We start from the raw sequence: 57,671 nt of genomic DNA, 5'->3' as shown, positions 1-57,671 counted from the left end.
TAATTTATCTTGAATGACACCGCTTGTTGCAGTTGACTGTTCTAAAAAACTTTGCAATTGTTCCGGCTGTATACAACAGCGCTTAAATTCAACGAGCATCTGCTCCATTTGCGTAACAAACCCTTGCTTGTCTGCAGAGCGTCGAAATACCTTCAGCTCTTCTTTCTTTTCCTCCATAATTTTACGAATAAGCATATTCACCCCTACGCTATCTAAGTGAATACGGCTCATTCCTCCTGTTTCCTGAAGGACGCGCCAAGCAAGTCGACTAAAGCTGAACACCTGAGCTCGAATCATTCCTTCAAGTCCTGGTGTCTTAATTAATTTATATTCAGACAAAAATGTCATCTGATCAGGAACAAGATAAATAATAGGATTCCCTTCTGGATGATGAGCTAATGTACTTCGAATTTCGTCTAACATAAAAGACGTTTTCCCGGTCCCGGATCTCCCCAATAAAAAACGAAGCGTCACCTGCTGTCCCTCCTTTTTCTACAAAAAATTTTAATGTACTATCTATGATAACAGAAAAACCGACTTGTCTATGTCGATTTCATTTTCCATTTTTTCTACTTGTATTATAGTGCATCCACATCCCACAATACAATCATACGTTCGCATTTTAAAACTAGGTTGGTTATATAACGCTGCTGATATTATCAACAACGTTGTTTGACAACGCAAAAAATAAGTCGTTCGGTTTTCTGTATATAACCGAACGACTCTTTTCTAATATCCTCTTTCTCGTTTCATATTTTTATCTAAATGACGCTCAATCCTTTTCCCGACATACCAAAGAATAAAAATAACAATCAATACAATCACGGTTCGAACCGGTTGATGAATCAAGGAGGGAATGTCGTACCCAATGAAACTAATGGTAAAAATCATGACCATCTTTCCCGCTATAACTGCTAAAGCATATTGCCATAGGCTTACTTTCGAAAGGCCCGCAACAATATTTACAATCGCTGACGGTGTAAAAGGAAAACAAAGCATTAAAAACAATGGACTAAATCCATGATTTTCAACCCAGTTCATAAGTTTTTGAACTTGCTTATGTTGTTGCAAAAAATGAAAAAATCTTGCTTGGCCAAATTTCCGAACAACTAAAAAAACAAGAAAAGCACCTATGACCGCCCCAAGCCAAGAAAATAAAAATCCCCACCACAACCCAAAGGCTGTTGCATTGGCCATGACAAAAATAAATAAAGGTAAAAAAGGTAAAAACGCTTCTAACAATGGCAATACAATGCCCGCAATAGGTCCTAACGATTGATATTGCTGCATAATGTCTAATATGTTTTCAAGCGTCAGCCATTCCCGTAATGCTTCAAAATCCATAACAATCTCCCTCATATCAAGTTACGTAGCCATTCTCTATGTACTCTCATTATTTCACATATATAACACTCTTCTTAAAAGGCAAATATCGTCCCTTTTTCTTTATCATAACATTCCTGTTTTTCAGATTCCATAATCTATGTATGTAATCGGGAAAGAGGCCTTGCATAATAAAACTTCATCATTTAAAATAGAACGAACGTTCCAAAAATAACCAAATATTATATAGAGAGAAAGGAGATTGAACAATGGCTCGTGTGACAAAACAGGCTCAAACAATGATTGAACAAGCCATTTATTTGCCAATGGTACTAAAGATTCTAAAGAGGGATTTACAAATCATCGAAACAAGCGAATTGAAGTTAAAAAGACCTTATCAGGATCTCATAAAAGACGTTTTCAAAAAAGTAGAACGAGACCTAGTAGCCGTTCTTACCTATTTACAGCATGAGGAGATTACAGTTAACGAAGTAAAGAGAGATGAAACATTTACGATGTACCGCTTCACCTATAAAGGGCAGGAAGAACGCCATAATTATTTCAATCCCCGCCTCAAAAAACAAACAGAAAACTTACTGACGTATTACTTCTTTCAAAAAAACCCTTATTCTGTTAGCCCATCCGCTGACTCAAGTCCGGCGCAATAAAGTATACTTGGATGGTCCTTCGGCAGTTTGTGCCCAGTCTAACTGATTAGCTAAATCTTGTAGCATTCTTTGTATTTCCTCTAGCCGTGGAAGGAGCTTCGTTTTCAAAAAGGCTGTTCGATGCAGTTGTGTCTTAAATGAGCTGATTGATATATTAACAACTATACTTTGTTTATTACGAAGAACAACTGTAGTTTGTTTGGAGTCTAGGCGAGTAGATGACAGAATATGATCATGTGCCAACCAAATACATTGAGGACGTAAAGGAGAGGCAGTTGGAAAGAAGAAAAGCGAGCCAGAAGGATCAATCGTAATCGGAGCTTTATGTGTAAAACCTGTTACTTTCTTTGTTCCTGACCTCCTGCCTTCATAACTCACCCCCAAATATTCACAACTTTTCTTAATAATATCCGTTGGCTTAAGGGGACAAATAAATTCACCTTCTAATTCAATAATCCGCGAATATACTTTATCTCCATCTTGAACAGGTAACAGAGCAAGCGTATAAGGTGTCACTGTATACTCTTCTCTTAAATTGTTTTGAGTATGTTCCATATCGTTTCCCCCTTCTTAATGAATAAATCCAAAACTTGCCCTAATCATACCATATACATAGGTATAAAGTATTGTTTTCACAAAATATTCAAAAATTAACTATTACTACGGAACACTTCACTTATCGACACAATTCCATAACTATATATATTCAACTTGTTAAACCGACATAAGAATATTTATTTACATGCACCGTTGATTTATATACATACGTCAAAATTAATTTAATTTTTTAAAAAATCATACTACTTTTATAGCATAAGCACTCATATATTAATAAAAAGGGCAGGGGTGATTTCCAATGAAAAATGACAAATCCTATTCAGAATTGGTAAAGGCTCACTCGACGAAAAAAGCCAAGAAAAATGAAACGATGCAGGAAATACTCATTGAGATGATTATTCGTGAAGCCATCCTTAAGAGGAAGAGAAACAAGCTGGCTCAGCAAATTGACAATGCCCTTGACAATAAAGACAAACCGTTATTTTTACAATTAAGCACTGAAATGAAAGAATTAATGAAACTATTTGGCAATTAAAAAAAGCGAACCAATCGTTCAGATTACCAATCTTTCTCACAGTTATCTATCCGGTGGAACTAGACAGCAAAACAGGTTGAACATGTTTTTTTTGACAAAGCCTCCCATTATTTTGGGAGGCTTTACTTATGACAGATTAATCCTATCGAAGAGGAACATTTCCCTTCACCCTCGATGGAAAAATCCGATTACTTCTGTTGTTTGTGTAATATTTACAAACGCATTCTGATCGACTTTATTCAGGATTGCCTTTACCTCTGCTAATTGATAGCGTGTAATAACAGTCATTAACACTTTTTGTTTGTTGCCAGAATAAGCTCCTTCTCCATCTATGATGGTAATCCCCCGATATAGATTGGCTAATAGTTCCGATTTCACTTCCTCGCCTTTTTTCGTCACAATCAGTAACGTTAATTTAATATGACTCGTATGAATCGTATCAATAACCTTACCAGCAGCATAAATCCCTACTAATGTGAGTAAAGCAGAATTCCAGTCAAAAATAAAACCGGAAATCACCACCACAATCGCATTCATCACGGAAAGTAACGTTCCAAGCGGGAAATCCCGTTTTTTTGTAAGTAACATGGCCAAAATATCAAAACCGCCAGAAGAACCCGATGCTCTGAAAATAATGGCAACTCCAAGGCCCGATATCACGCCGCCAAATAAACAAGATAGAAACTGGTCTGTTGAAATCGCTTCAACTGGAATCACATATAAGCTAACGGATAATACAACAACCGATAGAATCGTATAGCAAATAAATTGTTTTCCTAATTTTAAAACACCAATAATTAATAAAGGTAAATTTAATAAAAAGTTTAAAATTCCCGTGTTAATAGGTGTGATGATTCCCAACATCATAGCAATTCCACCCAAGCCGCTGCTCAATATTTGATGAGGAATTAAAAATAAATTAAATGCCAACGCCACAATGACTGAACCTACAATAATCGATACTATATTACGCATACTCCTTCTCCTTTATTTCTTTCTAACAATCAAGTTCTTTCCTTACTGTTAATCTGCGGTAAAAGTTGTATTCATTATAGTCAAGAATCATATGTTACCAAAAATAAAAGTTTTTTCTAAACATTTACACTTTTTAGATATCCAAACAAAAAAGCCAGCTGCATTAGCAGCCGACTCTTATTCATCCTTATCATAATTCTCAATAGTAGAAATTCGCTCAAGCATAGAAGGATGTGTATAACGAAGCCATTTAATCAGTAAAGGCGGATGGACTTGGCTAAGTCCCGTACGTGTCAATTCTTGAAAAGCATGAATAGCCGCGTCTTGGTCTCCAGTCATTTCAATTGCATAGCGGTCCGCTCTTGTTTCCTGATAACGCGATACATAATTCGAAAGAGGATTAGAAGCGAATAGTAAGACACCAGTCAGTAATAGAAATAATGGCAGCGAGCTAATAGTGTCAACAGCAGAAATCTTTAATAGTTTCCCCCAGCGTTCCACAATGTAATTCATTAGTCGTGAAATGAGCCAAAGCCCCACAAACGTTAGAGCTAAATAGCCTGCAATTCCAATATAAATATGCTTCTCAACATAATGAGCCATTTCATGCGCCATAATAAATAAAATTTCATCTTCCTGTAATTTGTTTAACGTCGTATCCCAAAGAACAATCCTTGAATTCGCCCCAACGCCTGTCACATAAGCATTTAAAGCATTCGTTTCCTCTGACTTATTCACTTCATACACATGCTCTGCCGGAATATCCGCTCGATCAGCGAGTGTTAAAATCTTTTCCTCTAATTGTTTATTTTTTAATGGATAAAAGTCATTATAAAGTGGATCAATCCAAACAGGTTGTACAAACATAAGCAAAAAAGAAAACGGAACCGAGAGAAGCCATGCGTATAACCACCATTTTTTTGAGCTTTTTTTCATTAACCAATATAATACGGAGACAATGAGAAACATGAGAGCAAAGTTAATCCAAAATCCAATAATCTCATCCTTCATCCAGGCACCGAACGATTGCGTATTAATGTTATACGCTCGACTAAATGTATAGCTAATATATTGTATAGGGAATACAGCAATATAAGTAAGCAACGATAACCAAAATAAATAGATCCCCGTTTGAGCAACTCTCCATTTAGAAATTGACACCGCCCATCTCTCAAATACCCTTGATACTCCACACAGCAAAATGAAAAAATAAATCAGCCATTCAAATGGAGTATAAGCTAAAAAAATAAAGTTGCGAATGTTGGAGTATTCCTCACTTAACACAAGCTCTCTTGCGTTTAAAAAGGTTTGCGGGTCTGCAGCCGTCCCTTTTAAAGCTTGTGGAATTGATGTATCCGCAAACCAAAAAATGTAGCCATACATACAAGCCACATAGACTAAATAAATGATAACAGCATAGCCTGCCCATTTTCTAGCCATCGCCCTTCCCCCTTAGTTGAAACCTACCTCTAACTGCCTTCTAGCTAGACGCCCAGTTGCCCTTATACTTTCCACGTAAAAAACAATATATTTACTATATTGTAAGCAAAGTTAGACAAGTTAGAACCTTTAACCTCTTAAGCAGATGGATAAACATTTTATTTCAGTTTATCCTCAATGTTTCGTAAATGAATATAACAGGACCATTAACTCTGGACGATTCGCCGTATTCATTTTTAGATAGGATCTCATACAAACAGGGGCCAAGAAACAACAGCGTCATATAATAACGCCTGTACATAAAAAAATAAGCTACCATCCTATTCACCTAGGATGATAACTTATTGTTTGCTTCTTTATCAATCAATTGGTCTAAGCGAATAATCATATCTTTTGCTCGAAGTGAATCGATTGTACGATAATGATGTTTGCCGCCTTCTTCTTCGTCTTTCTCATCAGCCCATTTTACAATCTGTTGTAATGGGGTGCGTACAATATCATTGGAAGGTAAAAATGAATCGGTGTGAAATAAAATAGCAAGGGAAATCGTTTTTGCTTTAATAGGATTTTCACCAAGTCGAATAAGAAGCTTGTGCGCTCTTTCAGCCCCTTTAATCGGGTGAATATCATTTTGACGATATAGGTCATAATCCCAATTTCCATTACGGTACCAAGTAAAGTGACCCATATCATGAAGAAACCCAGCTTTCGCAGCGATGTCCGGATCGACATTATGCTCCTTTGCTAAATGGAAAGCGTGGTAGGCAACAGCAATAGCATGCGCCATTCCAGAACGGTTCAAATACTTTTGTGTAATAGGATGTTCGTAAAGTTGCAATAAAGTAACCTCTCTCATCTAAGCTCCCTCCTACTACTAAATTTTTACTATCTTATCGCGGATTATCCAAGAAATCAAGTCCCTATTTTTTTACATTAGTTTATGATTTCACACATGAAAATGTTTGTACAAAAGAGACTATAGCGAAAGAAAATCGCGATAATCTCTAAAGGACAGGCAGCTATATGATTATTGTGTCATTTTAGTCTTTAATGCACGCCGTAAAATCTTACCTGTTGTATTTTTGGGAAGCTCCTCTATAAATGTAATACGAGCTGGAACTTTGTATTTCGCTAAATGTTTCGTACAGTAAGCTTTTAATTCTTCCTCTGTTAAAGTTGGATCTTTTTTCACTACAAAACAATGAACCACTTCACCTTGATTAGAATCAGGTACGCCAATGGCAGCCGCTTCTATAACATCCGAGTGAGCGAATAGTACTTCCTCTACCTCGCGCGGATAAACATTATATCCCCCAGTAATAATGAGTTCTTTCTTACGATCGACAATATAAAAATAGCCGTCCTCATCCATGCGCGCTAAATCACCGGTATATAACCATCCATCTTTCAATACAGCGCTTGACTCCTCTGGCATTTTATAATAGCCTTTCATCACATTTGGACCGCGGACAACCAATTCCCCGACTTGACCAACTGGTACTTCCTCTCCAAGTGCATCAACGACTTTATTTTCAACATTCAAAATCGACTTGCCAATAGAGCCTGGTTTAGCCGGGCGATCTAATGGGTTAAAGCATGTTACGGGTGAAGCTTCCGATAACCCATACCCTTCTGAAACCTTCACCTGAAACTTCCGTTCAAATGATGTTAAAAGAGCCACTGGCATAGGGGAGCCACCTGAAATCCAACGTTTAACAGACTGTACATGAGCGGCCGTTCCTTCCGGATACTGATATAAGAAATTATACATAGTTGGTACACCGGCAAAAACGGTTGCTTCATATTCCTGACTTAGTCTAAAAATTTCCTTCGGACTAAACTGCGGTACAATCAACAACGTTCCTCCACTTATTAGCGGTGCATTTAAAGTAACGGTTAAACTAAAAACATGAAACATCGGCAGCGTCGTAATGACACGATCGTTGGCACCTATTTTTAAATAGTCTGCAACATCTCGCGCATTGGAATAAAGATTCCGATGTGTCAGCATCGCTCCTTTCGGCTTTCCTGTCGTTCCTGACGTATACAAGATAAGCGCTGTCTCGTCTTCATCTGGCACAGGGCCCTTAAATTGCAAGTTCCCAGCAGCAACAACTTCTGCAAACGATTTCATTTTTGAATAAATAGGAACTAAACGGTTACTTACCTCTTCATTACTGGGCTCTGTTTCACAAATAATATATTGCTCGACGTTTGTTAGGAGAGAATCTATCTGTTCTAAAATTGGAATAAGACGATCGAGGGCAATGATGACCTTCGCGTCTCCATTATTGACAATGTAACTAATTTCATCTGGAGTATAAATTGGATTGATTGGAATAACTGTTGCACCTGCACGTAATGCACCGTACATCCCAATAATAAAGTGTGGAGAATTCCCTAAAAGCATAGCAACATGGTCACCTTTTGAAACACCTAGCTTATGTAAGCCATCTGCGAATTTGGTCACCGCAGCATCTAATTCACCATACGAAGTAGATTGATCTAAAAAATAATAAGCAGGTTTTTGTGCATTTTCTATGGCGGTGTTATAAAGCTGTTCAGATAAATTCATTCTTCTCCCTCCATTTAGACACAATGAATGAACAATCATTCACCGAATCTGTAAATTAATTACAATTTTATTATAATAAATGAAATTCATTCCAGCAATGTTTTTTATCCAAGAAAAATCTAATGAATTTTATCACTAAAATGAAGTTCGCTTTACATACTAGTATGATTGGCCAGATCTCACAGACCTTCTGCTTACCTGCGTTTCTTTTTTCAAAATTCCAGTAAGCAATGAAGCAGATACGAAATTCATTTTATCTCTACCTTAAATTACTGTAATATATTGTATGAAGTTTGTTCATCTAGGAGGAGATTATTTTAATGGAATTACAAAAGGTACAAGAGGAGCACGCTAATACGAGTTCCTTTTATACATTCTTACTCATTACGGGTATTGTACTAGTAGCATTTAATTTGCGGCCGGCTATTACGTCGTTAGGACCATTAGTTGGAATGATTCAAGAAGATATTGGGCTAGCACATTGGAGTGCAGGTTTATTAATGAGCTTGCCATTAGTTGTTTTTGCGGTGATGTCACCCATCGTCCCCAAAATAGCTGCCCGTTTAACCAATGAAAGGACCTTACTATTAGGTTTGCTTTTTCTTTTAATCGGTATATGTATTCGATTCGTCCCGATGGCGTTTTTTCTTTTTATCGGAACTCTATTTGTCGGTATGGGCATTGCCATTGGAAATGTTCTTTTGCCAGTGGTTGTAAAGGATAAATTTCCAACAAAATTCGGTCTAATGACAAGTGTTTATTCCACTTCAATGGGATTGATTGCATCGTTAGCATCAGGGGTGAGTGTTCCTTTAGCCACTGGGTTGAATTTTGGATGGCAAGGAGCCTTAATCGTATGGGGGATACCAGCATTGGTCGCTATCTTGATTTGGTTTTTTCTACTCAAGTTTAGTGATAAAAATCATCAAGTAGTGAGAAATGTCCGTTCTAACTCTAATCGAATTTGGCGTTCGCCGCTTGCCTGGCAAATAGCTATTTTTATGGGATTTCAGTCCTTTTTATTTTATGTAACAGTGGCTTGGTTACCTGAAATATTACATAGCCATGGAATAAGTATAGAGACAGCCGGCTGGTTACTTTCATTTACTCTACTAACGGGATTGCCTGCTAGTTCCTTCGTCCCTGTTCTGGCAGCACGTTTCCGTTCTCAAGTATGGCTTGCCTTCATATTAGGTATGTGCCCAATTGTTGGTTATGGAGGATTACTGCTAGGTTCATCATATCCCGTTTTAATAGTGAGTATTATTTTAATTGGTATTACATTAGGCGGGTGCTTCCCATTAGCCTTAAGCTATATAGGGCTTCGTACTCGGAATACAAGTCAGGCTGCAGAGTTATCTGCGATGGTACAATCAACAGGCTACATACTCGCGGCTGTAGGTCCTATGTTTATTGGATACTTATATGACGTCACGCATGTCTGGACTGTTCCACTTATCACTCTAATCATTGTTTCTGTAGTAGTTCTGACATTCGCTATGACCTCTGGACGAAATCAGTATGTACAATAGTTTTTATTTAGAGCGATTATTTTGCATACGTATTCAAATTGAATGAAAAATAAATAACTGAATCTCACATTTCGCACTCCCTTGGAAATTTCAATTTCAATGTATTCTAATCTCTTGTTATCTATGAATCTCTTCCATTTAGATGGATTATCCAATGTCTATCATTCATTGAAAGTCCTATTATATCAAGGCTTCAAAATGCATTAGAAATTTTTCCTTAGAGTCCGAAATGTGAGGTAATACCAACACCATGAATTGTTTAATACATAACTACTCCAGAACTCACATTTACATCTTCTCCAGTGATTCCAATTGCCGCATCGGTCGATAAAAATACGGCCGTCTTGGCAATTTCCTCTGGTTTGACAAAACGTTTTAATGGAGATGAACTTTTTAATTCACGTTCCACTTCCTCTTTATCAAGTCCTCTTACTTTTCCTTGGTTTGAAATAACACTATCAATTCGTTCACCTTCGACAAATCCAGGACAAATCGCGTTAACCGTAATGTTATGTTCACCTAGTTCAGCTGCTAGTGTTCTTGTTAAACCTATAACTCCCATTTTAGCCGCACAATATCCTACTCGATACGGCAGAGCTCGCTTTCCTGAAACAGAGGATAAGTTAATGATACGACCTGATTGGTTTTCCATCATGTTTGGAACGACAGCTTTAATGCATAGGAATGTACTTGTTAAATTATCATCTAGAACGGCTCGAAAATCTTCAACTGCCAAATCTTTAACAGAAGTAGTTGGACCTGCAGTTCCAGCATTGTTCACCAGTACATCAATTTTCCCGAATACCTCAATTGTTTTTTCTGCCATATGTTTTACTTGTTCTTCGTTGGTCACATCAGCAATGATGCTAATAACATTTGGATTTTCCTCTTTTAATTCTACTTCTACCTTTTCTACAGCCTCTTTCGACCTGCCTACTAAAACAAGATTTGCTCCTTCTTTTGAAAAGGACTGAGCAATAACCTTTCCAATTCCTCTACTTGCACCCGTAACGATAACTACTTTATTTTTTACTGACATATGATCATGATCCTCTCTTTCTCACTAGTTCCCGCTGAATTCTACTTGGAATCTAGAGTTTGTTTGAAATTTACTACTGACATTAGCGTTCAGTCACGCCACATTCTTCGTTGTTCTAACTCATCGTGATTTAATAGTGACCTTCTTTGAGATTCAATCTTTTTCTATATAACAAACATATCTAAGGACTTTGCATACGTATGCAAAATAAGACATAATTTTTACTCTTACTACACCTTTCCTTTTCATATGAGTTAAATTTAGGTTTTTTTGAGTAAAAATGTAAATATTTATTTTTAAATATAGTTATAAAGTTTAAAAGTGTCAATATTTTCTAGTAATCCTACTAACGGTGTATTAGATAAAATCAATGAATAAAATATTGAATTTACTAGAAATAAGCCCTCTACTTAGCTCCCCAGCATCCGCCCTAAAGAAACGAAGGTGCTTAAATGAGCCGAAAATCAACAATGTTATTTAACAGAACCTCTACACACAAAAATCCGCCCCAACTAAGCTAGGACGGATTTTCCAATCAAAAAATTAATTTCAATATATCTTCTTTTGTTACATTACCAAAATAATGTTGTACATCGACCTCTTCTAATACTGCATCAATCGCTTGTTTTTCATAACGAACGCCCGTTAATTTTTGTTCAATGTCCGTTACTTCTCCTACCCCAAAGAAATCACCATAAATTTTACAGTTTTCAATTATCCCTTTATTCACTTCTAGTCTTATATCAATCGAACCAACCGGAAAACGATGAGAATGCTGTAAATTAAACTTCGGAGATCGCCCATAATTCCAATCCCATTTCTGATAGCGTTTTTCCGAGATTTTATAAATTTCCTTCCAATCCTCTTCCGTTAACACGTATTCTGGAATTTCCTCAGTTCCTTCAAAAATATTTTTTAATAAGAAGCTGCGAAATTCTTGAATTGTCATTGGTTCTTTTAAGAAGTCTGCAATATTGCCGACACGGCTTCTAATAGACTTAATGCCTTTGGATTCGATTTTATCTTTCTTTACCTTCAATGCCGATACGATATGCTCCATTTCAGAGTTAAACAATAACGTACCGTGGCTGAACATCCGGCCTCTTGTTGCAAACATCGCATTTCCGGAAATCTTCTTCCCTTCTGCCATAATATCGTTACGCCCGCTTAACTCAGCTTGAATGCCCAGCTTGCCAAGCGCTTTCACAACTGGCTCAGTAAATTTCTTAAAATTATGAAAGCTATCTCCATCATCTTTCGTAATAAAGCTAAAATTCAAGTTCCCTAAATCATGATAAACAGCTCCGCCACCTGAAAGACGGCGAACAACCGTAATGCCCTGTTCATCTACATAGTCCTGATTAATCTCTTCAACTGTATTTTGATTTTTCCCAATAATAATGGCATTTTTATTAATATAAAATAATAAGTACGATTCATTAATATCTAAATGCTTTAAGGCATATTCCTCAATCGCCAAGTTAATTCTTGGGTCGGTAATTCCTTTGTTGTCAATAAAAAGCATCCTTGCTCCTCCTTCTGTTCATCCGTTAAAGCTGAAACTCTAAGCAGCTTTTCGCCAGCGCAATTTCACGCATAAACACTTCACCGGCCTCTTTCTTTAACTGCTGGTGGTCTCCATAATGCGGTAAATGAGTTAAAATTAAGAGCTGTACATCCGCCTTCTCCGCAATCAGTCCTGCTTCTCGTGCTGTCATATGCCCTGCTTTTGAAGCTTGTGTATTCATATCGCTATAAAAGTTACTCTCGCACAGCAATATGTTAGCCTCGCGTGCAAATTCCGCTAATTCATCCATGTATGTACTGTCCCCCGTATAGACAAGCGTATCTCCTCCCGCTTCAACTCTCATGGCAAAGCATGGGGCCGGGTGATTTGTCTTCATAAATTGAAACGTAAATGGTCCGATTTGTAAGGGCTTTTCAGTTGAATAAGCAATTCCCTTTGTAATGTTTTTATATGAAAGTTTGTTAAATTCAATCGGATCCAAAGAATGCCCATATATCGGAAGTGTTTTCTGCTCACCGCCCAGCATTTGTTGAATTAAAAGCGCATGCTGTAATACGCCAATATCCGCAACATGATCTGGATGATAATGACTTAGTACAACAGCATCTAATTCTTCTGGTTTCAAATGGTTTTGCAATTGAGCCAGCACGCCGCTGCCACAATCAAGCAATACGCGATAATCATCATATTCCAGTAAATATCCTGAACTTGCTTCATTTTTCGCTGGGTATCCACCCCAAAAACCAATAACGGTAATCTTCATACTTATTGTCACTCCTTTTATCGCTTCCGCATCTAGTCCATATAAATGGACAATAAAGTGAAACTTCTATCAGTGGAGGTACTTTAACTGTTGATACATTTGAGCTGAAATTGCGGCTTCAGACGCAATGAGTTACCCATTATTTCACCAAAAAATATTGGGTAACAAAGCCTACCACAAATATAAACTATTTCCTTACGTTTTGCATCTTTTCAAGAATGTTATAAAACATGTATTGACACACTATAACTGTTATAATACAATTAAGTCACAGATAACCGATAAGTTGAACAGGAGGATGGATTTCATGATTAAAAGTAGCGTTGAATTCTTCAAAAACCTACCACCAAAGCAATGTGCAGAATGCGGTAAAAAGATCGAAGAACAACATGAATGTTACGGAAACAAATGTGACCATTGCCTATCTACAAAATAACTTTTTTTAAATTGGTTCCATCATCCACTTTTTTAAAAGTAGATGCTTCTATATAAGGACTAGTTCACCGCTGGTCCTATCCCCAAATTGTAAAACGGTTCTTTTTAAGTAAGAATCGTTTTTTTTATTTATTAGCTTTGCTAAAAATCAGTACTGTTCTATAACAAAATCTATTTATTAAAAAAATAAGAGTCACCAAAAGACAACAAACAATCTTTTGGTGACTCTTCCTATTTTCTACATAATTCTAAATGAGCTAGTTCCGCTCTTCTTATTCTTCTGCTAATTCACTAGCACCGGAATATTTCTTTTTATGATTAATTGTCAAATATAACAATGTCAGTATCATAAAGCTCACCATAAAGCCGATGAGTACATACCCATTGTGCCACATTAAACTAAAGTTCCCACTAGAAATGACTTCTTTATAACCTCGAACGGTATATGCCATTGGCAGCCAGCCATTGAAATCTTGCAGTGGCTTCGGAACCAATTCAATCGGAAATGTTCCCGCACTTGTTGTTAATTGTAAAATTAAGATGATAACCGCAAGAAAACGACCTGGGTCTCCTAATGTTGTCACTAGTAATTGAATCAATGTAATAAAGACTAAGCTTGTTAAAATAGAATATAGAATAAACAACGGTACACTTTTAACTTCCATATCTAATAACCATAATGTTACGCCTGAAGCGATTAAAGCTTGGATTATCCCAATAGCAGTGATAACCCCTAATTTACTAGTAAACCAACTAAACCCGCTGCGCGGAATACCAATTGGATCTTTATATGGATATACAATAGAAAGCATTAACGCTCCAACAAACAACCCTAACGATAAGAAATAAGGAGCAATACCTGTTCCGTAGTTTGCCACTTTATTTATGCTTTCTTTTTTAACGGTTACTGGCTCTGCAACCATATTATACGTCTTCTCATCCGCTTGAATATCAGATGCTTCTGTCGCTGCTTTATTGATTTCATCTTTAAATTCTGTAGAGCCTTCTGCTAACTTATTAGTTCCAGTCACGATTTGATTAGAGCCTTCTGCTAATTGACTAGAGCCGTCTGCTAATGCTGTTGAACCAGTTTGTAACTGATTTACTCCATCAACAAGCGTTGTCGAACCAGAAGCTAGCTTTTGACTGCCAGCTGACGCTTCGGATAACTTTTCACCAAACGTCACTAGGCCTGTCTGTAATTTAGTTTGCCCTTCTGTTAATTGAGCCGCACCATTTTTCAACTGCTCTGTCCCATCGCTTAATTCAGAAATCCCTGTTTGAAGCGCTTTTTGTCCGTTATTTAGTGTAGCGATTTTCTCAGATAACGTGGCTGCTCCTGACTCTATTTGGCCTGCGGAGCTAGCTAATGTTTCATTGCCTTCTCCAAGCTTTGTTGCTCCTGCTGACAACTGTGCTAGTGCTTGCGTCAAGGCAGCCTGTTGTTCTTCAGGAAGCGCGCCCATAACAGGCTCTAATTGTGATTGCAGCGCAGCAACTCCCTCTTCCAGTTCCTTTGCCCCTTGAGCCGCACTGTTTGCTCCTGTTTGAAATTTTTGTAACGAATCCTTCAATTGCTCGCTTCCCTGGTGAAGTTGATCCGTTCCTGACACAACTTCGTTCATCTTCTCTTCAACTGTACTTACGCCAGTATGAGCTTGATCGATTCCAGCTTGCAGGCTTCCTGCTCCCTCTTTTGCTTTTTGTGCTCCTTCAATTAACTCATTTTGAGCATTGGCTAACTTACCTAGACCATCCGCAAGTGTTGCTGCTCCTTTTTGCAGTTCAACAGTCCCATCGTGTATTTTCTTCGTACCGCCTGTAAACTCTACCTGCTTTTCAGCTAATAAAGCTAATTTCTCTTCTAATGTTTTTGCTCCTTCACCAAGGTCCATAATGCCATCTTTCAATTTTCCCGCTGCTTCATCTGTAGACCCATATCCATCTGCCATTTTTGTTATGATATCAAACATCGTTTCGGCATAAGTCTCTGTCACTTTTTCCGATAACGACTTTTGAATCTTAGCAACCGCTGTCTCTCCAATTTGAGCAGATAAAAAGTTGGAACTTTCATTTGGTACATACTTTAATTCTAACTTTTGTGGATCTTCGTCCATCAATGTTGTCGCATTTTTAGAAAAGTTCTCGGGAATTTCAACTAATAAATAATATTTTTGATCTTCTAAATTTCGATAACCTGTTTTTCGATCAACAAACTGAAAATCAAAATCTTTGCTTTCTTTTAACTTATCAACAAGTTCATCCCCGAGCTGTAACTTTTCTTCATCCATTTCAGCCCCTTTATCATTATTCACAATCGCTACAGGTAAATCTTCTAGATGACCATACGGATCCCAAAAGGCCCATAAAAACGTCCCACTATATAAAATTGGAATAAACAAAATAGCAATAATCGAGACAAGCAGTTTTTTATTTTTAAACAGTTCGATTACTTCCTGTTTTAATAAGCTCCGTTTCAAAGTATTCCCCCCTAAATACGATTGACCATTTCGTTCAATCGGTCATAATCATGCAAAAAAATATGGATTATCACGGAGTAATCGACAATCCAGTAAATAAATATAACTCAAGTAGTTCAGCTATTTCTTTTTTTTCGAGAGGCCTATGATTTCGCTCCCAATCAGAAATAAGTGCTAAATATAGCTTGAACATGACAAAAGCGGTCATTTCAGAATTACATGGGCGTATATACTTTTTCTCTATAGCTATCGAAATTTTTTCCTTCAAATACGAAACAATAGCAAGTTCTACTTCATTAAGCATCTCTTGAACCGCTGGTGTTCCTATTTCCTTTTCTTCTTGAACTAATTTAAGCGATAGTTGATGCTCTTTCCTAAATTCAAGAATACGGTATACGGCTCGATGTAAATTCTCCTTGAAGCTTAATTCAGGTTGGATGGCTTGTTCAGCCTCCTGCTTCATTTCCTCAATCATCTGCAGTACAATCTCTTTAAATAGCTGCTCTTTATTCGCATAAAAAGTATAAATCGTCCCTTTTCCAACATTCGCAATTTTTGCTACTTGATCCATTGTGGTCGCCTTATATCCAAACAACGAAAAAGACTTCGTAGCCGCTTCTAAAATGAGTTGTTTACGATCAATAGACATATGTCACCTCTCACTGACCATTTTTCGAAATTAGTCATTCGGTTCTTTATGATAGTAACAAATTTTATTTTTCAAAGCAAGCACTTTTCAAAAGACTTGATAAGGCACTATTGATTTTTGGCTCATTTCGTTCGAAACCGTGGTTTCGAACGCCTTTCAGCTCTGCTGAAAGGTTGCTCTGTGACCATGAAACGCTTGGAGAAAGCTCGCTTTCTCCTGCGTTTCATGGTCACAGAGCTAAAATGAGCCAAAAATCGTCTGCAATCTTTTCTAACATTCCCACCTTACAAAAAACACAAACGCTAAAACTAGACAACAAAAACACATCAAAAGCTTTATCCTCAAAAAAAGAATGACCATCCCACCTATATTGGACAGTCATCCCTTTTTTATCCTTGTAATTTATTTAACACAATTGTTGCTAAAGCATCAATGAACGCTGGCTGCACATCCGGCATAGCAGGTCGATAATAGCTCGCTCCAATTTCATCCGTTACGACTTTACATTCATAATCATTATCATAGAGAACTTCTAAATGCGTCGATACAAATCCAACTGGGATATAAATAAACGCTTTATATCCTTTTTCCTCATATAAATCTCTCGTTAAATCCTGAACATCCGGGCCAAGCCAAGGTTCTGGTGTTTGTCCAGCACTTTGCCAGCCGACTGCATAATTTGAAACGCCTGCACCTTCAGCAATCAGTTGAGCGGTTTCTTCTAACTGCTTTGGATACGGGTCGCCTAATTGAAGAATTTTTTCTGGTAAGCTATGAGCCGAAACAATTAATGCATAATTGTCACGTTCTTCTGCCGTCATGCGATTAATGACATCTTTTAGCTCATCGACCCAAAACTGAATAAATTTCGGCTCGTCATACCAGCTTTCAACAGAAGTAATTTTTAGACCGTACTTTGCTGCTTCATCTTGAGCACGTCCATTATAAGATTTAACACTGAAAGTTGAAAAATGCGGTGCTAATACAATACTTACCGCTTCTGTAATTCCATCATCAGCCATTTGTTTCACTGCGTCTTCGACAAACGGCTCGATGTGCTTGAGTCCTAAATACGCTTTAAATTCAATCTCATCTTGAATCTCATTTAAACGTTTTTCAAGCCCTTCTGCTTGCCCTTCCGTAATACGTGCAAGCGGAGATAAGCCGCCAATCGCCTTATATCTTCCTTTTAAATCTTCCAGCAATTCGTCCGACGGTCTTCTGCCATGCCTAATATGCGTATAATATCTTTCAATATCTTCTTCTTTGTTGGGTGTTCCATAGGCCATAACTAAAAGCCCCATTTTCTTCCTTGCCACTAATGTCACCTCTTTAGATTCGTCTACATTCCATTATTTATTTTTGACTAGCAGAATATTCATGAATAAAATTCGTTAATCGTTTTAAAACATCCGGATTCACAGAAGGGAACACACCGTGTCCAAGATTAAAGATGTATCCATCTTGTGCCATACCTTCATCGAGGATTGCTTTTGCTCGTTCTTCAATAACTTCCCAAGGTGCTAGTAGAATAGCTGGATCTAGATTTCCTTGTACAGTCTTGTGTATTCCCATGTTTCTTGCCTGCGAGATTGGTAGACGCCAATCCAAGCCAACTACATCAAGCGGCAGGTCGTTCCACTCCAGTGCTAGATGACTCGCACCAACTCCGAACATAATTAATGGAACATTCTCTTCACGTAGAGATGAGAAAATTCGCTCCATCACAGGTTTTATAAATACGCGGTAATCCGCTACATTTAAGGCACCTACCCAAGAATCAAAAATTTGCACAGCTTTTGCGCCTGCTTGAATTTGAGCCTTCACATATACGATAATCGTATCAGCTAATTTATCCATCAAGGCGAACCAAGCTTTAGGTTCTGCATACATAAACGCTTTTGTTTTATTGTAGTTTTTCGATGGACCGCCTTCAATCATATAAGAAGCAATCGTAAAAGGAGCACCTGAAAAACCAATTAAAGGAACGGATAACTGCTCTGTTGTTAATAGTTTAATCGTATCTAAAACGTAAGGAACATCTTGTTCAGGGTGTAATTCACCTAATTTTTCTACGTCTTGCAGTGAACGAATCGGATTTTCAATGACAGGGCCGATTCCTGCTTTTATATCTACATCTACACCGATTGCTGGAAGCGGTGTCATAATATCTTTATAAAGAATTGCCGCATCTACACCATACTGTTCAACTGGTAATCTAGTTACATAAGCTGCTAGTTCCGGCTGATGCGTAATTTCAAATAGAGAGTATTTCTCTTTTATTTTTCGATATTCAGGCTGCGAACGACCTGCTTGACGCATATACCAAACCGGTACATGATCTGTCTTTTCCCCGCGTGCCGCTCTTAAAAATGTATCATTCGTAATTTCCTTAGACATTCAAATCCACCTTTCAAGCATGTCAAAGTATTTATATTTTTTATATTCACCTACAATAGAATATCAGATGAAAAGAGAATTTCAAATCGTAACACATTAATGCTCGCCATTTCATAAAGATAAATATAGACAACTTGTGAACATTCTAAAACGCTTTCATTATTATGGAATTTCTTGATAATATATAGGAAAGAATACTGACTTGAGGTGAGTTTATGAATGTATATATGACAACAGGAACGTATGACTTTTTAAAGATTAAAAAGAACAAACATCCAAATGAAAAAATCTTTTTAATGCAAAATCCTCAGAACACTTTGCTATTGCATGAAACATCCGGCAAAACGGTCTTTGCCTCACCGCGCCGCTATGAGATCGTGGAAGGAAAAGGAGAATTACAGGACCATGGTTTTGTTGTCATGAATAATATTCCTGTTACCGAAGAAGGGCGGCCGAACTTAGAATATCAGTTTAAAAACCGAGCAGGCTTAATTGAGAAAGAACCAGGCTTTATCGCTATGCGAGTTCTACGTCCAATTAAATCAGATACGTATGTCATTTTAACGGTATGGGAAAAGGAAAGCGATTTCGATAAGTGGACACGTTCTCAATCCTTTAAAGAAGCGCATAATACCGAAAAAACAAAACCAACTTCTACTGGGCACCTCTTTTCTAGCACACCATACATTACAAAGTATTCCATGGTTTCGAAAGACAAAGAATAAAGTAAAACTTCCATTTAAATAAGGTATTTACGTATTAGACATAGCTAATATGTAAATACCCTATTTTTCTTACACTTGAACTTGTTCATCCACTTCAATAAATAGTAATCCCCCTAATAAGACACTGCCTCCATGGCCGCTATCAGATTTTGCTCATGTAAGATGTCGATTCGATAGAACCCTGTACGATAGTTTCGTTTTACCTTTCCTGAGCAATCAATCGAATACGATAGCAATTCATCGCCGTTTCTCCTAATTGGTCAATTAGTTGACGATTCGCATATGCTCCTACTACCGCTCCGATTCCTGGAATGAGCTGAAACATCTTCACTAAATCAATATGATCCCGATATTCCTGCTGCAGCACTTGCCAATCAATATCGGTTGCTTCGCCCCATCGTTCAATAACCTGAAGTGTTTCGGCTCTTTTTTCATCGCTGCAAAAAGCAAGCTGAAATACATATAAAATAAATAATCGTTCTTCATATTTGTTCGCATCAAAACCATATAAACGAGCCATTTCAAATAATAGTTTCATTTTAATACTGAGCAGCAAAGGAAAATCAGCTAACCCTAGGAACAAACCGCCAGCTCCTGTTCCAGCCCCCTCTACTACTGCCGTTTTTCGGTACGTCGAAATCGTCTCCTTAATCCATTCTTCTTTTTGTTGCAGAGATAACATCTCTACCTGTTTCTCTTTTGAAATATAAGAAGAGCCTGACAGCACCCCTTCAACAAGTCCTTTGATACTTTCCGTTATAGCTCGATGTACTTTTTCAGGAATATATTGATTAATTTTCCCCTGTGTTTTTTTCGAAATGCGTTCAAATGTACTCGGCTTATGAAACATTTTCTTTTTCCAAGCGATTACTTCTTGCCATACTTCTTGTTCATAGCGTTCCATTGTTACTCCCTCCATTCATTCTACTTGAACTTGCAGAGTTAAAAAAAGCCCTCGCCCAGCAGCGAAGACATAAAGAACCTTATTTCCTAAATCTATATCTCTTATCGATAAATTATGTTTTTGCCCTTATTACCATCCTAACATATCAGCCTATGCACCTCTTCTCCAAAAGGCTTGATCCTTTACTCCTTGAAGCTAGTTTACGAGCAAATTCAAAACAATTATGCCCCTTCTCTTTGTGAGTCAACTATTCTTTCATCCTTACGTTTGCGACTAGACAGTTGTTTATATACAGGAATGGTTATGACGACTATGATGCCACAGATGATATAAAGCATCGAATAGCCAAGATAGGATGAAATAATTCCTAACACGAATGCACCTGCAGCCATCCCAGAATCGAACAACGTGAAGAAAGTCGATGTAGCATGACTGCTTCGATGTTTCTCAGCAGATTGGATCGCCAGTGTTTGGAAACAAGGTACGATTGATCCATAGCCCATCCCTATCAGTGCTCCGGCTATAAGCAACATTGTTACTGAATGCATACTACTTAATACGAATAAGCCGATTGCAAAGAAAATAAAGGAAGGGTAAATCACATAGTTCGGTCCTCGTCGATCATAGAGTCGACCAGTAAACGGACGAACAAGAATCATCGCTGAAGCAAAGACAACAAAGAATAAGCTTACATATTCAAATACACCCTCACCTTCTGCATAAACAGAAATAAAAGACATAATACTTGAATAAGAAAAGGCAGTTAAACACCCAACAATGGCAATCGGAATCGCCCGGACTTCAAATAAATCATGAATAGATAAAGGTTTGCGCTCTATAATGATTGGTCGATTTTCTGAAACTTTTATACTAAACGAACCTAGAAAGGCAATCACTATAGCAACAGCGAGGCCTAAAAATAACGATTGATATGGAAAAAATTGAACGGCCGTTAAGGCAATAAATGGACCTACTACGACAGCTAGGTTCATGGACATAGCAAAATAACCAAGACCTTCCCCTTTTCTTTTATCTGGCACAATATCATTAGCAATGGCAATTAGTACAGTCGTTACAATACTAAACCATATTCCATGAAAAAAGCGTAAGGCCAACAATAAATACAAGTCATCCACCCATAAATATAAAAAAGTAGAAAGACCAAAAAACAACTCAGCAACAATTAGTGTTTTCCGCTTCCCTAGTACATCAATAATCTTTCCAGAGAATGGACGAACAAGAATCGCTGATAGCATAAATATAGTCATCATAAGACCAGCCTGTACCTCTGACCCTTTTAACTCCCTTATTACATAAACAGGTAAAATAGTTATAAGAGAATAATAAACAATAAAAAGAAAAAAATTGTTAATGAGGGCCACAAAGAAAGGCATCGTCCATATTTTTGATGTGTTTGTATAATTCATAAAAATTCCCCTTTTTGTCTATAAAGGCTATTATAGACCTAGTTCATTCAGTTCCACAGTACATATAGTACTAACCATAATTAAAAGAGTCACCCGAAAGTAAACTTTTGGGTGACCTCTTGTGCTCTTAAAACGTTCTTATTTTTTTCACCGCATAGCTTTTAAAGCCAACAATGAACAGAATACCGGCTATTAGCGCAAGTCCCGCACTCATCCCTTCACCTTTACAAAGCAACACAACAACAAATATCACAGCTTCTAGTGATAAAAAGTAAGAAATCCATCGAATAACCGTTGCCTCGCGCATGTTAGCCGGTAACGGATACAATGAAACCCAAATTTTCCATTCATGTACTTTCCATACTGGTAACAATTGAATCGCTGTTATAAATAAGAATAAAACAACAACAAATAAATACGCCCATTGATTGGATAGTACAACTAAAATAACGGAACCAACCAGGGTTAAACGAACTAACAAACCTGCATAATCATTCGCCCGTAAAAATGTACGCCCATATAAGTACATATATGTTGAAGATTGTTTATATGGAATAAAGGATAAAACAAAGTCTAACCACTTTCTTCTCGCCACTTTGCTTCCTAAGCTTGGTACATCGGTAAACAAATTGGCAAGCTTGTAAAAAGCTTGCAGCCGTTTGCTTTCGAGTGCCACTAACCGCTCCCATTGCAAAGCTTTTTGACGAGTAGCTCCGTGATAATAAGCAAACAAGCCAAGCAAAATACATAAGATAAGGACAGACACCCAAATGGACGCTTTATCCAATACAACATACAGCAATACTACATTAATAACAAAACGAAGCAATACATCGATACGACTTGTGGAAACCTCTTGATACTTCAACACGTGCCAATGAGTATTCAAGTTGATTATTTTTACAAGCAATAACACAATCAGCACGGTCACAAAATCGTTCATGCCTGAGCCTGTCACTTTCGCATACATCGGCATTAAGGCCGCTAATACAAGCAGCAACATATAGCTTTGCAAAAACCAGCTTAATAAGATAGAACGTGTAAAATAAGCCTTTAACTGCGTTTCAACAGGTAAAATAAACACGGTATCCGCTTCTCTTAAAAACGTATGAATCGGACTTCGTGTCACAAGAAGCGCCAAAATAACAGCCATAATCGGCACAGCAGGAAAATCACTATGCAACGTTTTTACCCAGTTGCTATAATAATACGCTGCTCCCCCAAAGGCTATCACCATTACGAATACTAGATGACCATTGAAAATATAACGCAAATACTTTTGCATTTCTTTGCTGTAGCTGACAAATCGCTCTTTCCAAAACTGCCCGCTATTCATGACGATGATCTTCTTTCGTCAATTGAATATAAATATCATCAAGCGTTGCTCCCGGCATCGCAAATTGAGTACGAAGCTGCTCTAAATTCCCTTTCGCTCGAATTTCACCATTATGTAGAATAACAAAGGAATCACAATAGCGCTCCGCTGTTGCTAAAATATGAGTAGACATTAAAATTCCTGCCCCACTCTCTTTCATTTTCGTCATTAAATCAAGCAAAGATTGAATCCCTAATGGATCCAGCCCTAAAAACGGCTCATCGACAATATAAAGCGAGGGCTGAACTAAAAAGGCGCACATAATCATCACCTTTTGTTTCATCCCTTTGGAAAAATGAGCAGGAAACCATTTCATCCGCTTTTCCATTCGAAATTCCTTCAGCAATACACCAATTCGCTTTTCATAGACCGCTTCTTCAATTCCATGAGCCATTGCCGTTAAACGTAAATGCTCCTCAAGTGTTAATTCATCATAAAGAATCGGCGTTTCCGGAATATACGTAAATTTCTTCCGATAACCATCTGGATCCTCCGAAAAAGTTTTCCCAGCAATCGAAATACTGCCGCTCTTAGGCTCCATTAAACCAATAATATGTTTAATTGTCGTACTTTTTCCAGCCCCGTTCAATCCAATTAAACCGACTAATTCGTTCGGTTGAATTGTAAAACTGATGCCTTTTAATACAGGAGTCTTTGTATAACCCCCGACAAGGTCTTTAATATCTAATAAGGACATAAATAACGATCCCTTCCCTATAAGCTTTGTGACACTTTTCATGAACAAAGCCTTAAATAAAATATGTTTATAGTGTAGCAAATTTTCGTTTGATTATATAGTGACGCCCTCTTTCATTCCTTAAATAAACAAGTCCGAAAAACATTTCATCAAAAAAAAAAAAAAAAGATGTATATAACTCAAAATTCCTGACCATAATAAGTAAGGAAGAAGGGGTTCTTCATTACAAGTGATTCACATCATATTGTAAAATGAGGTGTCAGTTAAAGAAACTATAACTGCTTTCTAAAAGAAACTTCGTTACAAATGAATCATATCATGTTGTAAATGAGGTGTCAGTTGCAGACTACTAACTGAAAGACCCAGAGAAATTTGCTTACGAAGTCATTTCGTCAGGAGATGGTTCGCTTGCACGTAGAAGAGATTCAATTCAACAGTTATCGAATATGCTTTATTCGTTCCTAAAACGATAAAGATATAGGAGATGGTTGCCTTGAATGAAAAATCTTTTATCCAATAACCGTAATTTACCAAAATGTAAATGAGGTGTTGATCAAAGGTTATTCTCGTTGATACGCCAAGACAAGCATACCCCCTTTTTCAAACGACAGGGTGCAACGTAAAGTTGCATCCTGTTTTTCATTTCACTTTTCTAAAGAAGTCATCTTGTGGTACGATTAACAATAATTTCATAAATTAGAAAGGAAGTTAAACGATGAGCGATTGTATTTTTTGCAAAATCATTAAGGGAGATATTCCAAGTACAAAAGTATTTGAAAATGATCAGGTCGTAGCATTTCTCGATATTAGCCAAGTAACGAAAGGCCATACACTTGTTATTCCGAAAGTACATAAAGAAAATGTGTTTGAACTAACACCGGAAATTGCAAAAGAAATCTTCGCCGTTGTCCCTGAAATTTCTCGTGCCATTAAACAAGAATTCAACCCAATCGGCTTAAATCTAATCAATAATAACGGAGAAGCAGCTGGACAATCTGTTTTCCACTACCATATGCACATCATCCCTCGCTACGGTGAAGGCGACGGCTTCGGAGCAGTTTGGAAAACACATGACAGCGAATACACGCCAGAAGATTTACAAAACATTGCAAATTCTATTGCACAGCATATTCAATAATGTATATCTGATTCTTCACATATGTGGAGAATCTTTTTCTTGATACGAAAAATATAGGTGAATCGCTGTCAAAAAAGCATTCCCTGCCTCTCGAAGTGATTATCTAAAATAAATCTGATGAAGCTAAATATCGAAACATGTCGAAAAATTCTGTCTTTATTTGTCTAAAAAAAGTGAAATTTTCTCAAAATACAAAATAAAAAATCGAATTTCCTCTCCAATTAAATTTATTTTTCTGTTAGGATATAATAGACTTAGTAACGTAACTACATTTATTTTTTAGGAGGAAGAAAAAGTGAAACGTGCACGGAATTTTAACGCTGGGCCAGCAGCCCTTCCAGAAGAGGTATTAAAACGCGCTCAAAATGAATGGTTAAATATAGAGGACTCAGGCATGTCTGTTATGGAGCTTAGCCACCGCAGTGCTCAATTTGAAAAAATTCATAACCATGCAATCGCAACACTTAAAGAATTAATGTCGATTCCAGAAAATTATGAAGTGCTTCTACTTCAAGGCGGTGCGAGCCTTCAATTCTCAATGGTTCCATTGAACTTATTAAAAGAAGGTAAACGCGCAGATTATGTTTTAACTGGAGCTTGGTCAGATAAAGCATTAAAAGAAGCGAAAAAAGTTGGCGAAACAGCTGTTGTTGCTTCTTCAAAAGAGGAAAAATATTCATTCATCCCTTCATTAGAAGACATTAAAGTAAATGAAGATGCTGCTTATCTACATATTACAAGCAATAACACAATTTACGGAACACAATGGAAACAGTTCCCTGAAACAGGAAATGTTCCATTAATCGCTGATATGTCAAGCGACATCCTAAGTGAAAAAGTGGACGTAAGTAAATTCGGCATTATCTATGCAGGTGCACAGAAAAACCTTGGACCATCTGGTGTAACGGTTGTAATTATCCGCAAAGATTTAATCGAAGATAACGACCAATTACCAACGGTGTTAAATTATGCAACTCATGCAAAAAATAATTCTTTATACAACACACCGCCAACATTAGCGATTTATTTATTATCTCTAGTATTAGACTGGGCAAAAGAACAAGGCGGCGTGGAAAAAATAGCAGAAATCAATCACAACAAATCAAAAATCATTTATGATGCGATTGATGAAAGCAATGGTTTCTATAAAGGACATGCACGTCCAGACAGCCGTTCACACATGAATGTAACATTTAACCTACAAACAGAAGAAGCAGAAAAACAATTTTTAGCTGAAGCAAAAGCTGCCGGCTTTGTTGGTCTTAATGGTCACCGTTCTATCGGTGGTTGCCGTGCATCTATTTACAATGCGGTACCAACAGCTCACTGCCAAGAGCTTGCTGATTTCATGAGAGAGTTCCAAAAAAACTACCAAAAATAAGCTTTTATACTAATTAGAAACCACTTCTAAAAAAACGAAGCGCATGATATACTGATGTATACTTTTCGCGGCAGGCAACGAGTGCACTGGCGGAAAAGTATACATTTTTTAGTTGAGAAGAGAAGAGGAGAGATTTATATGAACACAAAAACACTTGTATCAATTGCCATGTTACTCGGAATTGGGACGGCACTACATTTCATCATTCCAGGATACTTATTAATGAAGCCGGATATGATGCTATTAATGATGTTTCTAGCGATTGCTTTATTTCCTGAGAAGAAAAATGTATTCGTCATTGCTCTAGGATGCGGACTACTTTCAGCTATGTCAACATCCTTCCCTGGAGGTCAAATTCCAAACATCATTGATAAATTTGTTACTGCGTTCTTGTTTTATTTCTTAATCGTTACTTTTAAAAAGGTTTCAACAAATGTTGCTGGTTTAGTTGGCTTAACAGTCATTGGAACGCTTATTTCTGGAATTGTGTTTCTTGGATCTGCCTACCTAATTGCTGGCTTACCAAAAAGCTTCGTTCTTTTAGTCGGAGGCGTGGTTGTACCAGCTATGGCAGCAAATGCAATCGTCATGGCGATTATTTATCCAATTATTGCAAAAATCTTAAAAAAGACGTCCATTTCTTCTGCTTCTGTAGAAGCCTAACATCAGCACACAGTAAAAAAGCGCTGGTTTTTCTCCGGTGCTTTTTTACTAAATTATTATATTCATCAACTATATGACATCCCTAACGAATAAAGAGCATCACAAACCAAATAAAAAAACAACATCCACTAGCCATACCCCATTTTCTTGCACGTGATTGCACGACCCTTTTAGGCGGGTAAATCCCCGATTTGCGTAAAAGAGCTGCATAGTACCCCGTCACACATAAACAGACAACCCATATCATTAATAGCATGTTCATCTATGTCCCACCAGATTAGCTGAATTTTTATCCCACATCGACGCAAGTTTCACTGTACTATGTATATGTGTTCTCTGCTTATAATATGTCCATTCCCATATCTTGTTATCGTCAAATATCTTATCAAAAAATTATTACATTCCCTTAATTATTTTATCAATATAAAGATAAAATGACAGATACTCTTCCCCATTAAAGCAAATTATGATATTTTGTAATCGTTAGTCTTATTACATAACCTATATTCTTTTTCCAATTAAACTTTGATATTTGGAAGGGATTTAGCTATTTCAGAGCGAAATAAATAAAACATGAGGTGATAAATACAATGAAGATCAAATCATTGCTTATTGGATTTGTAACAGGAGCAGTCGTAGCAGGAGCTGCAACACTCCTCTCTGCCCCTAATTCTGGTAAAGACTTACGAATTCGCTTACAAACTAGTAAACAAAATCTAAGTGCATCAATTGAGGAATTATTAACTAAAATTCAAGACATAAAAAGTGAAGCAATAGAAGCCGCTCAAACAAGCAAAGATTCATTAAAATTGTTCGTTTCTGACGTCCAATTGCTCATAGAGGATTGGAAACGAGATATTGAACCAAATAAAACCGAATTATTTAAAAATATCGAAGAAATCGAGCAATCTTTAAAAGAATTGGAAGAGGTCATTCCTGCACGTTCGAACAAAGAGTAAGAGTTAAGAAGCCCAGTTATTCATTACTTTTTACAGAAATTTCATAATCCCTATATAAAATTGGAAATTTTCCATTTTGTCAGGGTTATCGGAATAAAATTTCTAAAAATTTCGCAAACTTTTACTTTATTAATTTTTATTTTATTGTCATAATAAATGTACACACTCTGATAAGTAGGTGATTTTAAATCATGCAAGATAAAAATTATTCTATGAAAGAAGCAATGATTTTTAGTCAAAGAATTGCTCAGCTAAGTAAAGCATTGTGGAAAGCTGTTGAAAAGGATTGGCAGCAATGGATTAAGCCACATGATTTAAACATTAATGAACATCATATTCTTTGGATTTCGTATCACTTAAATGGCTCCTCTATTTCCGATGTTGCGAAATTCGGAGTCATGCATGTATCTACAGCATTTAACTTTTCAAAAAAGTTAGAAGAACGCGGACTGCTAAGATTCTCCAAAAAGGAAAATGACAAACGAAATACGTACATCGAAATTACACCCGAGGGGGAAAAGGTGTTACTAAATTTAATGGAAACCTATGACCCTGGCAAAAATTCAGCTTTTTCAGGTGCACTTCCCCTTCGTGAACTTTACGGAAAATTCCCTGATTTAATTGAAATGATGGCCATTATTCGCAATATTTATGGAGAAGACTTTATGCAAATCTTCGAGCGTTCATTTGCAAATATCGATCAGGAATTTACAGATGCAGATGGAAAAATTACCAAGAAAAAAAATGAACAGGAAATTGAATCTGTTCAATAATAAAACTTAGACATTTCTTGCATGAATGATTTATGTAAACCTTGAGCAAGAAAAGCTTCAATAACTTCTTTTACAGTAAGCTTAGGCGTTAAATGCTTCTGTAAGTCATTAAAAAGCGGTTGAAAGTTCATGTATCCTTCCGCTTTTTCTGTTACAAACTTTTTGCTCAACGATTCACAAAGTTCTAATAATTGTTGAGCCTCCTCTTTTGTCATATTTTTTTCAACAATTAATAAATCAAGCTTCGCCTTCGGATTTTGAATAATCTTTAGCAATAATTGTTGATGATAACGCAGTGTTTCAATTTCTTTCTCTAAATGTCGCATACCTTCTAATCCCCCGTCAGTCTAAATGAATCTACTGTATATTTTACATTATGACCTCAAGTTTGACCTTTTATATAGCTATCTTTTCATTATACATGTCTTTTTCTCTCCAGGTCGAATACTAATTTAATAGCAATGAATTAATCTAAATCGATTTCCCATCTAGTTGATAAAGCTAGTTATGTTGAATGGGAGTCAAATATCAACAGAACATTGAAATAAACATTGTTATGTCTAGTTAACAAGTTGAACACACATAAACGAGCAACATTTTTCAGTATCTTTTTTCGTCATTATTTGGTATCGTTATAATACATGAATGTTTTGCAAGGAGGGATTCAGGCTTGGTCTCATTTTGGTTTATCTTGTTTTCGCTCATCATTTTATACAATATTAATAGAATGACAGATTCTTTATGTGTACAAAAGGAGATTCCTGAAGACCGACAACCTAAGGTATTCAGAACGATTAATATTTTAATTACCATCATGCTCCTATCTTCTTATGTAGAAATACTGTATACATAGCCAAATAAAAAGGGTGAAGCATTATGCTTCACCTTTTATTTTGTTACAGCCACGAAGCCCCGATAATAATTAACAGAATGAATAGAACGACAATTAAAGCAAAACCGCCGCCGAATCCAAAACCACCACCAGACATGGAATCTCCTCCTTTCAAATAACATTCAAACTATAGGCACACTCACATTTAACACGTTCAACTTCATTTAACGATCTCACTTGTACATAGCTTCTAACAATAATTGAGCGGCTACCTTATATCCTATTCATCATTCCAATAAAGGGATTGGGCATTTTATTTATTGCGTGAATCAACAGAAAAATGCTGACCCTACAATAATTAACAAGATGAAAAGGACTACTAACAAAGCGAAACCGCCACCGCATGTATGACCCATTTTCTGTACCTCCCCTTTGCTGTCTTCGTTCTATACTATGTTTAGGTTCTAAAATGGGGTAGACCATTACCCATTTTTTATGAAATAACTTCTAATTTTTGTACGATTTTTTTTTGAAAAAATTCATTATATGTTATAGTAATATCTATGGATTTACTCACACAAACCAGAATTTTAAACTAGGAGTGTTTTCTCATGAAGAAATGGGTATTAACTGCTGCTGTTACAGCTGGATTAATGGGGCTAACAGCGTGTAGCGGTGGAGATTCGGAAAAAATCGTTGAAACAAAAGCAGGCGATATTACAAAAGAAGAATTTTACACGGCTATGAAGGATAAGTACGGCGAACAAGTTATTCAACAACTAGTTTATGAAAAAGTATTGTCTGATAAGTATAAGGTAACGGATAAAGAAATTAATGCAAAATTGGACGAGCTTAAAGAACAAATGGGTGATAATTTCCAAATGGCGTTAGCATCTTCTGGATATAGCTCGGAAGAAGATTTAAAACGCGATTTAAAAATAGGGCTCCTTCAAGAAAAAGCAGCAATTGCGGATATTAAAGTAACCGAAAAAGAACTAAAAGAAGCCTACAAAAATGCTAAACCAGAAGTAAAAGCGAGACATATTCTTGTTGAAGACGAAAAAACAGCTAAAGAAGTCAAAGCTAAGCTTGATAAAGGAGAGGATTTTGCGAAATTAGCAAAAGAATACTCCAAAGATACTGGTTCTGCTGAAAATGGAGGCGACCTGGGCTGGTTTGGAGCAGGGAAAATGGTACCTGAATTCGAAGAAGCAACGTATGCTTTAAAGAAAAATGAAATCAGTGAACCTGTTAAATCTGAACATGGCTATCACATCATTCAGTTGTTAGATAAAAAGAAAAAAGAATCATACGAAAAAATGAAAGACAAACTGGAATACGATTTAAAAGTATCCAAAATCGATCAAACGAAAGTACAAAGCATTTTAAATGAAGCAGTTAAAGAAGCTAAGGTAGAGATTAAAGATAAAGACTTGTCATCTGCCATTCCTACAGCTGAAGAGAAATAATTGATGCTGCCCCTATCTTATATATCTATAGCATATAAAAAAGCGACCATAATGGTCGCTTTTTTATATGCTATGTTCCGCTTCCCTCTTCCGCTTTTCTTGTTCGAGCTTCATCCGTTCTATATACTTTTGTCCTTCCTCCTCAATCCAGGCGTTTTCCGTTATTCGTTCTTGTCTAGCTGCTCGAATCGCCATAATAGCACTAACTACTATTCCAATAAAAACAAACCAAATCCAAATAGGCATGTCCCTTCCTCCTTCCTAAAATTTCAATCGTATTAGACAATATGCAAATAAACAAAAAATATGCTTCCTCTTCATAAGAAGAGAAAGCATATTTTTTAAAAGTTTGGTTTATAAAATGAACGATTATCTAGTGCAAATACTCTTTCCGTAAATTCCCCTGGTCTAACTTTTTCTAACGCACGATCCATCATATTAATCTTGGCATCTAAATTATCGATATAGTGCAGCACTTCTGCTTCACGAACTAATGGCGGCTTCGGACTTCCCCACTCCGCTTTACCATGATGACTTAGTACAAGGTGCTGCAAAATCATAATTTCTTCTGCCTTAATCTCTAATTCCTCAGCTGCTTTACCAATTTCATTTACCATAATGGTAATATGTCCAAGCAAGTTGCCTTCTACCGTATACACCGTTGACACGGGACCTGATAGCTCGAAAACTTTTCCAAGATCATGGAGAATAATTCCTGCATACAATAAATCTTTATCGAGCGATGGATATAGCGCTGCAATTCCTTTAGCTAAATCCAGCATAGACACAACATGATACGCAAGACCTGACATGAATTCATGATGGTTTTTTGTCGCTGCAGGAAAAACTAAGAAATCCTCTTGATACTTCTTAAGAAGGTGACGTGTTACTCTTTGAATATTAGGATTTCTCATTTCAAAAATATATTGTGTAATTTTCTCCAGCATCTCTTCTTGGCTTAATGGAGCTGTTTGAATTAGATCACTTTTCTTCACACCATCATTATCGGTTGTTAAGCGAATCTGACGAATTTTTAACTGACTGCGTCCGCGAAAGTTTTGAACCTCGCCTTGTACCTTAACTGTCGCTTCAGCCGCATACGTTTTCTCATCATTTTCTGAAACATCCCATAACTTTGCTTCAATTTCACCTGTTTTATCTGCTAATATTAATGTTAAAAACGGTTTACCGTTACTTGCGACTGCCTTCGTGCTTGTTTTTATATACATATATGTATCTACAGTCTCACCAAACCCATAATGAACAATTCCTTTTTTCATTCGCGATTGCCTCCGTTCAAGGAAATATCAACATTATACCATAGCCAACACGTCCACGCCGTATTGTTGATAAAGAAAACCCGAATTCCTTAGCATACGCGTGAAATTCGGGTTGAATAATGTAATTAAAAAATATTCATACTTAAATAGCGTTCGCCATTATCAGGGGCAATACAAACGACACGTTTGCCTGCTCCTAAACGACGTGCTTCTTGAAGCGCGGTCCATACGGCTGCTCCAGCAGATGGTCCTACTAGAATCCCTTCCTTAGCGGCTAAAGCTTTCATCGTATTAATAGCATCATCATCGGATACTTGAACGATCTCGTCCAATACTTCCATATTTAAGATGCTTGGAATGAAGCCAGGACTCGTTCCAACAAGCTTGTGAGGCCCTGGTTGTCCACCTGATAGTACAGGTGAACCTTTAGGCTCTGCAACCACGACCTTTACGTTAGGAAGCTCAGCTTTTAACGCTTCACCTGTTCCTGTAATCGTACCCCCTGTACCAGCCGTCGCCACGAACACATCTAAATTGCGGTCCATTTGTTCCAATATTTCTACCGCTGTCGTTACACGGTGAATATCTGGATTGGCATGATTTTCAAACTGCTGCGGCATGAAGCTTCCCGGAATTTCTTCAAGTAAGCTCTGTGCTTTACGAATCGCACCTGGCATTTTCTCATCAGCAGGTGTTAGCACCACTTCTGCGCCATATGCTTTTAAAATATTAATACGCTCTTTTGACATATTATCCGGCATAACCATAATAGCACGATATCCTTTTGCTGCTGCATTCATCGCTAGACCAATGCCTGTATTCCCGCTCGTTGGCTCGATAATCGTCGCCCCCGGCTTTAATACTCCATCTTCTTCCGCCTGCTTAATTAAATTGTATGCAGCACGGTCCTTTACACTGCGGCTCGGATTGAAATATTCCAATTTCACATACACTTCCGCGTCTCCTTCTGCTGTTAAACGATTTAACTTAACAACAGGAGTATTACCTATTAACTCTGTAACATTATTAACAATTCGTACAGTCACGTCTTGATACTCCTTCCATCTTCCCTAGCAACTATATATTACTAAGTTATCCACCCTTTATTATACCACTTAATCTTTTTTTGTTAATTGCAGTGCTTTCCTTATATTCTTTAACGATTTAGCACTACCATACATTAAAACGCCGCCTTTATATACTCGTGCACCGAATACAGCTAAAATGACGATACTCGCAACTAGCAGGCCGATACTTAAACTAATCTCCCAAAATGGGACATCCAGCATCCCTACCCGGAGGAACATAATCATTGGTGCAAAGAAAGGAATAAAAGAGGTCACAGTAATATAGGTAGCCGATGGATTATTTAGCCCAAACATCGCTAGCATGAAGGCAGCAACCACAAGCATGATCATTGGGGTAATCGTTTGCTGAACATCCTCGATTCGGCTGACAACGGAGCCTAAACAAGCAGCTAATGTGGCATACAAGAAGTAACCGAGTAACGTAAAAATAATCGCATACACAATCGTCGACATACTCGTACTCCCAAAGCCCATAAACGAAAAAACACCTTCATTCATATCGGATAAATTTCTCTTAATACTCCAATATCCGCCCCCAAAGAAAAGAAGCATTTGCGTTAAACTTAGTAACGCAATTCCTAAAATTTTAGCGAACATTTGTTGAACTGGTGATACGCTGGAAATTAAAATTTCCATTACGCGCGATGTTTTTTCAGTCGCTACTTCCATCGCAATCATATTCGAATACATAATCACGGCCATGTAAATAATAAATAAAATAATATAGACAAGCCCTCTGGCTTGATTCAATTCTTCTTCCGTCTTAGCATTTTCTTCAAAAGCAACCGTATCTAATACAACCGGAGAATGTAACGCCGCGATTTGCTTATCCGTTAATTGCAGTTCATTGGCAATTATCTTTGTTTTTAGTTGTGACAGCACAACAGCAAGCTCCGAGCTAACCGTTGTATCAGCTAACGTATTGGCCTTATACGTCCCTTTTATTATCTCTTGTTCATCGCTTTTAATCATTAAATAAGCAGTTAATTTTTCTGAATCGATAAGCTTCTCTGCTTCTTCTTCCGTTTTAAGTTCGATTAACTCTACATCCTCATCAATGGCCTTCATTCCAAGTTGTACATCACCAAACATGGTTCCTGTTTGATCGATAACTCCAACCTTCTCTTCGGAATCATCAAATAAGGCAATAATTTTTGTAATATTGCTCAAACCGATTACAAGAAGAAGCATAACCGCTGTTGTAATGAGAAATGACTTCGTTTTTAGCTTCATCAAGTAGGTATGAAACAGGACAATCCAGAACTTATTCATAAGCAGCACCTACCTTTTCAATAAAGATATCGTTTAATGATGGCTCCTGTAATTCAAACTTCCGAACAAACCCTCGCGGTACAAGCGCTTGCAGCATTTTCTCCGCAACCGTCTCATCTACTACTTGTAACACTTTCCCTTCCATCGTCGTTTTGACTTTCGTTACACCAGAAAATGTTTCAAGAAAATCTAAATTAAAGTCGGCATGTACAACAACATTTTTCTTGCCAAAAGAGCGCTTAATGTCCTTTAAATGACCGGCAACTACAGGAGAACCTTTTTGTAAAATGCATAGATTTTCACATAATTCCTCGACATGCTCCATCCGATGACTGGAAAATACAATCGTCGTTCCTTGATTTCGCAAGTCAATGACGGCTTCCTTCAACATTTCCACATTCACCGGATCTAACCCGCTAAACGGTTCATCTAAAATAAGTAACTTCGGCTTATGCAGCACTGAAGAGATTAATTGAATTTTTTGTTGATTCCCCTTTGAGAGCTCCTCAACGCGCTTATTCTTATATTCAGGCACTTTAAAACGTTCCAGCCAAACATCCATTTCTTTATTGGCATCCGCCTTACTCATTCCTCTTAATCTTGCAAAATACAATAGCTGCTCACTTACCTTTAGTTTTGGGTATAACCCCCGCTCTTCCGGTAAATAACCAATTAACGAACTCATCGATTGATCAATCTGTTGACCCTTCCATGTAATTTCCCCTTTTGTAGGCCGAAGCAAGCCAATAATCATTCGAAACGTTGTCGTTTTTCCCGCTCCATTTGCCCCTAACAGACCAAACATTTCTTGCTCGGGTATCGTAAAATCTAATTCATTCACAGCCGTATAATCTCCAAAACTTTTTGTTACATTGTGAACATGTAAGACCATATAAGTTTCCACGCCTCCTATCAACTTAATAGTTTAATAGTATCGAAAGGCATCTCCCTTTACAATATAATTGGCAAAACATGCAAAAAATGATAAAATATTTTACAATAGTTATATTTTATGTAAATTAATGATAAAAGAGGGGCGTTTCATATGAGCAAAACTTATAAATTAACAGTATTTGAACCTTCTGGAGAGAAACTATTAGACGAAGCGTTTACAGCGGAACATGATAAGCAAGCGAAAGAAATTGGCGAAAGACTATTAAAAGAAAAAAACTACTCTGAATTTACTCATCGTTGTACATCATCAGCAGGAAAATTAGTTTTATTTCATATCTAAGGAAAAAGGCCGTTCCATTTACATGTGGAAGGCCTTTTTGCTTCTTTATTTTCCAATAAAATTCGGTTTTCTTTTTTCAACGAACGCCTTAATGCCTTCTTGATGATCTTGTGTTTGCCGCATCTTACTTTGAGCGATTTTCTCACTTTCCAGCACATTCATTAATAAGGTGCGATTTTTCTCAGCTAGAATTTTCTTCGTCTCAATCATCGCTTGAATCGGGCTGTTCAGCCAAGCTTGTACTTTATTCTCTACCGCTTCTTCAAGAGACCCTTCTGCTACTGCATCAATGACCTTTTTCTCTAAAGCTTCCGGCGCTTTCATCACTTTCCCTTCCCAAATCAAATGCTTAGCCCCTACTTCTCCAAGACGACGCTCTAGGAAGTAATGTCCACCCCCATCCGGAACAAGCGCAATCCCAATAAAGTTCATCGCAATTTTACTACTAGCCTCTGCAATGACATAATCGGTCGCTAAAGCCATACTTAACCCTAACCCTGCCGCTGCTCCATGAATGGCACTAATCGTTAGCTTCGGCATGAAATACAGCGTCTGAATCAAGCTGCTTACTTCACTCAATAAATCGCCCAAGTCTGCTTTATTAGTGGAATTTAACATCATCTTAATATCACCGCCAGATGAAAAACCGCGGCCATTTCCTTTTAACACAACAATATCAACCGCTTCATTCTGGCTTACTTCTTTCAAAGCAACTGTTAAATCCTTTACTAATTCTTGATTAAGCGCATTGAACGATTCTGGACGATTTAACGCAACAACCGCTACTCGCTCTTTAATCGTAACAATGACTGTTTTTGTCGTCGAAGTTGCTTCCGTATTCATTGCTTTTGGCCTCCTCTATGAATCTACTATAATACATGACTATCTTATCACAAATTCCATAAAATGTATTTCAAGTGATCACTTCTTTAAGTATTGATCCTTCAGCTGCTCCCGTAACGCCCGTTTTAAAAACTTGCCGACGGATGTTTTCGGAATATCTTTCACAAACATCACTTCATCCGGCAGCCACCATTTAGCAAACTGGGGCGTTAAAAATTCAAGAATGTCTTCCGGTGTTACTTTCCCAACATACCCTTCCTTCAGCACGACACAAGCAAGCGGACGTTCCTGCCATTTTTCATGCGGTACAGCAATAACTGCCGCTTCAAAAATCGCTTCATGCGCCATTAATGCGTTTTCTAGATCAACGGATGAAATCCACTCTCCCCCGCTTTTAATTAAATCTTTCGTACGATCGACAATTTTCACATATCCTTCTTCATCAATTGTCACGACATCCCCTGTATGCAGCCAGCCATCTTTAAAGGCTTCTTCCGTTTTTTCATTTCGGTAATATTCGCTAGCAATCCAAGGACCGCGAATCAACAGTTCCCCCATCTCTTTTCCATCCTGCTTCACTTCACCGTTTTGTCCGACTACCTTTATATCAATCATCGGAACGACAATACCTTGTTTTGCTTTTAAATCCAGCAGTTCTTCATCCGACAAATCATCTTGATAGCTTTTTGGCTTAGCAATGACAACAAGAGGGCTTGTTTCAGTCATTCCGTAAGCATGTAAAAACGGAATCGAATACTTCTGTTCAAACGTCTTAATTAAACTTTTCGGAGCAGCCGCACCTCCGCATAGCAGAGCACGTAAACTGCTTGTATCATAGTTTCCAGTCTCTAACTCTTGTAATAATCCGAGCCAAATCGTTGGAACACCCGCGGAAATCGTCACTTGTTCCGACTGAATAAGCTCAGCCAGAATTTTCGGTGTAAAATAAGGACCTGGCAACACTTGTTTCGTCCCAAACCACAGGCAAACAAAAGGAAGGCCCCACGCATTGGCATGAAACATTGGAACGACCGGCATCGCGACATCCCGCTCGCTTACTGCACCTGTATCCACTAATCCAAGCGCCATACTGTGAAGGACAATACCTCGATGTGAATAGATGACACCTTTCGGATTACCTGTTGTGGCCGATGTATAACACATGCCCGCTGGAGCATTTTCGTCTAAGTCTTGTCTCAACGCTTGCTTTGGATTCCCTTGTGCTACTAATGTTTCATAATGGTACACAGGAGAAAGAGAAGTTTTCGGAAGCTCGGCTTGATCTGTCATGATGATATACCCTTCAACGGACTTTAATTGTGGAGAAATAGCCTCAATAAGCGGAATCAAATCCGCATCGAGAAGCAATAACCGATCTTCGGCATGATTGATGATATAAGCCACATGCTCAGGAGATAATCGAATATTAATCGTATGCAATACAGCACCATAACAAGGAATCGCAAAATAAGCTTCAAGATGCCGGTGATGATTCCAAGCAAGCGTACCAATCCGGTCGCCCTCTTGAATCCCTAGCTTCTCAAAGCTGCTTGCTAATCGTCTTGTTCGCTCCGCAATTTGTGCATACGTAAGTGTATGAATTCCCCCATCTGTTCTCGATACAACTTCTTTCTTCGGAAAATATTTCTCCACTCTTTCAATCATTTGCGTTAAAATCAAAGGGGTATTCATCATCATAATCTCCTCCTTTTATAGAAAACGCTTTCATTTTATAGTATTCGCTCACCTTTTAGTAAATCCTGTTAATATATCTTAGCCTTTTTTATTTTCCAGGAAAAAAATAAAGGTTGATTAAAAACACCTCACAAACTCGTACTTTTTACGATAAATAAAAAGAATCCATTGTGAAAAAGAATAATCAAAATGGATTCTTATCTAGTAGATTCATATCTTGTTTTTATAAAAAAGGTTTGATGATTTCTGTGATCCTTGCGTCCTTTATCTGAATAATAACACGTCGTCATTTATTCAACTTTACTTGCTATTAAAATTCCTTCTATCTCTTCAACACTATTAACAATATGTGTAGGGTGAGAATCACTTAATTCTTCAAATAAACCATATCCATAAGTTACTCCAATAGAGTCAATACCCGTATTTTTTGCACCAATCATATCGTATTTTCTATCACCAATCATAATAAAATCATCCAAATTATACTTATTATACTTATCAAGTATATATTTAATAATTTCTGTTTTTTCTGTTCTTGTTCCATCAAGGTTGCTTCCAACAACAAGATCAAAATATTGGTCAATATTAAAATACTTAAGTATTTGTTCAGAAAATACAGTAGGCTTTGAAGTTGCAACAACTAAAGTATATTGTTGCTCTTTTAATGATTTTAATAGTAAAGGAATATTGGAATATAGCTTATTCTCAAACATCCCCTTATCTTTGAATCGTTCCCTGTAATAATCAATTGCCCTTTGTGCATTTTCCTCATTAAAATCGTAATATTCAGCAAATGAAACTTTAAGGGGCGGACCAATAAAACATTCAAGTTTATCAATATCAGGCTCATCAATACCCATTTTCTGTAGCGCATATTGAACAGATTTAGTGATACCTATTTTTGGGTCTGAAAGAGTTCCATCTAAATCAAATAAAATTACTTGGTATTTTTTCATATTAAGATTCCCTTCTACATCTAATGACTCCTCATTTTACCATATAAAATATAGTCGCCATGCCGGGAACACATAAAAAAGGCTGCATTTTTGCAGCCCGTTCTTAAAGGAACGCGTCCGTTAGTTGAAGAAGCACAATACATTTAAGAAATACAAATTTAATTTATTTCGCTTCAAAGTGGCTCATTTTACTGATGCACCTTCTGTTAATTTGTTTTCGTTTGGCTACTTAATTAGTGACTACCAAATGAATAATCCGACTACCATAGCACTTAACAAGGAGACAGCCATCCCACTCACTAACATCCTCCATACATTTCTTCCAATGATATGCGATTTTTGTTCATCTAGAATAGAATTAAATGTTCCGTAAATCATGCCGACCGTACTGAAATTTGCGAATGAAGTTAAAAAAGTCACCGCTACCGCAATAGTATGCGGAGCCAAGCTTCTAATCTGATCTTTTAAGTCGAGCATTGCAACAAACTCATTTGTAGCCAGTTTTATTCCCATTAATTGAGCTACGTACATAGCATCGTCTCCAGTTAAACCTAGCAAATATGCAAACGGGCTAAAGATAATGGAGAATATTTTTTGTATGGTCAAACCGTGAACAAATACTCCTAATATACCATTTACAGCCGCTGTTAAAGCTACATATCCAATAACCATAGCTGTGATAACAATGACCATTCTTATGCCAACAAGCATACTGTTTGAAATGGTTGAAAAGAAATCCTTTCGTTCCGCTTTATCAGGAACGTAAACAATATCTTCTTCTTTGCTCACCTTTATCGGGTTCAGCATGTTTGCTATCAGTAAGGCATTCAAACAATTTAATGGAATAGCAACAAATACATAAGTAGCAGGCACCATAGATAAATATGCTCCAATGATTGAACCGCTGATGCTGCTCATACTCATAATTCCGAACGTCAGCAGACGCTGCTCTCTTAATACACTTAATTGATGGCGAATAACCGCCAACGCTTCAGTGTTTCCAAGAAACATCATCTGAATAGAAAAAAAGCTCTCTAGCTTTGGCAGACCTGATAGTTTGGAGATGAGCCAGCCTACTTTATCGATGAGCCATGTCAATATCCCGAAATAGGTTAAAATGTCAAAGAAAGTGACAATGAATATAATTGGCATTAAGGCACTAAAAAAGAAATCAATTTGCTCGTTTCCCATTGCTGATGGGAATACAAACGAGATCCCTTGATTTGCACAATCAACTAACCATGTAAAAAAGGATGCAATTTGATTAATGACCCACGTGCCTATGGTAGTTGATAGCATGAACCATGTCATAAGCAATTCAGCGATTAACAAAAGGAAAATAGCTTTCCATTTAACATCCCGTTTTTCAGGAGAACATAAGTAAACCAAACCAATTACCACAAATATCCCGATTACATTTAAAAGAAAGTACAATGATTGACATCTCCTTATCTCTACCATCTCCAAGCAACTTAATTTAATGTTTGTTTTTTTACATCTTTTATGTACCTAGAAACGAAATTATATCAATAAACCAGCAATTAAAAGCCAAAGTACTTTAATAAAGTTGAAAAAAGGTAACATTACACGGGGTAACGTTACCCTTTTTTCAGTAATACATTCTATTATTTTTTAGATGATATGACAGTAATCACGGTTATATCTTTTCTATATAGCCAGTGTACTCGAATTAATAAACTCTCTCCCATTTATCAAAATCCTTCTTCAACGGACCTCCCATTAGCTTAATTACATTTATTCACAATCTTCTCTGTATACTTGAAGTGTTATTCCATTACAGGGCCCTTAAATGAAAAATGAGCGCTTATCCTTGTTCCAAGGATAGCGCCCTTTCCGCTCATTATAAAATTTCTAGTACAACTCTATATTATTACATTGGTCACTTCAGAATGTTACCATCTATACTTCAGATAACATATCCCCAAAATGAATCGACTTTCAATCTTTGAAAACTATGAGAATACTGCAATTTTACGTGCGATAGATTCTGTTAAACGAGAGGCTACTTTCGGAACAGCCCATTTAATGATCGGTGTTAATACGGCTCCAGATAATCCGCCTGCACGGACTTCTACCGTACAAGTCATTATAGTTTCACCATTAACATCTTCTGCAGTAAAGTGACCGCTTCCTGTAAAATTATCTGATAAACCTTTTAGTTCAAACTTAATATTTGACGGTTCATTCCATTCAGTAACATCTACCTGTGCTTGTATTGTTTTTTTAATACCTTTGACACTGCCTTCAAATGTCCAAATAGATTGCTTGTCATTTATGATTTTATGTTCTTTATAGGCTGGTACTGTCGTTGCCCATTTTTCGAGATCACTGACATAATCCCAAACTGCTTGTACATCTACTGGAACTACTACAGTGTGCGTTCCCGTTGCCATTATGATTCCCACCTTCACTATGTATGAATTGTAACTTTACATTTCTACAAAATAATTATTGCATAAAAAGCATAAACTTACATCATTAATTATACATAACTTTCCTTCTTTCAATTTACAATCAGTGTCGCTCCACGTTCCGTTAATAATGTCCGATGTTTCAATTCATCTATTAGCTATAATTCCCGTACCTAATAACACCAATAATTAATAACAACACTAATGCAAAAATGCATATTGTTCCGATTGAAGCTAAAACATTAAAGATTTTATTTGCTTTTGTACTAAACAGCTTACAAAATACAACATAAACTCCAACCCCAATAATTCCACCTAATGTATTTCCCATAAGATCAGTTATATCGCTGCCTCCTATAGCAAAGATAAATTGCAATACTTCAAATAACAAACTAACTCCCGCTATTGGTACAATCTTTTTCAAGAAAGACCAACTTGGTTTTAGCATACTGATATAAATTCCAAATGGGATAAATGCAAGTACGTTATAGATTATTTCACCAATATCTATTTGATTGTTTTTAATAACTGAACCAGCAAAAGGGATTAAGTTGATTCCCCTAAAATCCGTGAAATGACGCAAGTCTTGAAATGAAAATTGCATTTTAAAGAGTATAATCCACGTTAATACAAATGAATATACGCCCAACAAGCCAGCCGTTATTTTATTTTGATTATTTTTTGATTTTTCCATATCAATCCTCAATTCCTATTTACAATCTAAGCTTTTATCCTACTTTACAATTGAATCTCAGGTTTCTTAAATAACAAATTATAGCTTGGGATATTATCTGTGAATACCCCTAATCTGTTTATATACGGACAATTAACCCTAAAACTATCTGGCCCTTTACATAGAGAAAGAGCGCATTTTTCATTCTGGAAATACGCTCTTTTCTGAAATAACTAAATATGATCTTAATCATAAGATCCATTATTTTTTCTTTCGCTAAAGCATCCGATTGTTTAAGAAGAAATCTTTAACGTCGGAGATTTAAGTCATTTAAAGTTCCATTCAATATTTATCTGATTTTCTCCGCCAACTCTAAAATAATTCCCTCTGGACCACGAACGTAGCATAACTTATAACTTTCTCCATATTGCTGTATCTCACTAAAGATTTCCGTGCCTTTCTTTTTCAATTTTGCAACAATAGCTTCAATATCTTCAACAGCAAAGCAAATATGTCGGATACCCAGCGTATTTGCAAAAGGTTGCTGAAGATCTTTTTCATCTAAGGGCGAATAAAATTTGACTAACTCTATCCATGCCTGACCATCTGGCATCCCCAATCCTACACATGCCGTTTTAACATCATTAAGTCCAACTATTCTGTCCAACTGTTCTCCATCCAATTCCCATTCCGCTTGCACTTCAAGTCCTAAATCAAGAAAAAACGCTTTAGCCGCTGAAAGATCATTTACGTTTATACTCACATGATCTATTCTATTGATCTTCATATCTCATCCCCCCTATGTTCCTTTTATTTTTAATACCTGTATTCATGTAAGGCTCGTTTGAAATTCTAATTCGCTTAAATTTGAGAAAATGTCTTTTAATCCCATAGAACAAAATGAAAAAACATTATTTCACCAGTAAACATTAAAGCAAATATTGGACACAAAGAAATTTTATACATTCTCAATTGTGCCAAATATAACAACATCTTTTTAAATTTGATTTGTTGTTATTTTATCAGTTGTTCTTGTTAAACTAAACTCCCGTTACTTGAATAAGAAAAAAGCATTACCTTGTTCCAGTAATGCGCCCCTTAATTGAATAACGCTCTAACCAAAACTTTCTTTATTTTTATTAAACCAAGTAATAGAAATTAAGTAACCGATAACAGGTGATATCCCATATCCCATGATTGGCATTGGGAAATTACCAATTAACGTTACAATCATCGTGATTAGGAAGTAAACTCCTAATGATAAAGAAACAATACTTTTTTTACCGTAAAAAAAGTATGGACTTAATAATAATACAAGAGATAAAATGCCCATAATGAACCAAACATTCCCCAAGTCTGCGACTAAAAAGATTATATCTTCTACATAAGGAACTGGTTCTAAATCATCGAGAAAAACCCATGATACGGTAACAACGGCTACTGTAAGTGTGATATATAGTAACTTTATAATCCTATTACTAATCTTTTTCCAGAAAATGATTGCAGTGGCACATGCAAATGCGGTTAATTGACCTGCATCTGGATGAAACAGCAATATTACTAATGTAATTAATGTTAATCCGAATACATAATGTTCACGATTGTTTAATGCTAATTTCCATAAATGAATAATTAATAAAGGTAAAATAACACTGGCTATGTATATATTAATTGGTCCAAAGATTAACCATCGATGAATACCATCTAAATCATTAAAGAAAAAAGGCAAAACTAATAAAACTACAATAATAATGGTATGACTACTATTACCATTAATTAAATGCTTTTCCCTGTTCCTAATTATAAAAACAGAACCCAAAACGGTTCCTAATATCCAAATTATTATGTTTTGAATCCAAATACTCGAAGGCACACCATATGACACCATTGTAAGAGTCCCTATAAAGATAGCAGGAAACATAAGAAAATAGGATACGATACCTTTCAAATTATTCATGTTATACATCCTTTAATTATTTAGCTTCCATAAAATTGTAAAACAAAACCTTAATGAATTTTGTTTCTTCTTAAACTAACCTCTTAATAATTATACTTTACATTAAATATTAGACTTCTTTGTGAACTTCCTATTAAAGTATTCTGCCCTTCAGTCAAAAAGGACCGCCATATAGACGATTTCCTTGTTGTGTTAAAGCACTCCGTTAGTTAATTATCACAGTTTCATTAAAAGGAATGCCGAGATAATTATATTTTATATGAACCTTATTTACCTCTTCGTTGTGAAAAACACTAATCCCATAAATTTCATCATTTTTTGTAGCCGTCCCATTATCTAATTTTTCAAAGTTAGAAGATGGCGAACTTCCTATTTTTATCGCTACCTTGCCCATATCTGTAAAGCCAAATTTTTTTGCTTTTTCATCGGTATCATCATTCGTTATAATAAAACCTTGTAATGCATTACTAACTTGTAACCTTGTTTTCATAGGTTTTTCACCATTATTCACCGTGACATCTAATATTTTTATTTCACGAAAACCTTTATTACCGACACCAACAACAACGGATTTATTATCTTCACTTGATGCAAGTGTACCAATTTCCAATGGTGAATTGAATTTTATAAATAAATAAACACCTCCAATTATTATTGCTAAAAATAAAACTGACATCCAAATTTTCTTTTTCATTTTCTCCCATCCTTTTACATTATCTTCTTGCACTATCCTGCTCGTTCAGCACACGAAGAAAAGCTGCCTTCGATAGCAGCTAGATCTTAAACATAAGCCCCCGTTAGTGGACTAAAACGTGTGTTTTTTGCGATATTTTACTATTAAAATAGTAGAACATAATAAACTTCCAATTACGCTTACAATTATGTCGAATTTTAAAACGAACATAGCAATAGCATAGGTTTCATAATCAGGGCTTCGAAGACCTCCATTAAGAACCTCTCCTATAACGCTACCAATCAGAACAAGAAAAAAATTAGAGATGAAATAGGATTTATCTTTTCTTAAAGCCATTTGGTAATTAATTATTAGTAATAGAAATGGGATAATTAATTGAAACAACGTTTGATAAAATAAAACAGTAACCATCACCAGAAGTAAATTAATCAATAGTAAGATAGGCATTCTCATTACACTAACTCCAAGTTATTTATTTTAGTATCTTATTTCTACACTTTAGCATAATTCTTTGACTATTCTCCCGTTACTAATAAAAAATGCCTTACTCCGTTGTTTGAAGTAAAGCACTCCTTGAAGAAGAAAGTTGATCTTTTACTTGAATTAATGATCAATTTATTGGAATAGAATTCGCTTAATTGGCTACCTTCAGAATCGTAAGGTACTAAGTAATATTTAATAATAATGCTTAGAAACAAAAGAATGCTATCATATTAAAGGAATTTAGATTCAATTAATACTGAGAATTAATGATAAGTAAAGACAAAATACTAATATAACACTCATCAAAAATGATACTATTGCAGGCGTTTTTCTGATAAATGACATAATCATTAACGCAAAGAATAGAACTCCTAAAATTGTAAAAGAAATACTAGGTGGCGTAAATTCAAGTTGAATAGTCATTTCCGGATGAAACTGACCTTGATAAAACATCATAAATAATTTAGAAACCTCTTCACTTGTTACAGTAGTTTCGTGTGGCGGTGATTGTTGTCCTAATGCTGCTGTTGCTGAAAAAATAAGAAGAATGATGATACTTTCTATTCTTGCCCAAGGTCTTGGATTAAAGTTTATATCAGTTATTAATTTCTTCTTAATAAAAATACTATTAATCATTGCATATGCCAGTAAAGGAATAATCAACAGGTGTTTTATCAATAAGGCTTGCCCATAAGGAAGCATCCAAGAATTAGGGTAATCTTCAAACTCGACCACAAAGGACATAAGAACAAGTCCTGTTATAATGGTAGTCACAAAGCAAACAATCGCAACGGGTGTAAACCATTTTAAAAAATTTGACCAATTTGAATAATCTTTTGAAAACCAACTAATCACAAAAAGAATTCCTACCCAAACACTAACAGCAGTAAAATGTGCTGAGTGACTGAAAAAGCCCCATACCTGATCATAGGAACTGGCGTGACTAGACCAACCTAATGCAAGAATCAAAATGAATGTGAAGGCAATTCCAATGTAAGCATATAAAGCTCTTTTCCAATAATCAAACCAAATGAAAAAAACAAACAATATGATTGATAGAATGCAAGTGAAAAGCCACGCTTTTCCCACTTCAAACGTTAAAAGAACTGAATGCAATGTTTGGGCAAATCCAATACTAGGAGATAGATATAAAATCAATTGCAAAACGGGAAAAAACGAGAAGATAGCTATTCCACCTGTGGCTATCATTAAAGCACTCTTTGGTACACTAATATTTGGCCGATAAGTATTTGATACTAGACAAAGGAGAAAACTTCCTAAAAGAAGAGCAAAGCATAAATATAATAAAGCCTGACTAATGGTTTCTACAAAAAGCAACTTTTATTTCTTCCTTTCACATTTAATAAGAAATTTACAACAACTTTTATAAGTAAATACCTCCAAATAGTATTAACAGACTTTATTGTATCAAAGGAAAAAGTAATACTCCAAAGAAACAATTATTTCAAAAAAGCTGCAGTTTATTTTTTCATATAGTTCATTCTTATTTCACATTTTTTTCACATTTATTTAGTAAACTAATTTCGTGCCTAGAAACAACAAATTCTTTATACTTATTTTTTATGATTAGTATTTATTTTAGGAGGATATTAAAGTGAAGAAAATACTTCTTGCAACATTTATATTTATATTTGCTATTTCAACAAACGCTTTTGCACATACTCATTTAGGTAGTTCTTCTCCCAAGGATGGACAAGTTGTTACAGAAGAGCTTCGTGAAATCACATTAAATTTTGAGGGGAAAATAGAACAAGGTAGTAAGTTCGAGTTAAGTAATACTCAAGGTCAATCTATTCCTATTGAAAATATTTCCATAGACAAAGGAAAAATGACAGGTAACCTTGCAAACCCTTTGGAAAATGGAGAATATCTTGTAAATTGGAACATTATCGGGGCTGATGGACACCCAATTGAAGGAGAGTTTTCGTTTACTGTAAATATTTCAGGCTCCGAAACACCAGCTGAACCTTCAAATGAAACAGAGCAATCAATGCAAGAGGAAGCTATTAACGAACACGAACATGAGCAAACTGATGAACAACTAGCCTCTGAGGAAACAGAAGAAACAAAAGAAAGTCAATTACCATCTTATTTGATACCTACAATAATCATTGTTCTGATCATGGTAATTATTGGTGCATTCTTCGGATTACGCAGAAAAAAATAGTTGTAAATCTAAACTTCAAGTAAATATTTAGTGAAAACTGATAATTCCTGAAATCAGGGATTATCAGTTTTTCTTATTTTCTTAGAATTAATGGAAAGCATTCTTGAGTTGTTGATGGAACAAAGCATCTTTTGGATGGGTTAATCTAGCCTGAGGAATTGTTTGAAGTTGTTTTGCCCATAACCACGTTTGGTCAAACATTATACCGCATATTTATTCTTATTAAATTAACCTCCGATTGTTGAACAAAGAATACTCTACAAAATAGATCTTTTTATCAAACTTTATTTTAAATCAGCAAAAACACGACTTATCTCTCTTATGGAGAAAATCGATGTACCTAAAGGTATGACCTGAAGGCCCTCGAATTTCCTCTTTGATCCTTTAAAGAAACCAAACTTCTTAAAGCACAAAAAACCCCAAGCATTAAGCTTGGGATTTCTCATTATCCAATAACTCTTCCAACATTTCAATTTTCTTTTGTGTATAATGTTCGAAATGATCATTGTACGATTTTGGATCTTTCGGATTTGCAAAGTGAGTAATTTTCCCTGTCACTGGGTCAATAAATTTGCTCGCCGCACCGCAGCCAAGGCCAAGAATCGTTTGCTGCTCTTCCATAATCATAATGTTATAAATGCTTTCCTGACCTGGCAATGAGTAGCCGACATTTTCTAAATTACCGAGGATGTTTTTCTGACGATATAAATAATAAGGAACATATCCATGATCAGCTGTCCACTTTTCTGCTGCATGCATCATTCTTTCTACTTCATCACGAGATGCGACTTTATATTTTTGTTTATTCTTCGTCATTTCTGAAGCACGTTTAAAAGAAAGTGTATGAACGGTCAAGGATTCCGGCATCAATTTTTCTGTTTCAGCCAGCGTTGTTTCAAACTCCGGTAATTCTTCACCAGGGAGACCGATAATTAAATCCATATTAATGTTATTCATCCCCATGCTGCGTGATAAGTGGAATTTATCAATCGTTTCTTGCACAGTATGGTGCCGGCCAATCGCTTTCAATGTTTCTTGAATGTACGATTGCGGATTGACACTAATTCGGTCGATATTCCATTTCTTCAACACTTCCAGCTTCTCAGGTGTAATCGTGTCTGGTCTTCCCGCTTCAACCGTAACTTCACGAACATTGGCAACATCAGGGAAGGAAGCGTACATTTCTTCATACAACATATCCATTTCTTCAGCTGTAATACTTGTCGGTGTACCGCCGCCATAATAGATCGTCGTAATCTTAATGCCTTTTTCCTTTAAATAACGGCCCATTTCTCGTATTTCATAATGAAGACCGCCAAGGAAAGAATTAACTGAACCTTGACGTCCATTAATCGCATAAGCAGGAAATGTACAATACGCACATTTCGTTGGACAAAACGGAATCCCAATATAAATACTCACTTCTCTTCTTAAATCATACAAATCTGGGACAGCCGCTAATTGACGTTCGATAATTTTTTGCATTAAGTCAATTTTCTCATCCGAAATTAAATAATCTTCCTTTAACTCCGCATGCGCTTCTTCCATAGATAACCCTTGCTGAAGCTTTTTATGAAGCAGCTTTGTCGGACGAATTCCTGTTAAAATGCCCCACTTTTGAATCGTACCCGTAAGCTGTTGCAGCACTTGTAAATAAGCATGTGACACCGCACGCTTCACTTGCATGAATTGTTCTTTTTCTGTAGCAGGTAATATAAGCACCTCTTCATGTGCTGCTTCAAAGCGTTTGTTTGTTGATTGCTCTATCAGTACTGCAGAAACAGTAATTTGCTCTGTAACATGCCACTCTAAATGAACAACGAGCTCCGCAGCTTCTTCTTCCCCAAACTGAATGGTTGTTTCTTCAAAAAATAAATTAGCTATATTTTGAAGCGGTCGTCGAAACCGCTCATCTGTAATACCATGTATCGCAATTTGCAAATTAATCACCTATCTAATTTTTTTATCCTTTAAGAAAGTTTACCTTGTTTAAAGGATTAAAGCATAAGAAAAAAACAGCGACTTTCACCATTAAGAGCAATAAGTCGTGTTTTTTCTAATAAATATCCATGATAAGTGTACCTAATCGAGATAACACGGTCAACAGAGGAGAAACTGGGAAGAACTAAAATAATCTATATAACTGTTCTCACACTCTACCAACTCAATATTTCCGGTAAAAAACAGCTTCTTTTTGCAACACTTCGCTTCGTAAAATCGTTTCACAAATCGCAAAAATCCGCTCGATTATTTGGGTTTGATTGGCCAAAACCCGTAAAAGCAGACCGGCAACCGGTAAGCGGGAGAGGCCGATTCTTGCCTCATTTTCAAATATATGTAGTGCCTCTACTAATTCATGAAAAGCAGCATCATTCAACTTTTCATGAATAAAAAGCAGAGAACCAAAATGGGTATAACCTTCTAATAAGAGGATGGAATCTAGCTGATCCTTAGGTTGTAATAAGAGGCGATCGATTACTATTTTTCTTCGATCATAAATGACTGTCATATCGGAGTGAATCCAATCATAGGTAAAGCTCTGTTGCGTCGCTGACCAGCCTGAAGTGTACATATCTGTTAGTAATAAGCTAGAGCCTGCTTCCATTTCAATGGTCGTTTCTTGTATATACTTTGCCTGTTCATAAGCAATAACAGGATCTTGTAAATACGTTAGAAAACTACCTTTTTCAAGAAAAATCGTTGTTTGCTGCTTAGCAGGTAACGCTGTCGTTTTATAGACTTTCGTCGCTGACTGGGTCGTTAATGTTAGCACAGCCCCTTCTTCTAAATGAAAGCATTGATTGTACCGATCCCCGCCTACATAGCCGCCGCCGACATGAATCAAAAAATAAGTTGGGGAGTCCTCTTCTAAAAAAACGGGACGAGATAATTTAAACGCCCCTTCATAATAGCTATCACATAAAATGGTCTTCCCATTTTTTAATGAAGCCGTTAAATGCAATTGTCCCGTCCAATTCATTGCTCTAAACCTATTAAGAAAACCTCTGATTTAATCCAATTCACCACATCATCTAAACCTTGTTCATCTTTTAAATTAGTAAAGAAGAACGGCTTATCTCCACGAGTCATTAACGTATCTCGCTCCATGATTTCTAAGCTTGCACCAACATAAGGAGCCAAATCTGTTTTATTAATAATAAAAAGATCGGATTTAATCATACCTTGTCCGCCCTTACGCGGGATTTTCTCTCCTTGCGCCACATCGATGATATAAATTGAAAAATCAACAAGCTCTGGACTAAATGTAGCTGCTAAATTATCACCGCCGCTCTCGACAAAAATAAGATCCAAATCAGGGTGATATTCCATCAATTCATCAATGGCTGCAAAATTCATGGAAGCATCTTCTCGAATGGCTGTATGTGGACAACCTCCTGTCTCTACTCCAATGATTCTCGTTTCAGGAAGCACCCCGTTTCTCATTAAAAAGAGTGCATCCTCCTTTGTGTAAATATCATTTGTTACAACGCCCATACTAAAATCATTCGCCATCGCTCTCGTTAATTTTTCTACAAGCATTGTTTTTCCAGCTCCAACCGGACCACCTACACCAATTTTAATAACATCTTTCATCAACTATGGGCCTGCCTCTTTCTCCAGAGACAAACCTCTTCACCTCTTTTCCTATTAGCTTTAGCTCATAAATAGTCTTACATGTAATTGTTCATGTCTCATTTGCGCAATTTCGAGACCTGGTTGAGTTCGGCCAAGCGCTGATTCAGATAACCCTTCGACAACCTCAACAGCCGATTGGATAACTTCATGCGCCCATAATAATAATAATTGTCCGTCTGTTTGCCCTAAAGGAATACCGCGCACAGCATTTTGTATCAGAGAAGATACTCCTGCATATAAACAACTCATAACTGCTAACTCTCTTGAAATAGTAAGCTCATAACATACAAGCGCAAATACAAGCGCTGGATGACCGTAACATTGCTTTTTCTTAATCTTTTTTTGATAATCTGCTAATGTATCAGATGGATATAACGTTAAACACATACGCGCCATTTGCTGGCCAATCCGCCGCGATGCTTCGCGTGATTCTGCAGAAGAACAACTTGCATATAAGACTTCATCTAACGCCCACAACTCTTCAAGCTTCTGTTCCGCTGCTAAATCATAGGCAATCCGACAGCCAAGCCCATCTGTATACGTTAATGATTTCAAAATATATACATGTAAAAACTGTTTTAACTCCTCAGCAGTAGTTACATAGTCTTCTTGAATATACGTTTCCAATCCAAAGGAATGGGAAAACGCTCCAGATGGAAAGTTCGAATCACAAAGCTGAATTAACGGAAGGATTTCTTTAATCATGCGCATGTCCGATATGACGAAATGCTTCTTTAACCTTTCTTTTTTCACGACGATATTGAACCTTCATATCAGTCAATAGCTTTTCAACGAGATAATCATATTGAACAAGCATTTCGTCCCCTTCGAACTGCGCTGGTAAATGGCGATTGCCTAATTGATGTGCAACTTCTCCCATTTGACCAATGGACGCAGGCTGAATAGCTAATACATCATCAGCTAATGTTTGAATGGCAATGATATTCTTTTCATCCATATATAGAATGTCGCCATCCGCTAAATCTTTATTTCCTTTTAAACGAATCCCTAGCTCTTTTCCATGATCTGTTTTAACACGCTGAATTCTTTTACGAAGTGCATCACTTTCTAAATAGACGCGTTCAAGATGTCTTCCTGCTTGATCAATCTCACGTAAGTTTCCAATTACTTTTTCAATAATCATCTATTTCACCTCAGAATAAGAAATATCGTTGTGCCATTGGTAAAACTTCAGCTGGCTTACATGTAATCAATTGCTGATCTACTGTAACTTCATATGTTTGCGGATCCACTTCTATGACCGGAGTTTCGCCATTAAACTTCATATCCTTCTTTTCAAGCTGACGAACATTACTCACTGGTTTAATCAGTTTGTTTAATCCTAATTCATGATGAACGCCTGCTTCATAGGCTGCCTTAGAAAGAAAAGTGATGGATGTTGCAGCTCTAGCCTTACCAAAGCTGGCAAACATCGGGCGATATGTGACAGGCTGCGGAGTGGGAATAGACGCGTTCGGGTCTCCCATAATGCTAGCAGCGATCATTCCACCTTTTAAAATTAAATCCGGCTTCACTCCAAAAAAAGCGGGGTCCCATACAACTAAATCAGCGAATTTTCCGACTTCTATCGAACCGACTTCATCCGCTATGCCATGTGCGATAGCAGGGTTAATTGTATATTTCGCCACGTATCGTTTTACACGAAAATTATCGCCTTTACACGTTTCTTCACTTAAACGTCCGCGTTGTTTTTTCATTTTATCTGCCGTTTGCCATGTGCGCATAATGACTTCTCCAACTCGCCCCATCGCTTGGGAATCAGAGCTGATCATGCTGAATACACCTAAATCATGTAAAATATCTTCAGCCGCGATTGTTTCTTTTCGAATACGCGAATCAGCAAAAGCAATGTCTTCGGGGACAGAAGGGTCTAAATGATGACAAACCATCAGCATATCTAAATGTTCTTCAAGAGTATTAATCGTATAAGGTCTCGTTGGGTTTGTTGAGGATGGTAAAATATTAGGAAAACTGGCTACTTTAATAATATCGGGTGCATGACCACCGCCCGCTCCCTCTGTATGGTATGTATGAATCACACGACCACCAATTGCTTTAATCGTGTCTTCTACAAACCCTGCTTCATTGAGCGTATCGGTATGGATGGCAATTTGAATATCATATTCATCAGCAACCGTAAGACTCGTATCGATCGCTGCAGATGTCGTTCCCCAATCTTCGTGCAGCTTCAGACCAATAGCACCAGCTTCGATTTGTTCAATTAGGGGTTCTTTTGCCGAGGCATTTCCTTTTCCTAAAAATCCTAGATTCATAGGGAAGTGTTCAGCAGCTTGGAGCATACGGTGAATATTCCAAGCACCTGGTGTACATGTCGTAGCATTCGTTCCCGTTGCCGGTCCCGTTCCGCCGCCAATCATCGTTGTAACTCCGCTCGAAAGCGCCGTTTCGATTTGATCCGGACAAATAAAATGAATATGAGCATCAATGCCGCCAGCCGTAACAATCATCCCTTCAGCAGCAATAATCTCTGTAGCTGCTCCAATCACCATTGTCACATTATCCATAAGCAGTGGGTTTCCGGCTTTCCCAATGGCAGCAATTCTCCCATCTTTCACACCGATATCCGCCTTAATAATCCCGGTATAGTCAAGAATAATCGCGTTCGTCAACACTAAATCCATCACTTCACTTCTAGATGCAAGCGGGTGCTGACCCATGCCATCACGAATGACTTTCCCTCCACCAAATTTCACTTCATCGCCATACACTGCATAATCTTGTTCAATTTCGATAAATAGCTCCGTATCGGCGAGTCGTATTAAATCTCCCTTTGTCGGACCGAACATATCAGCATATTGCTTACGTGACATTTCAAGGCTCACACTTTCTCCTCCCCATCTAATTTTCTATCGGTCTGATTATTTAAGCCGTATACTTCTCGTTTTCCGCTAAAAGCCACAAGCTCAATTTCCTTTGCATCCCCTGGTTCAAAGCGGACAGCCGTTCCCGCAGGAATATTCAGTCGCATACCAAATGCCTGGCTACGTTCAAATTCCAACCCTCTGTTCACTTCAAAAAAATGAAAATGAGAGCCCACTTGAATCGGACGATCACCTCGGTTAATCACCGTTAATTTCAGTACTTTTTTTCCTTCATTGCACACAATCGGTGTTTTTTGTAATCTATATTCACCAGGTATCATCTGTTCCTCTCCTTACTGAATCGGATTATGAACTGTCACAAGCTTCGTCCCGTCCGGAAACGTTGCCTCAACTTGAATATCATGAATCATATCGGCAATCCCTTCCATTACCTCTTCACTTGTTAATATCGTTCTTCCAAACTGCATCAATTCAGCTACCGTTTTTCCGTCACGGGCTCCCTCCATAATTTCGTATGTAATCAGAGCAACCGCTTCAGGGTAATTCAACTTCAATCCGCGATCCTTACGTCGTCTCGCTAAGTCAGCAGCGACTACGACTAACAATTTCTCCTGCTCACGAGATGTTAAGCGCATAAAATGCCCCCTTCAATAACATAACCCAATCACGTTATGTTTCCTCACATTAATAACTTCATTATAATCAATTTTCTGACATTTTCAAGTAAAATTTACAATAATCAAAACGAAATACTCCCCCAACCAAATAAAAGTCCCTCCAATTTCTAAAGGGACTTACAAAGCATGTAACTTATTTAAACAACTAAAAATTGTTCAATATCCTCAAATTTCACCTCAGAAACTTTTCCTTCAGCAACCATTGTACCTCTGTCCATAACATAAATATAATCCGAACACTCTAACGCTAAATCTACATTGTGCTCAACTAAAACAACACCGATTCCCTTCTCTTTAGCAATGATTCCAATAACTTCTTGAATAAGCTGCACAATCGACGGTTGAATCCCTTCCATCGGTTCATCTAACAATAAAATTTTCGGATTACCAATCATCGCCCTCGCAATCGCTAATTGTTGTTGTTGACCACCACTTAAATCTCCACCTTTACGATGTAACATCTCTTTTAAAACGGGAAACCATTCAAAAATCTCCTTCGGAATAGACTGCTTTCTTTTTTTACCCTTCAAAACTTCTAGACCTAATAATAAATTTTCCTCAACAGTTAACGAAGAAAATATTTCTCTCCCTTGAGGTACATACCCAATTCCCAACCGGGCACGTTTATCCGGCTTCCTCTTTGTAATATTCTCCCCTTCCCAAGAAAGGCATCCATTTCTAAGCGGAACAAGCCCAATGATCGATTTTAAGAAAGTCGATTTCCCCACACCATTCCGACCCAAAATACCAGTTACCTTACCCGGTTCAATGCAAAAGTCTACGTCATGAAGCACCATACTCTCATCATATCCTGCCCGCAATCCCCTAGCCGTTAACATACCTTTTTCCCTCTCCCTAAATAGACTTCTACTACTTGTTCATTCTCTTGAACCTCCGCCATCGACCCTTCACATAAAACAGCTCCTTCATGCATTACAGTCACTTGTTTTGAGAAGTTACGAACAAAATCCATATCATGTTCAACAACTAAAACCGAGCATTCTTTAGCAATATCATGAATTAAATAACCGGTTTTTTCTCTTTCCACACCAGACATACCAGCAATCGGTTCATCCAGCAACAACAGATTCGGCTCTTGAATCAACTGCATCCCAATCTCCAACCACTGTTTCTGCCCATGAGCCAATTCTCCCGCTTCTCGATTCCTTTCATTTTGTAAATTAATCTTTTCCAAAATATAATCAATTTTCGCCTTTACTTCTGAATTCAACTTCGCCGTCAACAAGGCCCATACCGATTTTTTTTGCTTCACCGATAATTCAAGATTCTCAAAGACTGTTAATTTAGGAAAAATAGAAGGAGCTTGAAACTTTCGAGCAATACCTGCAGAAGCGATTTTATGCTCCTGCATTTTATCAATCTGCCCCGAACCTTCAAAAATCACTTGGCCATTAGTCGCCCTTGTCTTCCCACAAATCACATCCAGCAACGTTGTCTTACCAGCTCCATTCGGCCCAATCAAAAAACGAACCTCTTCATGAAACACATTTAAATTAACCCCCTTAAGGGCATAAAAACCATCAAAATCTACTTTAATATCACGACACGTAAGGACCGGCTTCATGTTGAACATCCTCCTTTTCTTTCTTCTTAATTCGGGACGTTATTTTTTCACCAACAGACTTCCCTAATCCAACAAGCCCATTAGGCATCACTAATACAACGAGGATAAATAGCCCACCTAAGAAGAACAACCAAAAATCAGGATAAGATTCGCTAAAGAAACTTTTCGCACTATTTGTCAAAATAGCTCCAATCACCGCCCCAAAAATAGAATATCGACCACCTACAGCAACCCAAAGCACCATTTCTATCGAAGGAATAATCCCCATCATTTCCGGAGAAATCATCCCTACTTGAAGAACAAATAACCCTCCTGCCACCCCCGCTAGAGCAGCCGAAACACAATAAACAAACACTTTAAAAGAGGTAGGATTGTATCCTAAAAACCTCACCCTATTCTCACCTTCACGGATAGCCATCAACAATTTCCCAGCCCTGCTTTTCGTTAACCACAACGCAAAGGCGACCGTTAATAAGAGAAATCCAACTGTAATAAAATATAAAACTTGCTGAACACCGCGATTAGTTAAAGAAATACCAAATGCCGTACTAAAATTCGTTAAGCCATTCGTTCCTCCTGTTATCTCTTGCTTCCCGATGAACAACGTAACAAAAACAACAACTAAAGCTTGAGAGATTAACGAAAAATAAACTCCTCGAATTCTATTTTTAAAGGTGAAATACCCGAGCACCAACGCTAAAAGCACCGGTACAATAACGGCTGCACTTATCGCAAAATAAGGATTCGCAAAAGGCTTCCACAATCCAGGTAATTCAACAATTCCACTCCATCCCATAAAATCTGGAATCCCCGTCGGAGAAGCCTCTAATTTTAAATACATCGCTACACAATAAGCTCCTAATCCAAAAAA

The 57,671-nt window shown here is 37.0% G+C and carries 62 protein-coding genes (2 of these 62 running past the window's edge); 14 read left to right on the top strand and 48 right to left on the bottom strand.

All coding sequences use genetic code 11. The features are described 5' to 3' along the window. Together addB and D1953_RS10480 are read right to left on the bottom strand one after the other, a co-directional pair. On the bottom strand, positions 1-474 hold the 5' end (the start) of the coding sequence (addB, locus tag D1953_RS10485) for a helicase-exonuclease AddAB subunit AddB (protein WP_119117127.1). It extends 3,018 nt beyond the left edge of the window; the window shows 474 of its 3,492 coding nt (coding positions 1-474); it begins with the start codon at positions 472-474; its stop codon lies beyond the left edge, outside the window. Positions 475-729: 255 nt separating this feature from the next. Beyond that, positions 730-1,344 (bottom strand): TVP38/TMEM64 family protein, encoded by a 615-nt coding sequence (locus D1953_RS10480; RefSeq protein ID WP_119117126.1) that lies wholly within the window; start codon positions 1,342-1,344, stop codon positions 730-732. Positions 1,345-1,592: 248 nt separating this feature from the next. On the opposite strand from D1953_RS10480, the gene D1953_RS10475 reads away from it, so the two are divergent. After that, a complete protein-coding gene (locus D1953_RS10475; RefSeq protein WP_119117125.1) occupies positions 1,593-1,991 on the top strand; it encodes a YhjD family protein in 399 nt (132 codons plus the stop codon). Here the strand turns inward: D1953_RS10475 and D1953_RS10470 are convergent. Then, a complete protein-coding gene (locus tag D1953_RS10470; RefSeq protein WP_119117124.1) occupies positions 1,974-2,546 on the bottom strand; it encodes a competence protein ComK in 573 nt (190 codons plus the stop codon). The two genes, D1953_RS10475 and D1953_RS10470, sit on opposite strands and share 18 nt — an antisense overlap. Positions 2,547-2,847: 301 nt before the next feature. Between D1953_RS10470 and D1953_RS10465 the strand changes: the two genes are divergently transcribed. Then, the gene (locus tag D1953_RS10465; RefSeq protein WP_119117123.1) at positions 2,848-3,084 is read left to right on the top strand and encodes an IDEAL domain-containing protein; all 237 of its coding nucleotides are present in this window, start codon (positions 2,848-2,850) and stop codon (positions 3,082-3,084) included. 165 nt (positions 3,085-3,249) lie between these two features. Here the strand turns inward: D1953_RS10465 and D1953_RS10460 are convergent, their stop codons facing one another. From D1953_RS10460 to D1953_RS10445, 4 genes are all read right to left on the bottom strand, one after another. Beyond that, entirely contained in the window at positions 3,250-4,059 is an 810-nt protein-coding gene (locus D1953_RS10460) for a YitT family protein (protein WP_119117122.1), read from the bottom strand. Between the two features lie 177 nt (positions 4,060-4,236). Then, positions 4,237-5,499 carry a M48 family metallopeptidase gene (locus D1953_RS10455; RefSeq protein ID WP_119117121.1) on the bottom strand — a complete coding sequence of 421 codons (1,263 nt, stop codon included), beginning with the start codon at positions 5,497-5,499 and terminating at the stop codon, positions 4,237-4,239. A gap of 328 nt (positions 5,500-5,827) precedes the next feature. Further along, positions 5,828-6,355, bottom strand: a complete 528-nt coding sequence (locus D1953_RS10450; RefSeq protein ID WP_119117120.1) for an HD domain-containing protein — start codon at positions 6,353-6,355, stop codon at positions 5,828-5,830. 171 nt (positions 6,356-6,526) lie between these two features. After that, entirely contained in the window at positions 6,527-8,074 is a 1,548-nt protein-coding gene (locus D1953_RS10445; RefSeq protein WP_119117119.1) for a fatty acid--CoA ligase family protein, read from the bottom strand. A gap of 320 nt (positions 8,075-8,394) precedes the next feature. On the opposite strand from D1953_RS10445, the gene D1953_RS10440 reads away from it, so the two are divergent. Beyond that, on the top strand, positions 8,395-9,606 hold the full coding sequence (locus D1953_RS10440) for a CynX/NimT family MFS transporter (RefSeq protein ID WP_119117118.1): 1,212 nt from the start codon (positions 8,395-8,397) through the stop codon (positions 9,604-9,606). 259 nt (positions 9,607-9,865) lie between these two features. On the opposite strand, the gene D1953_RS10435 is transcribed toward D1953_RS10440, so the two are convergent. The 3 genes from D1953_RS10435 to D1953_RS10425 form a co-directional block, all read right to left on the bottom strand. Continuing rightward, positions 9,866-10,645, bottom strand: coding sequence for an SDR family NAD(P)-dependent oxidoreductase (locus D1953_RS10435; protein WP_119117117.1), 780 nt, complete (start codon positions 10,643-10,645; stop codon positions 9,866-9,868). 535 nt (positions 10,646-11,180) lie between these two features. Further along, entirely contained in the window at positions 11,181-12,170 is a 990-nt protein-coding gene (lplA, locus tag D1953_RS10430) for a lipoate--protein ligase (RefSeq protein ID WP_119117116.1), read from the bottom strand. Between the two features lie 25 nt (positions 12,171-12,195). Continuing rightward, positions 12,196-12,936, bottom strand: a complete 741-nt coding sequence (locus D1953_RS10425; RefSeq protein WP_119117115.1) for an MBL fold metallo-hydrolase — start codon at positions 12,934-12,936, stop codon at positions 12,196-12,198. A 307-nt stretch (positions 12,937-13,243) separates the two neighbouring features. On the opposite strand from D1953_RS10425, the gene yhfH reads away from it, so the two are divergent. After that, positions 13,244-13,372 (top strand): protein YhfH, encoded by a 129-nt coding sequence (gene yhfH, locus D1953_RS10420; protein ID WP_119117114.1) that lies wholly within the window; start codon positions 13,244-13,246, stop codon positions 13,370-13,372. A 271-nt stretch (positions 13,373-13,643) separates the two neighbouring features. On the opposite strand, the gene D1953_RS10415 is transcribed toward yhfH, so the two are convergent. The 4 genes from D1953_RS10415 to hemE all read right to left on the bottom strand — a co-directional run bounded on the left by D1953_RS10415 (position 13,644) and on the right by hemE (position 18,900). Continuing rightward, positions 13,644-15,851, bottom strand: coding sequence for a YhgE/Pip domain-containing protein (locus tag D1953_RS10415; RefSeq protein ID WP_119117113.1), 2,208 nt, complete (start codon positions 15,849-15,851; stop codon positions 13,644-13,646). A 70-nt stretch (positions 15,852-15,921) separates the two neighbouring features. Continuing rightward, positions 15,922-16,500: a TetR/AcrR family transcriptional regulator gene (locus tag D1953_RS10410; protein WP_119117112.1), complete on the bottom strand. Its 579-nt coding sequence runs from the start codon at positions 16,498-16,500 to the stop codon at positions 15,922-15,924. Between the two features lie 389 nt (positions 16,501-16,889). Beyond that, the gene (gene hemH / locus D1953_RS10405) at positions 16,890-17,819 is read right to left on the bottom strand and encodes a ferrochelatase (RefSeq protein WP_119117111.1); all 930 of its coding nucleotides are present in this window, start codon (positions 17,817-17,819) and stop codon (positions 16,890-16,892) included. Positions 17,820-17,856: 37 nt separating this feature from the next. Continuing rightward, entirely contained in the window at positions 17,857-18,900 is a 1,044-nt protein-coding gene (gene hemE / locus D1953_RS10400; protein WP_119117110.1) for a uroporphyrinogen decarboxylase, read from the bottom strand. A 215-nt stretch (positions 18,901-19,115) separates the two neighbouring features. Between hemE and D1953_RS10395 the strand changes: the two genes are divergently transcribed. After that, positions 19,116-19,625, top strand: a complete 510-nt coding sequence (locus D1953_RS10395; RefSeq protein WP_119117109.1) for an antibiotic biosynthesis monooxygenase family protein — start codon at positions 19,116-19,118, stop codon at positions 19,623-19,625. Between the two features lie 199 nt (positions 19,626-19,824). Here D1953_RS10395 and D1953_RS10390 read toward each other — a convergent pair whose 3' ends face one another. The 4 genes from D1953_RS10390 to D1953_RS10375 all read right to left on the bottom strand — a co-directional run bounded on the left by D1953_RS10390 (position 19,825) and on the right by D1953_RS10375 (position 24,028). After that, on the bottom strand, positions 19,825-20,529 hold the full coding sequence (locus D1953_RS10390; protein WP_119117108.1) for an EcsC family protein: 705 nt from the start codon (positions 20,527-20,529) through the stop codon (positions 19,825-19,827). A 221-nt stretch (positions 20,530-20,750) separates the two neighbouring features. Next, positions 20,751-21,956 carry an MFS transporter gene (locus D1953_RS10385; RefSeq protein WP_119117107.1) on the bottom strand — a complete coding sequence of 402 codons (1,206 nt, stop codon included), beginning with the start codon at positions 21,954-21,956 and terminating at the stop codon, positions 20,751-20,753. Positions 21,957-22,083: 127 nt separating this feature from the next. Continuing rightward, positions 22,084-23,292 (bottom strand): ABC transporter permease, encoded by a 1,209-nt coding sequence (locus D1953_RS10380; RefSeq protein WP_119117106.1) that lies wholly within the window; start codon positions 23,290-23,292, stop codon positions 22,084-22,086. Beyond that, complete coding sequence (locus D1953_RS10375; protein WP_119117105.1) at positions 23,285-24,028, bottom strand: ABC transporter ATP-binding protein; 744 nt, start codon at positions 24,026-24,028, stop codon at positions 23,285-23,287. The genes D1953_RS10380 and D1953_RS10375 overlap by 8 nt, the downstream gene beginning before the upstream one ends. A gap of 715 nt (positions 24,029-24,743) precedes the next feature. On the opposite strand from D1953_RS10375, the gene D1953_RS10370 reads away from it, so the two are divergent. The 3 genes from D1953_RS10370 (at position 24,744) to D1953_RS10360 (ending at position 27,210) form a co-directional block, all read left to right on the top strand. Continuing rightward, the gene (locus D1953_RS10370) at positions 24,744-25,166 is read left to right on the top strand and encodes an HIT family protein (RefSeq protein ID WP_119117104.1); all 423 of its coding nucleotides are present in this window, start codon (positions 24,744-24,746) and stop codon (positions 25,164-25,166) included. Between the two features lie 295 nt (positions 25,167-25,461). Continuing rightward, on the top strand, positions 25,462-26,547 hold the full coding sequence (gene serC / locus D1953_RS10365; protein WP_119117103.1) for a 3-phosphoserine/phosphohydroxythreonine transaminase: 1,086 nt from the start codon (positions 25,462-25,464) through the stop codon (positions 26,545-26,547). Positions 26,548-26,685: 138 nt separating this feature from the next. Continuing rightward, positions 26,686-27,210 (top strand): tryptophan transporter, encoded by a 525-nt coding sequence (locus D1953_RS10360; protein ID WP_119117102.1) that lies wholly within the window; start codon positions 26,686-26,688, stop codon positions 27,208-27,210. Between the two features lie 82 nt (positions 27,211-27,292). Here D1953_RS10360 and yhzF read toward each other — a convergent pair whose 3' ends face one another. Beyond that, positions 27,293-27,472, bottom strand: a complete 180-nt coding sequence (gene yhzF / locus D1953_RS21015; RefSeq protein ID WP_127759261.1) for a membrane protein YhzF — start codon at positions 27,470-27,472, stop codon at positions 27,293-27,295. Positions 27,473-27,800: 328 nt separating this feature from the next. Here yhzF and D1953_RS10355 point away from each other — a divergent pair, with 328 nt between their 5' ends. Beyond that, the gene (locus tag D1953_RS10355; protein ID WP_119117101.1) at positions 27,801-28,169 is read left to right on the top strand and encodes a YtxH domain-containing protein; all 369 of its coding nucleotides are present in this window, start codon (positions 27,801-27,803) and stop codon (positions 28,167-28,169) included. Between the two features lie 191 nt (positions 28,170-28,360). After that, on the top strand, positions 28,361-28,942 hold the full coding sequence (locus tag D1953_RS10350; RefSeq protein ID WP_119117100.1) for an HTH-type transcriptional regulator Hpr: 582 nt from the start codon (positions 28,361-28,363) through the stop codon (positions 28,940-28,942). On the opposite strand, the gene D1953_RS10345 is transcribed toward D1953_RS10350, so the two are convergent. Further along, a complete protein-coding gene (locus D1953_RS10345; RefSeq protein ID WP_119117099.1) occupies positions 28,936-29,268 on the bottom strand; it encodes a DUF1878 family protein in 333 nt (110 codons plus the stop codon). The two genes, D1953_RS10350 and D1953_RS10345, sit on opposite strands and share 7 nt — an antisense overlap. A gap of 344 nt (positions 29,269-29,612) precedes the next feature. Here D1953_RS10345 and D1953_RS10340 point away from each other — a divergent pair, with 344 nt between their 5' ends. Then, positions 29,613-29,795: a hypothetical protein gene (locus D1953_RS10340; RefSeq protein ID WP_119117098.1), complete on the top strand. Its 183-nt coding sequence runs from the start codon at positions 29,613-29,615 to the stop codon at positions 29,793-29,795. 43 nt (positions 29,796-29,838) lie between these two features. Here the strand turns inward: D1953_RS10340 and D1953_RS10335 are convergent, their stop codons facing one another. Further along, positions 29,839-29,931, bottom strand: a complete 93-nt coding sequence (locus D1953_RS10335; RefSeq protein WP_119117097.1) for a YjcZ family sporulation protein — start codon at positions 29,929-29,931, stop codon at positions 29,839-29,841. A 172-nt stretch (positions 29,932-30,103) separates the two neighbouring features. Continuing rightward, a complete protein-coding gene (locus D1953_RS10330; protein WP_119117096.1) occupies positions 30,104-30,190 on the bottom strand; it encodes a YjcZ family sporulation protein in 87 nt (28 codons plus the stop codon). Between the two features lie 195 nt (positions 30,191-30,385). On the opposite strand from D1953_RS10330, the gene D1953_RS10325 reads away from it, so the two are divergent. Beyond that, entirely contained in the window at positions 30,386-31,243 is an 858-nt protein-coding gene (locus D1953_RS10325) for a peptidylprolyl isomerase (protein ID WP_119117095.1), read from the top strand. A 63-nt stretch (positions 31,244-31,306) separates the two neighbouring features. On the opposite strand, the gene D1953_RS10320 is transcribed toward D1953_RS10325, so the two are convergent. The 5 genes from D1953_RS10320 to D1953_RS10300 all read right to left on the bottom strand — a co-directional run bounded on the left by D1953_RS10320 (position 31,307) and on the right by D1953_RS10300 (position 35,775). Next, on the bottom strand, positions 31,307-31,489 hold the full coding sequence (locus D1953_RS10320) for a sporulation YhaL family protein (protein ID WP_119117094.1): 183 nt from the start codon (positions 31,487-31,489) through the stop codon (positions 31,307-31,309). Positions 31,490-31,584: 95 nt separating this feature from the next. Next, positions 31,585-32,523 (bottom strand): 3'-5' exoribonuclease YhaM, encoded by a 939-nt coding sequence (gene yhaM / locus D1953_RS10315; protein ID WP_119117093.1) that lies wholly within the window; start codon positions 32,521-32,523, stop codon positions 31,585-31,587. Positions 32,524-32,648: 125 nt separating this feature from the next. After that, positions 32,649-33,569 (bottom strand): cysteine synthase A, encoded by a 921-nt coding sequence (gene cysK, locus D1953_RS10310; protein WP_119117092.1) that lies wholly within the window; start codon positions 33,567-33,569, stop codon positions 32,649-32,651. 69 nt (positions 33,570-33,638) lie between these two features. After that, the gene (locus D1953_RS10305; RefSeq protein ID WP_119117091.1) at positions 33,639-34,883 is read right to left on the bottom strand and encodes an ABC transporter permease; all 1,245 of its coding nucleotides are present in this window, start codon (positions 34,881-34,883) and stop codon (positions 33,639-33,641) included. Continuing rightward, the gene (locus D1953_RS10300) at positions 34,876-35,775 is read right to left on the bottom strand and encodes an ABC transporter ATP-binding protein (RefSeq protein ID WP_119117090.1); all 900 of its coding nucleotides are present in this window, start codon (positions 35,773-35,775) and stop codon (positions 34,876-34,878) included. The genes D1953_RS10305 and D1953_RS10300 overlap by 8 nt, the downstream gene beginning before the upstream one ends. Positions 35,776-35,928: 153 nt before the next feature. Here D1953_RS10300 and D1953_RS10295 point away from each other — a divergent pair, with 153 nt between their 5' ends. Further along, positions 35,929-36,117, top strand: a complete 189-nt coding sequence (locus tag D1953_RS10295; protein ID WP_119117089.1) for a YhzD family protein — start codon at positions 35,929-35,931, stop codon at positions 36,115-36,117. Between the two features lie 45 nt (positions 36,118-36,162). On the opposite strand, the gene D1953_RS10290 is transcribed toward D1953_RS10295, so the two are convergent. The 10 genes from D1953_RS10290 to D1953_RS10240 all read right to left on the bottom strand — a co-directional run bounded on the left by D1953_RS10290 (position 36,163) and on the right by D1953_RS10240 (position 47,188). Further along, entirely contained in the window at positions 36,163-36,960 is a 798-nt protein-coding gene (locus tag D1953_RS10290; protein WP_119117088.1) for an enoyl-CoA hydratase, read from the bottom strand. Positions 36,961-37,038: 78 nt separating this feature from the next. Further along, positions 37,039-38,655, bottom strand: coding sequence for a long-chain fatty acid--CoA ligase (locus D1953_RS10285; protein ID WP_182480574.1), 1,617 nt, complete (start codon positions 38,653-38,655; stop codon positions 37,039-37,041). A 290-nt stretch (positions 38,656-38,945) separates the two neighbouring features. Continuing rightward, positions 38,946-39,611, bottom strand: a complete 666-nt coding sequence (locus D1953_RS10280) for an HAD family hydrolase (protein ID WP_119117086.1) — start codon at positions 39,609-39,611, stop codon at positions 38,946-38,948. 240 nt (positions 39,612-39,851) lie between these two features. Beyond that, positions 39,852-41,045 carry a nucleoside transporter C-terminal domain-containing protein gene (locus D1953_RS10275; RefSeq protein WP_119117085.1) on the bottom strand — a complete coding sequence of 398 codons (1,194 nt, stop codon included), beginning with the start codon at positions 41,043-41,045 and terminating at the stop codon, positions 39,852-39,854. Positions 41,046-41,584: 539 nt separating this feature from the next. After that, complete coding sequence (locus tag D1953_RS10270) at positions 41,585-42,025, bottom strand: SRPBCC family protein (RefSeq protein ID WP_119117084.1); 441 nt, start codon at positions 42,023-42,025, stop codon at positions 41,585-41,587. A gap of 172 nt (positions 42,026-42,197) precedes the next feature. Then, complete coding sequence (locus D1953_RS10265) at positions 42,198-42,737, bottom strand: VanZ family protein (protein ID WP_119117083.1); 540 nt, start codon at positions 42,735-42,737, stop codon at positions 42,198-42,200. A gap of 328 nt (positions 42,738-43,065) precedes the next feature. Further along, positions 43,066-43,503, bottom strand: coding sequence for a VOC family protein (locus D1953_RS10260; protein ID WP_119117082.1), 438 nt, complete (start codon positions 43,501-43,503; stop codon positions 43,066-43,068). A 327-nt stretch (positions 43,504-43,830) separates the two neighbouring features. Beyond that, positions 43,831-44,673 carry a hypothetical protein gene (locus D1953_RS10255; RefSeq protein WP_119117081.1) on the bottom strand — a complete coding sequence of 281 codons (843 nt, stop codon included), beginning with the start codon at positions 44,671-44,673 and terminating at the stop codon, positions 43,831-43,833. 205 nt (positions 44,674-44,878) lie between these two features. Then, complete coding sequence (locus D1953_RS10250; RefSeq protein ID WP_119117080.1) at positions 44,879-45,367, bottom strand: hypothetical protein; 489 nt, start codon at positions 45,365-45,367, stop codon at positions 44,879-44,881. Positions 45,368-46,096: 729 nt separating this feature from the next. Next, positions 46,097-47,188, bottom strand: a complete 1,092-nt coding sequence (locus D1953_RS10240) for a copper resistance D family protein (protein ID WP_119117078.1) — start codon at positions 47,186-47,188, stop codon at positions 46,097-46,099. A 277-nt stretch (positions 47,189-47,465) separates the two neighbouring features. On the opposite strand from D1953_RS10240, the gene D1953_RS10235 reads away from it, so the two are divergent. Then, positions 47,466-48,038 (top strand): copper resistance CopC family protein, encoded by a 573-nt coding sequence (locus D1953_RS10235; protein WP_182480569.1) that lies wholly within the window; start codon positions 47,466-47,468, stop codon positions 48,036-48,038. Positions 48,039-48,464: 426 nt separating this feature from the next. Here the strand turns inward: D1953_RS10235 and D1953_RS10230 are convergent, their stop codons facing one another. The 11 genes from D1953_RS10230 to urtC all read right to left on the bottom strand — a co-directional run. Beyond that, positions 48,465-49,979 carry a coproporphyrinogen III oxidase gene (locus D1953_RS10230; RefSeq protein WP_119117076.1) on the bottom strand — a complete coding sequence of 505 codons (1,515 nt, stop codon included), beginning with the start codon at positions 49,977-49,979 and terminating at the stop codon, positions 48,465-48,467. A gap of 223 nt (positions 49,980-50,202) precedes the next feature. Further along, complete coding sequence (locus D1953_RS10225) at positions 50,203-51,018, bottom strand: urease accessory protein UreD (protein WP_119117075.1); 816 nt, start codon at positions 51,016-51,018, stop codon at positions 50,203-50,205. Then, positions 51,015-51,632 carry an urease accessory protein UreG gene (gene ureG / locus D1953_RS10220; RefSeq protein ID WP_119117184.1) on the bottom strand — a complete coding sequence of 206 codons (618 nt, stop codon included), beginning with the start codon at positions 51,630-51,632 and terminating at the stop codon, positions 51,015-51,017. The genes D1953_RS10225 and ureG overlap by 4 nt, the downstream gene beginning before the upstream one ends. Before the next feature lie 60 nt (positions 51,633-51,692). Further along, on the bottom strand, positions 51,693-52,379 hold the full coding sequence (locus tag D1953_RS10215) for an urease accessory protein UreF (protein WP_182480568.1): 687 nt from the start codon (positions 52,377-52,379) through the stop codon (positions 51,693-51,695). Beyond that, positions 52,372-52,818, bottom strand: coding sequence for an urease accessory protein UreE (gene ureE / locus D1953_RS10210; RefSeq protein WP_119117074.1), 447 nt, complete (start codon positions 52,816-52,818; stop codon positions 52,372-52,374). Before ureE ends, D1953_RS10215 begins: the two co-directional genes overlap by 8 nt. Positions 52,819-52,828: 10 nt before the next feature. Then, on the bottom strand, positions 52,829-54,538 hold the full coding sequence (ureC, locus tag D1953_RS10205) for an urease subunit alpha (protein WP_119117073.1): 1,710 nt from the start codon (positions 54,536-54,538) through the stop codon (positions 52,829-52,831). Further along, positions 54,535-54,858 (bottom strand): urease subunit beta, encoded by a 324-nt coding sequence (locus tag D1953_RS10200; RefSeq protein WP_119117072.1) that lies wholly within the window; start codon positions 54,856-54,858, stop codon positions 54,535-54,537. Before D1953_RS10200 ends, ureC begins: the two co-directional genes overlap by 4 nt. Positions 54,859-54,870: 12 nt before the next feature. Continuing rightward, entirely contained in the window at positions 54,871-55,173 is a 303-nt protein-coding gene (locus D1953_RS10195) for an urease subunit gamma (RefSeq protein WP_119117071.1), read from the bottom strand. A 179-nt stretch (positions 55,174-55,352) separates the two neighbouring features. Beyond that, complete coding sequence (gene urtE, locus D1953_RS10190) at positions 55,353-56,054, bottom strand: urea ABC transporter ATP-binding subunit UrtE (RefSeq protein ID WP_119117070.1); 702 nt, start codon at positions 56,052-56,054, stop codon at positions 55,353-55,355. After that, a complete protein-coding gene (gene urtD, locus D1953_RS10185; protein ID WP_119117069.1) occupies positions 56,048-56,800 on the bottom strand; it encodes an urea ABC transporter ATP-binding protein UrtD in 753 nt (250 codons plus the stop codon). The genes urtE and urtD overlap by 7 nt, the downstream gene beginning before the upstream one ends. Continuing rightward, positions 56,775-57,671: the 3' portion of an urea ABC transporter permease subunit UrtC gene (urtC, locus tag D1953_RS10180; protein ID WP_182480573.1), read on the bottom strand. It continues 180 nt past the right edge of the window; only the last 897 of its 1,077 coding nucleotides appear in the window; the start codon falls outside the window, past its right edge; it ends in the stop codon at positions 56,775-56,777. The genes urtD and urtC overlap by 26 nt, the downstream gene beginning before the upstream one ends.

The organism is Peribacillus asahii, assembly GCF_003570725.1.
Lineage (GTDB): Bacteria > Bacillota > Bacilli > Bacillales > DSM-1321 > Peribacillus > Peribacillus asahii.
The sequence above is the reverse complement of the archived record's forward strand: the minus strand, read 5'-3'. Positions and strand labels throughout refer to the sequence as shown.

Coding starts and splice junctions, on each gene's coding strand:
- D1953_RS10355 (WP_119117101.1), top strand. CDS start 27,801: ATGAAGATCAAATCATTGCTTATTGGATTTGTAACAGGAGCAGTCGTA.
- D1953_RS10195 (WP_119117071.1), bottom strand. CDS start 55,173: ATGCGCTTAACATCTCGTGAGCAGGAGAAATTGTTAGTCGTAGTCGCT.
- D1953_RS10255 (WP_119117081.1), bottom strand. CDS start 44,673: ATGAATAATTTGAAAGGTATCGTATCCTATTTTCTTATGTTTCCTGCT.
- D1953_RS10380 (WP_119117106.1), bottom strand. CDS start 23,292: ATGAATAGCGGGCAGTTTTGGAAAGAGCGATTTGTCAGCTACAGCAAA.
- D1953_RS10385 (WP_119117107.1), bottom strand. CDS start 21,956: ATGAATTATACAAACACATCAAAAATATGGACGATGCCTTTCTTTGTG.
- D1953_RS10455 (WP_119117121.1), bottom strand. CDS start 5,499: ATGGCTAGAAAATGGGCAGGCTATGCTGTTATCATTTATTTAGTCTAT.
- D1953_RS10345 (WP_119117099.1), bottom strand. CDS start 29,268: ATGCGACATTTAGAGAAAGAAATTGAAACACTGCGTTATCATCAACAA.
- D1953_RS10215 (WP_182480568.1), bottom strand. CDS start 52,379: ATGATTAAAGAAATCCTTCCGTTAATTCAGCTTTGTGATTCGAACTTT.
- urtD (WP_119117069.1), bottom strand. CDS start 56,800: ATGAAGCCGGTCCTTACGTGTCGTGATATTAAAGTAGATTTTGATGGT.
- D1953_RS10450 (WP_119117120.1), bottom strand. CDS start 6,355: ATGAGAGAGGTTACTTTATTGCAACTTTACGAACATCCTATTACACAA.
- D1953_RS10440 (WP_119117118.1), top strand. CDS start 8,395: ATGGAATTACAAAAGGTACAAGAGGAGCACGCTAATACGAGTTCCTTT.
- yhaM (WP_119117093.1), bottom strand. CDS start 32,523: ATGAAAAAAGGAATTGTTCATTATGGGTTTGGTGAGACTGTAGATACA.
- D1953_RS10295 (WP_119117089.1), top strand. CDS start 35,929: ATGAGCAAAACTTATAAATTAACAGTATTTGAACCTTCTGGAGAGAAA.
- yhzF (WP_127759261.1), bottom strand. CDS start 27,472: ATGAACATGCTATTAATGATATGGGTTGTCTGTTTATGTGTGACGGGG.
- D1953_RS10360 (WP_119117102.1), top strand. CDS start 26,686: ATGAACACAAAAACACTTGTATCAATTGCCATGTTACTCGGAATTGGG.
- D1953_RS10475 (WP_119117125.1), top strand. CDS start 1,593: ATGGCTCGTGTGACAAAACAGGCTCAAACAATGATTGAACAAGCCATT.
- D1953_RS10335 (WP_119117097.1), bottom strand. CDS start 29,931: ATGTCTGGTGGTGGTTTTGGATTCGGCGGCGGTTTTGCTTTAATTGTC.
- D1953_RS10300 (WP_119117090.1), bottom strand. CDS start 35,775: ATGGTCTTACATGTTCACAATGTAACAAAAAGTTTTGGAGATTATACG.
- D1953_RS10465 (WP_119117123.1), top strand. CDS start 2,848: ATGAAAAATGACAAATCCTATTCAGAATTGGTAAAGGCTCACTCGACG.
- D1953_RS10250 (WP_119117080.1), bottom strand. CDS start 45,367: ATGAAAAAGAAAATTTGGATGTCAGTTTTATTTTTAGCAATAATAATT.
- D1953_RS10280 (WP_119117086.1), bottom strand. CDS start 39,611: ATGAAAAAATACCAAGTAATTTTATTTGATTTAGATGGAACTCTTTCA.
- D1953_RS10285 (WP_182480574.1), bottom strand. CDS start 38,655: ATGATGAATACCCCTTTGATTTTAACGCAAATGATTGAAAGAGTGGAG.
- ureG (WP_119117184.1), bottom strand. CDS start 51,632: ATGAAAGATGTTATTAAAATTGGTGTAGGTGGTCCGGTTGGAGCTGGA.
- D1953_RS10350 (WP_119117100.1), top strand. CDS start 28,361: ATGCAAGATAAAAATTATTCTATGAAAGAAGCAATGATTTTTAGTCAA.
- D1953_RS10305 (WP_119117091.1), bottom strand. CDS start 34,883: ATGAATAAGTTCTGGATTGTCCTGTTTCATACCTACTTGATGAAGCTA.
- D1953_RS10410 (WP_119117112.1), bottom strand. CDS start 16,500: ATGTCTATTGATCGTAAACAACTCATTTTAGAAGCGGCTACGAAGTCT.
- D1953_RS10395 (WP_119117109.1), top strand. CDS start 19,116: ATGAATGTATATATGACAACAGGAACGTATGACTTTTTAAAGATTAAA.
- D1953_RS10460 (WP_119117122.1), bottom strand. CDS start 4,059: ATGCGTAATATAGTATCGATTATTGTAGGTTCAGTCATTGTGGCGTTG.
- D1953_RS10320 (WP_119117094.1), bottom strand. CDS start 31,489: ATGCCTATTTGGATTTGGTTTGTTTTTATTGGAATAGTAGTTAGTGCT.
- D1953_RS10200 (WP_119117072.1), bottom strand. CDS start 54,858: ATGATACCTGGTGAATATAGATTACAAAAAACACCGATTGTGTGCAAT.
- urtE (WP_119117070.1), bottom strand. CDS start 56,054: ATGTTAACGGCTAGGGGATTGCGGGCAGGATATGATGAGAGTATGGTG.
- D1953_RS10260 (WP_119117082.1), bottom strand. CDS start 43,503: ATGAAGATCAATAGAATAGATCATGTGAGTATAAACGTAAATGATCTT.
- yhfH (WP_119117114.1), top strand. CDS start 13,244: ATGATTAAAAGTAGCGTTGAATTCTTCAAAAACCTACCACCAAAGCAA.
- D1953_RS10445 (WP_119117119.1), bottom strand. CDS start 8,074: ATGAATTTATCTGAACAGCTTTATAACACCGCCATAGAAAATGCACAA.
- D1953_RS10370 (WP_119117104.1), top strand. CDS start 24,744: ATGAGCGATTGTATTTTTTGCAAAATCATTAAGGGAGATATTCCAAGT.
- D1953_RS10425 (WP_119117115.1), bottom strand. CDS start 12,936: ATGAAGATTACCGTTATTGGTTTTTGGGGTGGATACCCAGCGAAAAAT.
- D1953_RS10435 (WP_119117117.1), bottom strand. CDS start 10,645: ATGTCAGTAAAAAATAAAGTAGTTATCGTTACGGGTGCAAGTAGAGGA.
- D1953_RS10325 (WP_119117095.1), top strand. CDS start 30,386: ATGAAGAAATGGGTATTAACTGCTGCTGTTACAGCTGGATTAATGGGG.
- hemE (WP_119117110.1), bottom strand. CDS start 18,900: ATGTCTAAGGAAATTACGAATGATACATTTTTAAGAGCGGCACGCGGG.
- D1953_RS10480 (WP_119117126.1), bottom strand. CDS start 1,344: ATGGATTTTGAAGCATTACGGGAATGGCTGACGCTTGAAAACATATTA.
- D1953_RS10270 (WP_119117084.1), bottom strand. CDS start 42,025: ATGGCAACGGGAACGCACACTGTAGTAGTTCCAGTAGATGTACAAGCA.
- D1953_RS10225 (WP_119117075.1), bottom strand. CDS start 51,018: ATGAATTGGACGGGACAATTGCATTTAACGGCTTCATTAAAAAATGGG.
- D1953_RS10390 (WP_119117108.1), bottom strand. CDS start 20,529: ATGGAACGCTATGAACAAGAAGTATGGCAAGAAGTAATCGCTTGGAAA.
- D1953_RS10290 (WP_119117088.1), bottom strand. CDS start 36,960: ATGAATACGGAAGCAACTTCGACGACAAAAACAGTCATTGTTACGATT.
- D1953_RS10265 (WP_119117083.1), bottom strand. CDS start 42,737: ATGGAAAAATCAAAAAATAATCAAAATAAAATAACGGCTGGCTTGTTG.
- D1953_RS10330 (WP_119117096.1), bottom strand. CDS start 30,190: ATGGGTCATACATGCGGTGGCGGTTTCGCTTTGTTAGTAGTCCTTTTC.
- D1953_RS10375 (WP_119117105.1), bottom strand. CDS start 24,028: ATGTCCTTATTAGATATTAAAGACCTTGTCGGGGGTTATACAAAGACT.
- D1953_RS10470 (WP_119117124.1), bottom strand. CDS start 2,546: ATGGAACATACTCAAAACAATTTAAGAGAAGAGTATACAGTGACACCT.
- lplA (WP_119117116.1), bottom strand. CDS start 12,170: ATGCTTTTTATTGACAACAAAGGAATTACCGACCCAAGAATTAACTTG.
- ureE (WP_119117074.1), bottom strand. CDS start 52,818: ATGATTATTGAAAAAGTAATTGGAAACTTACGTGAGATTGATCAAGCA.